The sequence below is a fragment of the Rothia sp. ND6WE1A genome, from assembly GCF_001683935.1.
Lineage (GTDB): Bacteria > Actinomycetota > Actinomycetes > Actinomycetales > Micrococcaceae > Rothia > Rothia amarae.
In genome coordinates this window covers 1-57,671 of the sequence record NZ_LXTU01000060.1, presented here as the reverse complement: position 1 = coordinate 57,671, position 57,671 = coordinate 1, and the positions used below count along the sequence as shown (strand labels likewise).

Below are 57,671 nucleotides of genomic sequence, written 5' to 3'. Positions count from 1 at the left end.
GACGTTGTCGCCTGCCGAAAGCAACACTGAATTGGAGTTTTCGGCGCGCTGCTGCTGAACGGTGTTAGCTAACCCGAGCCCAATATCCATGCTGATGCGACCGTGAAAGTCATTGATATTCAGCAGTTGTAGCTCACGCGTTCCGTCTGCTGCCTGTGCGGGCAAGCAGGTGAGGGGGATGACGACGAGGGCCAGGGAAAGTGCGCCAGCAGCACCGGCGTGGTTCAAGCGAGAAGTCACGGTTGAATCCTTAGGATGAAATGTGTGTTTTATTCCACTTCACAGAGTAGCCGGTGAGAGTGAATCTGAAATGAACGGCTCACAAAAATTCCTGAGAATCCGCGGAACCCAAAAAGGAAAGACCTTTTGATATGAGTAAATGAGTGAAAAGTCATTATTCTTTCTCGCTTTAAAACCGAAAAACCTCTTAATTTTTGCCCTCAAACATGGTTATATTTGTAGGCGGAAGAACCGACAATCATTTCGTCGGCAAGTAATTTGCGCGATTAACCCCATGGTTTCTTCCTCAAAACTCCCCATTCCCCTTCCCTATACTGTGAAAAGATTTATGTTCAATATCCCCCGCATAGCTATCCGTTCAACAGCTCTCTCTGTAGCGTTCGCCCTGCTTGCTACCAGCATTCCCGCGCAGGCTGCTCCAGCGACAACCCAAGACTTATCCACACTGACTAATGGTTCAGAAACTAGCCAGGTGCAAGAAGCACTCCCTGAATCCGACGTCCTGAAACCTGCCCAGCTCGAGGCGGCTCCGCCCGTCACCGGCGATGGCAACCCGGGCGCTACGATGGGTCAAGGTCTCAAAAAAATGTCTCAAACTGCTAATCTTTCTGAGGCTTCTCTCAAAGAGGCGCAGCAAGAGATTAAAGCTGCTCAGGACGGAAAGGATGTTGCAGTGAGCGCTCACGAGTTTGACTCTGCACTATCCGACGCCACCGAGCAGTCGAAGGAAAAAGTGACCTCCGGCGCCGCCGCAGTAGCCATCAGCCCCACCGGCTCTGGCGTGTTGGGTATGGACGTCTCCGGCTGGCAACCTATCGTCGACTGGGATGGCGAGTACTCTAAAGGTGCACGATTCGCCTATATTAAAGCGACCGAAGGTGATAGCTACGCCTCGCCGTCCTTCTCTAACCAGTATGTAGGTTCCACAGAGGCCGGAATGATGCGCGGTGGCTACCACTTTGCTATTCCTACTCTCGAATCCACCGGCGCAGAGCAGGCGCGCTACTTTATCGCTAACGGCGGCGGGTGGAGTGCTGACGGGCGCACCTTGCCCGGTCTGCTCGATATTGAGTACAACCCTTATTCTCAGCTGGGTAATATGTGCTACGACCTCTCGCCAGCTCAAATGCGTGCATGGATTCAATCTTTCGTTGATGAATACCGCCGTATTACGGGGCGTTACCCAGCTGTGTACTCCACCGCGAACTGGTGGAATACCTGCACCGGCAATTCCACCCTCTTCAACTACCTACCCCTACACCTAGCAAGCTACAGTTCTACCCCCGGCGCGATGCCCAGCGGCTGGACTAACTATGACATCTGGCAATACACAGATGACGGCCCCTTTAGTGGCGACTCCAATGTTTTCAACGGAACTTTGAGCGACCTTCGGAACTTTGTCACAGTGCCCACCTATAAGCCCAAGGGCGCGCCTGCTACCGCAACCATGACTTTCCGCGACGTCCCTACCTCTCATCCGTTCTATAGGGAAATCACGTGGTTAGCTAATGCCGGCATCTCTACTGGCTGGGCTGATCGCACTTACCGACCTGACGAGAGCAATAGCCGTGCGGCAATGGCTGCCTTCCTCTACCGTCTGTCGGGTTCACCTGCATATACTCCTCCGGCAAAGTCTCGATTCAAGGACGTTCCCACCTCGCACCCGTTCTATAAGGAAATTAGCTGGCTAGCGGCATCCGGTATTACTACCGGCTGGGCTGATGGTACTTTCCGCCCTGATGAGAACATCAGCCGTGCCGCTATGGGCGCTTTCCTCTATCGCTTAGCAGGTTCACCTTCTTACGCTCCAACGGCAAGCTCTGCCTTTAAGGATGTCCCGACCTCTCACCCGTTCTATAAGGAAATTAGCTGGTTGGCATCAAGTCAGATTACTACTGGTTGGTCCGACGGCACTTTCCGAGCAGAAGACGCGATTAGTCGAGCAGCAATGGCGGCATTTATTTACCGTTACTCGCGTATTGCATAAAGCCTAAACGAGAACTAAAAAATACACAGTTCCGGTAAAAATACATTCTTTAGCATGTATTTTTACCGGAACTGTGTATTTTTTTGAGCAATTAAGAAAGCTATATCCTAAGCGGGCACGGCGAGAAAGCGGGGGCGGGTGTGATTTTCATAAGGGATTCCTAAATTTCTCTAAAAACGGTGGGTAGAAAAAGTGTTATCTATACCATAAATACTAGAGTTAGTATCATGTAAAACAAAGCGAAGAAAACCGGTTAGTGGTCGGATGGCGCCGAAAAAGAGAGTGATTCTTTAGAGTCTAAAAAATATAGACTAATCAGCAGGCTATAAAACCGTTCTACTTATGGGTGGATAGTTTTGGAAGAAAATAATCCTTTATGTCAGGGGAGCGAAATATTTGAGATCTTGACCCAAATGTTTCAAACCTAAATCAATTCCAATCTTCCACACATCAGCACGATGTCCGCCGGTCCTAATAGTTTCCACTACCACCGAAGTCGGCGGGGTAACTGCCGCGACGAATCCCGGCAAATCCTCCATTGCTAGCGGGTCGTCGTCGCTGGCGAAGAAGTAGATATTCACATTCGGCTTATCCTCTTTGACCCGTTCCGCTAATAAATAGCGGGAATCGTTTTGGTTATTCCGCTGCTGACCATTGGAGTAAATCGGGGCGAAATAGCCCGACTGGTTAAGCGAAGCACCAAAAATATCAGGGTGGCGCACCGCAATCATAGAAGAGCACCACCCACCTGCCGAATACCCGCTGGTTGCCCAAGCCCCTGGCTCATCAATAGTGCGCAGATTCTGCTGAATCCACCCCACTAAATCCTGAGCAATAAAGGTTTCTGTGTGGTGGGCAGGGGAATTTTTGCCGCCCTGAGTGCCGTCAACGCACTCGGTATCCGTAGTGCCGGGCATGACGTCGGGAATAACCACCACGGCGTCCTGCATATCTCCTGTTGCAACGGCGTCGTTGATTCGCTGGCCCATCTGCAGATCGCTCACGTAGGTTTGCGGGCTACCCGGGTAGCCGGGGAATGCCATAATGACCGGGAAAAAACGGTTCTTATCCTGGAAATAGGATGCCGGAAGCCACACCAACACGTTGTAGGTTTCGCCGCTAACCTGCCCATCGAGGGTGAAAGGGATGTAAGCCCCCTGCGAAGTATCGGCGGGGATGTGCGCGCCAAGCACAGGATTGTTGTGAATATCTGCCTGAAGTTCGCTGGGCTGATGCAACACTGCGGAATGAGTATGCGCGGTTGCCTTGCTCTCGGGGCTGGCACCAAATTCTTTCTGGACAACCGTCTCATCCGCCGGATTGCCGGTTAGGGAACCCCAGGAGGGATACCAGCTGTTCTCTTTGTTAAGGATGACGACGGCGGTAAGCAACAACAGCAGGGCCGTCAAGATAACCGAGACACCCTGCACCACGTACTTAGTCCAGCCCCTCTTCCACAACCGCGGAACGCCCACAATGGTGCCAATGAGAACCAGGGCGGTGACAGCAACCACCAGCCAGATGAACAGAGAATCTGTAGGTTGCACGTGCGGCTCACTTTCACCAAGTGTTTTATTTAGCAAATAAGGGTATTTTATTTATACAGGTACTAGCTTGCCCCCAAAGCGCAACCAAAGTATCAGCAGACACTCTCATCGTCGGGAAGTATTGCTGAACTCACTGGGAAATTATAGAGAGAAACTATGCACGCTAAACGCTCCACATCATATGCTTCATCACGATGGAGTCGCTTCAAAGAGAGTGACGAAATAATAGCCCGCTGGGTCATCGGCATTTATTCTTTTGGAACTGCTCTGACTCTGATGTCTTGGATTCTCTCCCCGCTTCACCGAGGGCGTTCGTCTACCTGGTGGGAGCTCACGTTTACCTACCTCAACGTGCCGGTCAGCCGGTCTTTGGTCTCGGTGATTGTAATGGCTCTTATTACCGTAAACCTGGTGAAACGTCGCAGAGCTGCACTGAACGCCGTAGTAACTTTCGAAATCTTAGGAGTCTTGGCGAGTATACCTTTAGTAGCCAAGGTGTTTTCCTCCGAAAATATACTCAAAACGTTACTTCATTCTTACAACCCCATCCTTGATATTCTCTCTATCGTGGTGGGTATTGTCTCCATCTTCTTCCTGTTCCACGCCCGCCACGCCTTCCCTGCTCGGCTAGGGCGAAGAAACTGGTCAGGCGCTATCGTAGTAACGCTCATTGGCTTGGGTGTTACCATACTTCTTGCTGGAGTCTTTGGGAACATTCAGGCAAGCCACGGATCCGGAGACGCTTGGCGAAACGCTCTTGACTATTTGCTTTCCGGGATAGGGCTACACCTCCCGGGCCACCACCCGGAACAGTACTTTCTCAGCAAAATTTTTCAAGAGATGATGGAACTCAGCTACGCCGCGTGCGTTCTTCTCTTTATTTTGATGGTTCTGCGCAATCCGCCGGAGAAAAACGTATGGACGCCCGAAACCGAGCTGGAACTGCGCGAGCTGGTACACGCCTACGGCGCTAATGACTCGCTTTCTTACTTCGCAACCCGCCGCGACAAGCTCATCGTTTTCTCCGATGACCGCAAAGCAGCGGTAACCTACCGACTCATCCGCTCGGTGTGCCTTGCATCGGGTGACCCGGTGGGTGCGCCGTCGTCCTGGGCATCAGCTATCGCCAACTTCACCCAGTATGCCCGCACCTACGGCTGGAACCTCGGCGCCATGAGCGTGAGCGAAGAAGGCGCCAAAGCCTATGCTGCCGCAGGGCTATCCATTACCTATATGGGCGATGAAGCAATCCTTTACCCCGATCGTTTCTCCCTCAATAACACCTCGCTGACCGACGTCCGCCAGGCAGCTCGCCGTCTCGAATCTGAAGGTTACGAGGTGCGCATCCAACAGCATTGCAACCTATCTGCCGAACGGATGCAAGAAATTATCGCAGACATTGACTCCTGGCGCCACGGTGAAACCGAACGCGGATTCTCGATGGCGCTGAACCGTTTGGGCGACCCTGCCGATGGCAGAAGCACCCTGGTGACAGCTCATGACCCTCAGGGGACGATCGTCGGTATCCTCTCCTTTGTGCCCTGGGGACGCCGCGGCATCTCACTAGACATCATGCGACGTTCGCCGCAAGCCCCCAATGGGGTTGTGGAATTCATGGTTGCCCAGCTCATGGAACAGGCGAGCGAAGTCGGTATCAAAGAAGTTTCCCTCAACTTCGCTATGTTCCGTAAAACCTTCGTAGAGGCCGACCACTTTGGTGCAAGCCCCTGGACGCGCGCGGCGTCCTCCACCCTTGGATTTCTCGACCGCTACCTCCAACTTGAACGCCTTTACCGCTTCAACCAGAAATTTGATCCCTTCTGGCAACCTCGATACCTCGCTGCCGAGTCGATTGTGACCCTGCCTTCGGTAGCGATTGCTTCGGGAATTGCAGAAGGATTCCTGCCCGAATGGCTCAGCCGCAAAACATCCACCGGCGGTAGCCTCACCGACGAACAGCTCAAACAAGCGCTCGAAGTCGAACGGCATACGGTGGCGCCGGCACCGGTAGAACACCGCTTCAACGATCAAAGCAAGCACCGCATCCGCCACATGAAACAGCTCCGCGAGGCGGGGATGAACCCCTACCCACTAGGCATTTCTACTCAGCTCACCCCCGCGCAGTTGGCAGAAAAGATAGCCACGTTTGAGAACGCTGCAGTAAGTGGTGCATCTACAAGAGAACGGCTATCGGTGGCTGGACGCGCTCGCGCTATCCGCTCCTTCGGTTCGGTCGTTTTTGTGGAGCTCATCGACGGCGCTACCACCGTGCAGGTGGTATGTGAGAGAGGACGATTTGAAGCCTCCGGTGCCGATCTTGACTTGCTACGCCACAACGCGGATACGGGCGACATCCTGGTCTTCGAAGGGGCGTTGGGACGTTCTAAAAACGGAACCGCCTCCCTCTTGGCATCTAGCTGGTTTATGGGCGCGAAGTCCTTGCACGCCATCCCCTTCGAAAACTTCAAAGACCCTGAAGCGCGCTTGCGCCGTCGTTCCACAGACCTCATTGTGAACCCGCAACAACGGGAGTTCTTGAAGATGCGCACGTCAATCATTACCTCGATTCGTGCGACTCTGGACGGAGAAGCCTTTACCGAGGTTGAAACCCCTATCTTGAACTCAATCCACGGTGGGGCTTCCGCACGCCCCTTCAAGACCTTCATCAATGCCTACGGTGCCGAACTTTACCTACGTATAGCCCCCGAGCTATATCTCAAGCGCCTGGTTGTAGGCGACATGGGCGCGGTCTACGAGTTGGGGCGAGACTTCCGCAACGAGGGCGCCGACGCCACCCACAACCCCGAATTCACCGTGTTGGAGGCGTATAAACCGTTCTCCGATTACAACGGGATGCGCGAAATTACCGAATCGCTCATCAAAAACGCTGCCCGCTCGGTCTTCGGCACCGAATCGTTGCCACTGGGGGAGAAGGGCGCTGATGAGCGCGTTCTTACCGACGTCTCGGGTTCGTGGCCGGTGAAAACCGTGTGCGGTGCTCTCAGCGAGGCGGTTGGAAGGGAAATCTCCCTCGATACCGATTTTGAGGTGCTGTTGAAGCTAGCACGCGAAAACGAAATCTATGTTCGGGACGACATGGGAGCTGGCGCCATCATCGAAGAACTCTACGGCGAACTGGTAGAAGCGAATACCATCTTCCCCACTTTCTACAAGGATTTCCCCGTGGAAACCTCCCCGCTCGCTGGCCCGCATCGGTCGGAGGAGGGACTCGCTGAGCGGTGGGACTTAGTCATTAACGGTATGGAGCTGGGTACCGCTTACTCAGAAATGGCGGATGCGTTGGAACAGCGACGTCGCCTCACCGAACAATCCCTCAAGGCCGCAGCGGGCGACCCCGAGGCAATGGAAATTGATGAGGACTTCCTCTACGCACTAGAAACCGGATTACCTCCCACAGGTGGTTTGGGAATCGGTGTGGATCGTCTGGTCATGCTGATGACCGGAACCCAGATTCGCGGCGTGCTGAGCTTCCCGTTCGTTAAACCTGCGGTGCGCTAAGCATGGATTTAGCGCGCTACTTCTCGCTCGTTTTTCCCCTAGGGTTAGCGGGCTTTGACCCCGCTCCACTGTTCGTGGCGCTTTACTTTCTCGCTAAAAACGGGAATCGTTCGGGACGACGCACGGTGCTTGGTTTCAGTTTGCTTATTCTGCTGGGCGTTACCACGTGGGGACTTTTTCTGAGTCTAGTTTTTGGGGATTTTATTGCCCGATTGCCCTGGCACCAGATTTTTCACGCCATTCTTAACGCCGGCGTGTGGACGCTACTGGGCAAGTTAATTATCGGACTGGGGTTGCTGGGCTACGGACTCTTTCGTCTGTATCAATTGCGCCGTGGAACGAACAGCGAAACTGAGAAACCTGCTAAAAACCGTAGCGCCTCAGGACTGGTTGTTTTCGCGCTAATTTTCATTCTGGTGGTGACCACCGACGTACCGTTTGCCGCTTTCGTGGCGGCGTCGGCGTCACAGCCTTTATGGGCTCAATGCGTGGGGCTTGTGCTGTGGTCTCTTCTTTCCCAGTTCCCGCTCACATTCTTTGTGATTGCACTGATTGCAGGGAAAGAAGCGCTCTTCTCTAAGGCGCTGGCTTTCGTGCGCGAGCGGTTCGGGGCGGCGCTACGGTATGTGTTGCCGGTGCTGTGCGTGGCGTTGGGAGGGGCGTTCCTTCTGGACGTGATTCTGTTTCCCGCTACTCGCTTTGCTCTTCTCCCGTTCTTGCATGTCTAGGGAGAAACGAATGACCGCCTGAGCGTGTTTTGACCATGTACATGTGGTCAAAACGAGCTCAGACGGTCACTTGGTCGGGATTTATGGGTTTACCGACGTCCTGAATCGTCGGAGAAGACGTCGGGAACGCCGTCGGCATTCTCATCTAAGCTCTCGCGCAACTCCACATTCTTGTAATGCTTATTGCGCAGGGAAAGCAGGAAGCCACCCACTACTGCCGCCGTCACGGATCCCACGAGAATGCCGACCTTGGCGTTCTCCGTATGGTGGGAACCGGTTTCAAAGGACAGTTCGGCAACCAGCAGCGAAACGGTAAATCCGATACCGGCGGTCACTGCCATACTGATGACGTCGACCCACTTGATGTCGGGGTCCAAGTTTGCGTTGCGCAAGCGGGTAACTAGCCACGTGGTAAGCGTAATACCAATAGTTTTGCCGAATACCAGGCCAAACATAATGCCTAATGCAACAGAGTCGGTCAGCGCGGTGCTGAGCCCGTTCCATCCACCGATGTAAACACCGGCTGAGAAGAACGCAAAAATTGGTACACAAATGAGCGTGGAAAGCGGGCGCAGACGGTGCTCAAGAACTTCCGCCAGCCCCGCCCAGGCGTCTGCCTTGCGTGCTTGCTCGGTGTATTTCACCGGAACACAGAAGCCTAGGACGACGCCCGAGATGGTCGCGTGAATACCGGATTCGAGGAAGAGCGCCCAGGTGATGAGGCCGAGGGGGAGGAGAATCGCCCACGCCGTCCAGGGCTTTTCGTGGAAGAGCTTTTCCTTTTTATAGGCGAACCAGATGTAAAGCAAAATTGGAATGATGGCCGCAATCAGGTACCAGGGCTTGAAGCTGTTGGTGTAGAAAATTGCGATGATGAAAATCGCGATAAGGTCATCTACCACTGCCAAGGTCAGCAAGAACGTCCGTAGAGCGGCGGGGATATAGGATCCGACGGCAGTAATAACAGCTACGGCGAAGGCAATATCGGTAGCTGCAGGAATTGCCCACCCGTGAACAGCCTCAGGTTGGGAAGCATTGATTGCAAAGTAGATGATTGCAGGAAGAGCCGCGCCGCCAAACGCTGCGGCGATAGGAACGATGGCGCGCCCGGGGTCCCTGAGGTCGCCAATCACGAATTCTTTTTTTAGTTCCAGACCGGTGAGGAAGAAGAAAACTACGAGCAAACCATCTGCCGCCCACTGACTCACGGTCATCATGAGGTGGTGGAAGAAGGGTACGTTGAAACCTAGCTCAAAATCGCGCACTCCAAAATATAGGTCTCGGGCAGGAGTATTGGAGAAGACGATTGCCAGAATAGTCGCGCCCAGCAGAACAAAACCGCCCAGCGACTCTTTACGCAATATCTCTGAGATACGGGTTGATTCAGCGTAACTTCCGCGCGATAGCGTGCTGTTTGTGGGCTGAGGAGAAGCTGGGGAGCTAGACATATGCGTGCGTACACCCTTCTGCTGAGTTGGTTCGATTGGAAAATCGCTGCCGGGTATTTCAGGTTTATCTAACGTCTACTGTACTGAATTCAGCAAGGGGAAGGATTTGAGGTGCGGGAGAATATCGGATGGTGGACATCTTTCCCCGCACCTCGGGAGGTATTGCGTTAGTGAGATTTTGCGCCGTCGTCTGTAAAGACGTCGGGTACGCCGTCATCGTTCTGATCGATTTTTTCTTTCTCTTCAATCTTTTTGAAGTGGCGATTGCGGGAGCTGAGAATAAGCGAGCCGAGGATTGCCGCGAGTACGGAGGCAGTGAGAATCGCGATTTTGGCGTAATCGTTATAGCTGGAGCCGATGCCGAAAGATAGCTCTGCGATGAGGAGTGACACGGTGAATCCGATTCCTCCCAGAGAGGCAAGACCGAGCACGTCAATCCATTTGAGGTCGGGGTCAAGGTTTACTTTGCCCAGGCGGGTAATGAGCCAGGTTGCGCCTGTAATTCCGATGACCTTGCCGCAGACTAGCGCTACCATGATTCCAACGGCAATGGGCTGGCTGAGTGCTTCGGTGAAGCCGTTCCAACCACCTATAGCCACTCCCGCAGAGAAGAACGCGAAAACTGGAACACAGAACCCTGCAGAAATGGGGCGAACCCGATGTTCCATCACCTCCGCTAAACCTGCATGAGCGCCCGCCTGTTCTGTATGGCGGTTAGGACGCACCGGAATCAGAAATGCCAGTACCACTCCGGCGATGGTGGCGTGAATTCCCGAGTTGAGGAACAGCGCCCAAACCACACCGCCCAGGGGGAGCAGAATAAACCAGGACGACGCGGGGTTGAGGTGGAAATGGCGCTCACCTAGGCGGGCGATCAGGGCGTAGACCACCAGGGGAATGAGTGCCCAGAGTAGGTAATGAATCTTGAGGTCAGAAGAATAAAAGAGGGCAATAATCACGATGGCTATGAGATCATCGACCACTGCCAGGGTGAGCAGGAAGGTGCGCAGGGCGGCGGGGAGATGCGTGCCGATGACTGCCAAAACTGCAACGGCAAACGCGATGTCGGTGGCTGCAGGAATCGCCCAGCCACCCAGGGCTTCGCTACTGGAATTCAGGTTGATGAGTGCATATAACACGGCTGGAACTGCCACTCCACCTGCTGCCGCCAGAACGGGTACCAGAGCTTTACCGGGGTTGCGAAGGTCTCCCACCACAAACTCTTTTTTCAGTTCTAAACCGGCGAGAAAGAAGAAGACTGCCAATAGACCGTCGGCTGCCCAATGACCAAGCGAGAGTTTGAGGTGAAAATCGCCGATGTCTTGCCCTAGGTAGGTATCGCGAAGTCCGAAGTAGAAGCTCTGCAACGGCGAGTTCGCCAGGATAAGGGCGACAACTGTTGCCCCTAATAAAATGAATCCACCAACGGACTCTTTGCGGAGAATTTCGGTGATGCGGGTGGTCTCACGGTGCGAACCACGGGACAAAATAGCGTTTGACATAGCGCTCCAGGGTTGAAGAAAGAACGGCTACTCAGCTCTGACTAGTGGAATCATAGTTTTGAAGCCGCACTGTAGAAAACGGAGTAGGCAGACCAGACTTCCCTGCACACCAGTGAAACAGACTACCATATTCCTAAAAATCGCCTATCATCGCTTATATTTTGCTCACAAAAGTTCCTTATCCCACCGTGATAGTTCTAAGATTAAAGGGGCAAAAACTATTTACGTATCAACAAAAATTGAAACGGAGCGACCATGAGCGCAGAGAACCCAACACAGGAACATGAAGATTTTCCCTGGTTGAGTGAGGAAGAGCGTGAGGGTTGGCTCTTTCTGACGAGCGTGTTCTTCAGCTTGCCTGGTCAGTTAGAAAATCAGCTTCAGCGCGATTCTGACTTAAGTTTTGTTGAATATATGGTTCTCGCCATGCTTTCTGAATCTCCTAAACACGCATTGACCATGACCGAGCTGGCTCGCCAGACCAGCACTCTTCTTCCCCGCCTTTCGCGGGTGGTGAGCCGTTTGGAAAAGGACGGCTTCGTGGAACGTTCTGTGTATTCCAAGGATCGCCGGGTATCTATCTGCCACCTCAAAGAAGAGGGGCTGAAAAAGGTGGCAGAAGCTGCGCCTGGGCATGTGCAGGAAGTGCGCAAGCAGATTTTCTCTCACCTGGGTTTGCGTCAGATTAAACAGCTTGCACGAATTGGCGAATCGGTGCTGGGTGCAAAGCCTTCTGAGGTCATCAATCTGAGTAACTCAACTATCATCGACTAACCCGTTTTTACTGGTCAGAGCGCCCTTGGTGAAGATTCTTTCACCAAGGGCGTTTTGTGTGAGGTGGTATAGTGCACCTTAAAATTAGTTGACACGTAAATTAGTTTGTTGATGAGATGAAGATATGACTCAATGAAATAACTCCTCAATATCCCTCGGACTTCTTATCTTGCGCGTTGTTCTAGGCGTAACTTTTTTCATGCACGGCTGGTAAAAACTCAATGAGTGAACTCTTGCGGGAACCACTGAGTCATTCATTCAGATGGGCGTGTCCGCCCCGAGCTCATGGCACCGGCCATCATGTGGCTCGAACTTATCGGCGGCGTCCTGTTGATGATTGGCGTTGCTACCCGCATCGTCGGCATCCTCTTTGCGCTGGATATGCTGGGTGCGATTGCTCTCGTACATGGATCTGCTGGTTTTTCGCGGCAAATGGCGGCTTTGAATTCGTATTGCTGCTCGGCGCTTGTGCTCTTGCGTTAGCTCTGACTGGGTCTGGCGCATACGCGGTAGACGCACTATTTGGTCGCAGAAAAGCTGTACGCGCATAAATCCCCTTTTTCAATCGCCCGTATCCTCAGGATGCGGGCGATTTTTGTTATCCACAGAAGTTATACACAGCGTGGAAAACTTACACAGGTGTGATTATCTCGGAAGCAGGGTTAAGGTTTTTAAGGACAGGGTACGGTGGAAAAACCTAAAATCCCGGTTTCTAGGGAAATTTTTCACCCCGATGAGGGGAATCGGAAAACGTGCGCAGGGGTGCCGAAGCGCGTACGGTGTTTATTATCCACACCTGTGGATAACTCTGTGAACAATATCCACTTAAAGTGGGGAAAACGAAAACTATCTGTGGGGAAGCCAATTGAAAAACCGCGAGAATAAGCGGTTCTGAGGATATTTTCAGGCTTATCCACAGAAGTTATGCACAGCGTGGAAAACTTACACATGTGTCATTATCGAACATATATTTGGTGTCCCAACTAATACTTTGAAGAAAAAATCCCGGAAAAGTCGCTCTTTTGAGACGTCTTGTTTGCCTTAAATTCAAAGTGTTCGATTTTCCCACAGAGTTATCCACCGCCTGTGGATAACTTTCTGCACTTAATCCACTTAAGGGGTAGAAAAACCCTTGGTGGAAGATGGTATCTCGCCCTACCGGCTCCGCACGGCGCGCTGACGCTGGGAAAACCTCAAACGTTGGTTCATGCAACTGCGCTGGGCAATTCTTGTGTTTGTGCCCAGCTGGTTCTTAGGCACTTTCATCTCCTTCTTCGTTATTCCGCTTCACCTCTTTTCCAAAGGCACGATGCACCTCTTCCATCAGGTCTTAGACCCCGGCGCCCAAATCTTTGTATTTTCTGGAACTCTGGTGGTGGAAACCGCCCTACTGGTTCTAATCCTCCCCGCCCTCGCGCAAATTCTTGCCAACCGGCGTCGAGAAAAACTAAGAAACTACCTCACATCAGAAGAGGCAGGGTAGACGTCGGAGAGAACTGGGAGAAGTTTATGAGGAGGTTGCCCGCATCTTAGCGGTGCGTGAAAGTTTGTTACGAAAAGGCGACAACTCTCACGATGATGCGTAAACTTAGTAATGAAAGTTTTCCGCTATAGAAAGGTAACTCCTCATGGCTGAGAAGTACGTACTTCCTGATCTTCCTTACGATTACGCAGCTCTAGGGCCCCACATTTCGGCTCGCATCATGGAACTGCACCACGACAAGCACCACGCAACCTACGTTGCAGGCGCTAACACCGCTATCGAGAAGATGGAAGAAGCTCGTGAAAAGGGCGACTTCGCAAACATCGGCAAGCTCTCCAAGGACCTTGCATTTAACCTCGGTGGCCACACCAACCACTCGGTTTTCTGGACCAACCTTTCACCTGAGGGCGGCGACAAGCCTACCGGTGAACTCGCAGCAGCAATCGACGAATTCTTCGGTTCATTCGATGGCTTCCGTGAGCACTTCACCAACGTAGCAACCACCATCCAGGGTTCCGGCTGGGCAATCCTCGCATGGGACACCGTGGGTAAGCGCCTCGTTATCGAGCAGCTTTACGATCAGCAGGGCAACATCTCCGTTGGTCTGATTCCCGTTCTGCAGCTGGATATGTGGGAGCACGCTTTCTACCTGGATTACCAGAACGTTAAGGGCGATTACGTCAAGGCTTTCTGGAACATCGTCAACTGGGCAGATGTTCAGGAGCGCTTTGCACGCGCAACCTCACAGACCAAGGGTCTGATTATTTCTGAGGCATAAGCCTGAGCGCATAGCAAGAATCCCCGCCCCTCTCATTGATTAAGAGGGGCGGGGATTTTTTGTTGAGTCTTATGAGTTCTGACCGGCGTAGTGTGTTTTGACCACGAGTATCTGGTCAAAACACACTACGCCGGTCAGCGGGTACTGGTTCGTTAGCCGAGCTGATCCAGGTAACCACTAATTTCCGCCAGCCCCTCGCGTAGAGTTTCTTCCGAGCAGGTGTACCCCAGGCGGTAGTGTTCGGGTACTCCAAAGGCAGAACCGGGAGTTAACAGCACCCCGGTTTGTTCCAACAGTCCGATAGCAAACGTACGGTCGTCCACCGGCGCCTCAATCTTCAACAAAGCCGCTGACCCGGCGTCGGGTTTCACCCAGCTTGCTCGCGGTTCGTTCTCTAACCACTGCTCGACGACGGCGCGGTTGCGGTTGAGGATGCTGCGAGAGCGTTTTAAGAGCACTTCGTGATGTTCGATAGCTAGCGCGCCCAGTAAATCATCCAAAACGCCTACCGAAATAATTGAGTAGTCGCGTTGATCGGCAAACTGTGCTTTCAAATTTTTGGGGATCACAGCCCAACCTACGCGCAGGCCGGGTAGCGAAAAGGCTTTAGAAAGTCCGCTGGTAGCGATGCCCTTTTCATACAAATCTGCCACAGAGGGGACAGGCTCCACACCGGGGGCTTCTACCCCGCGATAGACCTCATCGCAGAGAATGTAAGCGTCTACCGAGCGGGCAATACCTACGACCTCCGCCATCATGGCGGCGTCCATCAGTGTGCCGGTGGGGTTGTTGGGGTTAGTGAGGCAGATGAGCTTGGTGGAGGGGCGGACGGCCTCCCGCAACTCCTGCAGATTCGGCAAGTAACCGTTCTCTGGAAGTAGCGGTAGAACCGTTACCTCAGCGCCAATGGACTCGGCAATCGCTGCATGCTGATCGTACGAAGGGCTGAATGAAATCACGTGATCCCCGGCGTCGGTCAGCACTAAATGTGCCAGATGATTAGCGCCAATAGTGCCATGTGCTAACGTCACCCGATCGGGGGTTACATTTTCGTACAGCCCCGAAATTGCCTTGCGGATGCGCTCACTACCGGGAATCGCCCCGTAGCTGAGCCGCGCGTCTAGAAGCTCGTCCAAAGCAGAATCTCCCAAACCGGTGAGTTCAAAAAACTCCCGCAGTGACAGCGCCGAAATAGAAGTTTCAGCGAGATTCAACCGAGCGGAATCTTCAAATTCGTTGAGCCACAACTCAACCCCAAAGGGAGCTATCTGCATGATGAATCCTTGAAAACTTAGACGACTGTATTCGAGGTAGTATCCACACCCTGGTCAATCAATTGACCGAGCTTAGAGTGCTTGAAGCCGTAGAAGGCGTAGTAGACAAAGGCGACGGCAATCCAGATGGCGCAGACAACCAGAGTCACTATCTGCAGACGGCTAATAATCACTACACAGCCCAAAACTGAAAGGATTGGAATGACGGGGTAGAGGGGCACCTTGAAAGAGCGAGGCAGGTTCGGGTGAGTGCGGCGCAGAATCATCACGCCAATAGAAACAACCAAGAAGGCGAGCAGGGTGCCGATGGAAGTCATCTCAGCCAGGAAGTTGATGGGAATAACACCCGCAAGAACAGCTACCACCACGGATACAATCCACGTATTGATGACCGGCGTGTTTGATTGAGGATTGACTTTCTGGAAGACGGGTGGAATCAGACCGTCATTAGACATGGAGTAGAGGATTCGGGTCTGACCGTAAATTACTACCAAAGTAACCGAAATAATGGAGATAACAGCGCCTGCTGAGAGTACCGTCGAGAAAATCGTTGAACCGGTAATATCGGTCATGATCTGTGCTAAACCAGCTTCTTGACCCTCAAACGCCTCAGTGGGTTGCGCGGCGATAGCCACAATAGCTACTGCCACGTAGAAAGTAGTCACAATAATCAGCGAGAGAATAATCGCCAGCGGCATGTTGCGGCGTGGATTCTTAGCTTCAGCACCTGCGGTGGAGACGGCATCCAAACCGACAAAGGTAAAGAACACAACGCCTGCCGCACCCAGAATTCCCTGTGCACCGGCGTCCCAGAAACCAGCAAAATGGTCAGAGTTCCAGCCCTGAATACCAATCGCAATAAACAGAAGCAACACTACAAGCTTGATACCTACCATAATGGCGTTTGCGGTGGTCGATTCGCGCGCACCGCGAGAGAGCAAAAGCCCACAACCCAGCACCAAGACGACGGCGGGTAAGTTGATAATGCCGCCTTCTTCAGGCGCATACGAGAGCGCCTCGGGCAGAACAAATCCGAAGAGATTACTGCACAGTTCATTGATGTACTGGGACCAGCCAACGGCAACTGCCGCGGCGGAAACACCGTACTCCAGTAGGAGGCAGGCACCAATCAGAACAGCTACACCTTCGCCCATGGTTGCATACGCATAGGAATAGGATGATCCCGCAACCGGCACCGCTCCTGCCATTTCTGCGTAACATAGAGCAGTCAAACCAGCCACAACCCCGGCAATAATGAACGAGACAATGGTGGCAGGCCCTGCCATGGGAACGGTCTCGGAAAAAATAAAGAAAATACCGGTACCGATAGTTGCGCCCACGCCCAAGGAGACTAGCTGGGGCAAGCCGATATTACGTACTAAGCCGGGTTTGCCGTGAGCATCGTCAATGCCAATATCTTCACTGATGGATTTACGGCTCAGTAGCCGTTGCGCGATAGTTGCCAACGCAAACTCCTTGGGCGGAATAACAAGAATAGATATACAATACCACGCGATTATATACAGCGTGGGGTTGTAACTCGTGCCGTCTTGTTATGCACCTATCGGCAGACTAGTTGCTGCCAGGGCGCGCCGTTGCGCTAGCTGATGCGGATTGCTTCTCCGCCTGAGAAAGCCCTGTCTCATCGTAGTAATTGTCACCTAGAGCGGTACGCAAATCTTCCATCTGCTTCTGTACAGCATCTAGAGTCACAATCGAGCCGAGATAACTGGCAGGAGCGGACTCTGATTCATCGAGCGAATTATACAGGGCAGAGGCTTTTTGGTAGACCACCTTGCGCTCGTCCTCATTAGACTTATCTCCAGCGGACTTCACCTGATCGATGGCGTCCTTCAACGCATGAGGAACGGTGCACTCCGTATCAGTGGAGTAAATCCCCTTGCCATCTTTCGCCGCTTGCTGCTGCGCCTCAGACACCTTCGGATAGAACTCATCCTTCTGCGTAGCGAAAGTAGTCGCTGCCATACCAGCGCCAGTTACCTCAGCATTGACGAGATCTTCGCCTACCAGTACCGCGGCATCGAGGAAGCCAGAGGTACCCACCTGAGCGTCGTCAAAATTCAGCGTAACTTCCTGTCCGACAGGAAGCTTAGACGCCAAAAAATCCTTAGATTCTTGCACCATGCAAGACCCCGAAAGAACGTTATTATTCTCCGACGGCGCGACTACGTTCAAGAGACGCACCTGCTCGGACTTGCCGTCAATCTCAACGGTAACTGTATTACCGGTATCAACCGACTTTACGGTTGCTTTCTGTCCGTCCTGATAGTGGCTCTTTGCCTGAGAGGAAACAGGGGCCGACGACTCCTGCGCAGACGAACAACCGGTCAGCGCAACGGCCGAAACACCTAGCGCAACGAGAAGAGGGGAAACCTTCATGAAGAATCCTTCGGGGGAAGTGAAAGGGAAATACTATTGGATTTTAGAACCCTCAGCCTTGGCATGTTCAGCTGCCCGATACATACCCAGCGGACCCTGATCAGAGAACGCTTGAGAATGATTGTAGCGGTAAAGACGCGGCGGGCGGTGGCGGGTGCCTTCAACACGCTTACCCGTATCAATAATTGACTTAGATGCAGCAATTTGGCGGCGGAAATTCGCTGGGTCAAGAGGGCGTTCAAGGATAGCCTCATACACCTCGCGCAATTGCGCCAACGTAAATTCTTCACCTAAGAAAGAGTGGGCGATACGTGAATACTCCACCTTGTTCTGCAGGCGGTATTTAGCGTATTCAATGATTTCGTTGTGGTCGAAAGCTAGCACGGGCAACTCGTCGAGGGGGAACCAGCGGATATTTTCGTGAACGCGAGTACGGCTTACTTCGGTTGCAGGAATCGATGCCCAATACACCACCGAAACCGTGCGGTTCGCAGGAGCCTCATCTGCAGCGGGCACAGTGAGTGGACCGCCGTCGCGCTTCACATGATGGTCGGGGGTACGCAGGACGTCACCAAACGCATAAAGCTGCTCTAAATATCCGGGAACCAGACCGGTGGCGCGTTTCAGGGTAGAACCTGCAGCCTGCTCCAGCGAAAGATCGCTCGGAAGAGGACCACCAGGTAGAGCCCACTGCCCCTTATAGGGTTCACGCAGGCGGCGCACCAGCGGTAACCACAAAGAACTCTGTGATTCGCCATCCTTTTTGCGGAGCGCCAAAATTACAGTAGAAACAGCTAGAGTTACCGAACCGTTCTCAGAATCATCGTGTTCATCGCGGTTAACCGTGGGGCTCTGAGAAAGATTGTCTGGACCAGTCATAAAATTTACTCTCCGATAAAGCCGAACAGATGATTACAGGAACCATTGTAATGAATAAAGGTGAATTTCACCGTGTGTGCAATGCGGGGGAGCGCGGGGCGTAAATGCGGGGCAAAACTAGCCAGTTTTTTGATGCGATGCCCGACGGCGTCGTCGAGCTGCTGGGTAAGGCACAGGCAAAGTGGCGTTCTGAGGTGTAAGAATGCACCCCAGAACGCCACTTTGACTGTGTTTTAAGGATTGCGCTCTGCGCCTAATTGATCTTTAACCCCGGCTTCGCCGATTCGGAAACAGATTTATTTCCTCGCACGCTCGGAATCTGTTCCCTCATCCCTGCGGGCGAGTTGAAGATTATTGAGACGCTCCGCGCTTAATTGATCTTTAACTCGCCCATCTCATCCCAGTCATCGCCATCAATCTGACGCGAAATAATCTTGGGAGTCTCAGCCAGCAAGGGGCGCATCGCCTCCAAACCCTTGGCGAAGTGCTCAGAATTGACGTGCGCCTCACCAGCGTCGTCGGCAAAAGCCTCTACCAAAACAAACTCGTTGGGGTCCTCAACCGAGCGTGACCATTCAAACCACTTATTGCCAGGCTCTGCGCGAGTAGCTTCGGTGAACGCCCGCGTGGCATCCAAGAAATTCTCGGTTTCACTAGGCTTAACCTGGTATTTAACAACAATAAAAATCACGGGATTATCCTTATCTTTTGACCTTATATCGTTCCTCTATTGTGGGCACGAATCTCAGCGCAGGTCAACACAACCCGTATAGACTCGAATATATGAATCAGCCTCTTATCAAATTTATTGACCTTGACCCGAACGTCATCGCCGCAGAAACAACCCTTCGCGCCTCGGCCTCTGATGTTTACGCGCTCGTTGCCAACCCTGCCCGCCATGCCGAGCTGGACGGTGGCACTACCATTCGCGGGCTCAACAAAGGCAGCGACGGCGAATTTGCTGAGGGCGATACCTTCAGCCAAAACATGGTTCTGGGAATCCCCTACACCTTGCCCATGAAAGTTACCCGCGCCGAGAAAAACTCCGGTGTGACTTGGGTGCACCCCGGCAAGCACACCTGGTCTTGGGATATTACTGATAACCATGATGGCACCGTAACCGTTCGCGAAACCTTCGACGCTCGCGGTTCTGTGATAGCAGGGATTCCCGTGTACAAGATTTACCACCTGCTCGGTAGCTTCCGTGCCAACCGCAAAAACATTGCGCTCTCCCTAGCAAACTTGCACCGTATTTTCGCATGCAACTAGAACAGACCTACGCCGGAACCTTTCCCGACCTCGCCGTCCAAGCCCACCCTGATATTCCTGCAGAATCGCGCGTGAGCTGGGTGAACGAACCACTGGCTCAAGACCTCGGACTTAACGCCGAATGGCTGGCAAGCGCCGAGGGCCTGAAATGGCTTACTGGGCAAAAAGAAGCGGAACCTGGCGAGGATGCTGGTTCTTCTTATGCGCTTGCCTACTCGGGTTTCCAGTTTGGCCACCTTTCGCCGGTATTGGGCGACGGGCGCGCCCACCTGATTGGCGAGTTGCCGGTGGCGGATGCGCATACGCCCGATATTCTTTCTCACCGGGTCGATTTGCACCTGAAGGGAAGCGGACGAACTCCTTTCTCCCGCCCCGGTTCAGATGGTAAAGCACCGCTGTCAGCGGTCTGGCGCGAGGTTATCATTGGGGAATTTTTTGCCGCAATGAACGTGCCTACTTCGCGAGCACTGGCGGTCATTGAAACAGGTGAGACGGTCCGCCGGCGTAGTCCGCTACCTGAGCCAGCGGCAATTGTGGTGCGGGTGGCATCGAGCCATATTAGGGTAGGGACTTTTCAGTACGCACAGATGAATATGCCCATTGACCAGCGCAAACGGCTGGTTGACTATGCGCTGGAGCGTCATTTTCCGCACCTGAAAACGCAGGAACATGCTTTGGAAGAAAGCTCCTCTGCTCTGAAGCTCCTTCAGGCGGTCGCTGAAAAGCAGGCAGATTTGGTGGCGCAGTGGATGGGATTGGGTTTCATTCATGGTGTGCTCAATACCGATAACGTCTTGGTTTCTGGCGAGTCCATCGACTTCGGTCCTTGCGCTTTCGTCGACGAATTCCGTATGAACGCCGTCTTTAGTTCGATTGACCGGCAGGGCCGCTACGCGTTCGGCAATCAGCCGGGCATTACACAGTGGAACCTGGCACGGTTTGCCGAGAGTCTTCTCGATTTAATGGCAGAGAACCCCAACGACGCCGTCGATGGCGCCACTGCCGTGCTGACCGCTTTCGACGAACGCTTTCAGGAGCGTTGGGTGCAAATTTTTGCGGCAAAACTGGGTGTTTCGGTTGAGAATATTTCTACTGCCCATCGGGAGCAGCTGAAAACTTTTATCGGTCAAACGCTCACGCTGCTGGAAAAGCATTCTTTAGATTTCACTGAATTTTTCTACACCCTTACGCATGCGCCTGAGCAGATTTCCTTGTTGGGTGGGGCGGACTCAGCAGAGGAACTGATGGATTGGCTGAGCGAGTTAATGGAATTTCGCGGGGTCACGGGTACTGCTGAGGCAGTTTCTCGGAACCTGATGGAAGGTGCTAATCCCCTTTATATTCCGCGGAATATGAGGGTTGATGCGGCTCTGCGGGAGGTGGAGAAGGGGAATGGCGAGCCCGTGAAGAGGTTGTTAGATGCGCTACGACAGCCCATGACGCGGCGGGATGGACTAGAGGATTTAGAGACCGCACCTGATAATTCACGATTCTTCACCAGCTTCTGCGGCACCTAGGGACTGTCCAGGTGGGGTGCTGAAATAGGAAGAAGGCTGATGGAATGTGTATAGTTATTTATACTTAGTTATATATATCCATTTTTGAAGATTGCCGGAGACCTCTGTGAACGCCCCTGAATCATCCCACACGCCGGATGGCCCCGCTCTAGAACGCGGTCTGTCCAATCGACATCTTCAGCTGATTGCCATCGGCGGAGCTATCGGAACCGGGCTCTTTTTCGGCTCGGGAAAACTCATCAATCTGGTGGGCCCCTCCGTCATCTTCGTCTACATGATTATCGGCTTCGTACTGTTCTTTGTCATGCGCGCACTGGGGGAGCTGCTCCTCTCCAACCTCAACTACAAGACCTTTGGTGATATTGCCAAAGACAATATCGGTCCCTGGGCAGGCTTCTTTGTCTCCTGGAACTACTGGTTCTCCTGGGTTATCGCCTGTATTGCAGACCTCGTGGCAATCACCGCTTACGTGCAGTACTTCAACCCCGACGTCCCCATCTGGCTACCCTCGGCCATCACTGCGCTCGCCCTACTTATTTTGAACCTGCAGCCCGTCAAAGCCTTCGGCGAGACCGAATTCTGGTTTGCAATCATCAAAATCGTGGCTATTCTCGCGCTGATTGTGGTCGGACTTATTCTGATTTTTACCGGTTATGAGTCACCCAGCGGTAACCACGCTCAAGTCTCCAATCTCTGGAACTACGGCGGATTCTTCCCCACCGGACTGAGCGGCTTCATCCTGGGCTTCCAGATGGGTATTTTTGCCTTCATCGGTATCGAATTGGTCGGTACCACCGCCGCTGAAACCGAGAACCCCCATAAGAACCTGCCCTCGGCTATCAACTCGATTATTCTGCGTATCCTGGTTTTCTATGTGGGTGCGCTCAGCGTGATCATGATGGTGACCCCCTGGGTAGAGATCGACCCCGAAACCAGCCCTTTCACCTCCATGTTCGGTATGGCAGGGTTTACTGGCGCCGCGTTCGTCGTAAACCTCGTGGTGCTCCTCTCCGCTGCATCCAGCGCCAACTCAGGCCTATATTCAGCGAGCCGTATGGTCTATTCCCTGGGTCTCGACCGACACGCACCCCGCTGGCTCACCCATAGAAGTCCTCGCCTAGTACCTCGTAATGCGGTCTTCTTCACCGCCGTCTTTACGTTCCTCTCTATACCCCTGCTCCTCGCTGGCGACACCCTGCTCACAGCCTTCACCGTGATTTCCTCGATTTGCTCCACCTGTATCTTGTTCACCTGGGGAAGCATCGTGGTCAGCTACATCATCTACTTCAAGAAATCACCCGAAAAGCATAAAGTTTCACAGTTCAAACTGCCTTTCCCCCGCGTGACGCCGTGGATCGTGCTGGCATTCTTCGCCTTCATCGTCTACGCCCTCGCCGCAGGAGAAAGCACCCGAATCGCCCTTCTGCTTACCCCGCTCTGGTTTGTAGTGCTAGCAGTTCTTTGGCAAATCACTAAAAAGAAGTTGCAGCGAAACCAGCTACCACTCACCGATATGGTGCCGATTCAGACCCCTGAAGAAATCGAGAGAAACTTCAACGCCAAATAAGGGCAGACCTTACCAAGTAACCGGAAGATTTGATGAATTATATTCCTCATCTCAAGATGTGCTGAAAAAGATGTCGTTGATACAGTGGAATGGCATCCCGCTTTCATCTTTTGCGGGACATTCCTCTGTAAAAATGAAAGTCAAAGCATAATCCGTGAAAACAGCTCCTATCCAGATCATTAACCCGGCAGAAAACCAGCCTCAGACCTCACCACGCCAGCGCTGGGCTGCGCTGGTGGTGCTGATGCTTCCGGTGCTTTTAGTCTCGGTAGATAACACCGTGCTTTCCTTTGCTATCCCCTCGATTGCGCGGGCACTGGAGCCTACCGGAACCCAGCAACTGTGGATTATTGACAGTTACTCACTGGTGCTGGCAGGTTTGCTCGTTCCTATGGGTAGCATGGGCGATCGAATAGGGCGTAAGAAACTGCTCATTATTGGTTGCACGGGTTTCGCGCTCGTCTCGGGATTTGCGGCTTTCTCGCCGTCGGCTGGCTGGCTGATTGCCGCCCGTGCCACTCTGGGTTTCTTTGGGGCGATGCTCATGCCCTCAACTCTGTCGCTCATCCGCAACATCTTTGAAAACCCCAATGAGCGCCGTACCGCTATTGCCATCTGGGCATCTATGTTCTCAGCGGGAGCTGCGTTAGGCCCGATTGTCGGCGGGTTTCTGCTGGAGCATTTTGAGTGGGGCTCGGTCTTTTTGATGGCTATCCCCGTACTCATTCCCTTTCTGATTTGCGCACCCCTGGTCCTGCCTGAATCTAAAGACCCTCACCCCGGCCCGGTAGATGGCATCTCCATCGTGTTGGTCATGGCCGCCATGATTCCCGTGGTTTTTGCGATTAAACATTTTGCCGAAGCAGGTGTGGACGCCGTCGGCCCGCTCATGCTGATTCTCGGCGTTGTATGCGGCTGGCTCTTTGTACGCCGGCAGATTCGCCGCACCGTTCCCATGCTGGACGTCCGCCTCTTTACCAACAAGGTCTTTACCGGCGCGATTCTTGCGAACCTGCTGAGTGTTCTTTCGATGACGGGTTTCATCTTTTTCGTGTCCCAGCACTTGCAAATGGTCAGCGGTCTCAGCCCCATGGACGCCGGAATCTTCCTGTTGCCCGGGCTTCTTCTGACTATCGTTGCTGGTTTGGGAGTAGTGCGCTTTGTGCCCCGTATTCACCCGGCAGTCATTGTTGCAGGTTCTCTCTTGGTCAATGCTCTGGGGTATTTGGTGGTTGCGCTCACCGACAACGCATCGACGAACGCTGGGCTGATGATTGCCTTTATTCTGCTTGGTATCGGCGTGGGCGCGGGAGAGACCATCTCCAACGACTTGATTCTTGCCTCCGTTCCCCCGGAGAAGGCGGGGGCGGCATCGGCAATTTCTGAAACATCCTATGAAGTTGGCGCGGTCCTGGGCACCGCCGTATTGGGCGGTATCCTCACGGCGGTCTACCGTATGAACGTTCAGGTTCCCTCCCAGCTCACTGAAGCACAGGCGAACTCCGCCCACGAAACGCTGGGCGGCGCGGTGCATACGGCGCAGGAAGTCGGCGGTGACGTCGGTTCCCAGCTCCTGCTCTCTGCCCAGCACGCTTTTGATGCGGGCGTGGTGTGGACGGCTGCGATTTCAGTGGGGATTATGACCGTTGCCTCCGCGCTGACCTACTTCATGGTGCGCAAAGCGGAAACTGAATGACCGGCGTAGCTCGTTTTGACCAGGTATACGTGGTCAAAACGAGCTCAACCGGTCAGTCGGTTCTTATACCCGTTTCTGCCAGACAGCGGTAACCGTTATGGATGGTAAGAGGCTCCATCCTGAACCGGGTAGAGAATCATAGATGCTGTGCTTACCTCGCTCTTACCTCATGGAATAAGCCTCCACGCCGGGTGCTAGTCCAGCAAACCGTGCTCACGAGCCATATCGGCAGTGAGCTCGTTCTTGGTTACCTCGGGGCGCTCCACAGAGTAGCGGTAACCCTGGTGAGCGCGAGCCTGGAAGCGAATCGCTGCCAGGTCGTTCTGCGCGGTCAAACGGCCAAGTTCGCCGTCGTTGTTGACGTCGGTTTGTACAGCGCCGTTGTCAATCGTTCCGTTGTCATTGAAGTCGATGGGCGCATCGGCAACCGCACGAGAATCATAGTCGTAGAGGAAGCCGTGGCTGTTAGCGCCCAAGCCGTTCTCCTCATGAATCGCATGCTCATTGAGAGTGTCGTACTGCTGGGTGGAGTAACCGAAGTACTTAGAACCATCGGTGCGGGGAACGCCCTGAATCTGATAGCGGTAGTTCATGATGCTGAAGTAGTTGGGCTTGAAGTTCACGTCGTCATCGCCACCGTGGTACAAGCCCAGGTTGTGACCCAGCTCGTGGATGAAGGTACCCACGTAGGTATTGCTGGAAACGTTATTACCCCAGTACTGAGGACCCAAGGTAACTGCGAAGTTGAGGCCATCAATCTGAGCGATGCCCGATGAGCCAGGAGCATCGGTGTAGTAGTCACCAAACACCATGTAGTGGAAAATACCGTTACGAGCCGGATCAGAATTCTCCTGGCGTAGCTGGCCGACGGTCTGTTCATTGCGGAGAGCCTGATAATCAATCTCGTTGCCGCCGCCGAGGTCGTACTTGGCGTAAGCATCACCGGCGTCGAGGTGAAGGTTAATGCCGCGGCTACCATCAGGGTTATTCACAGGGTAGTTGGCAAAAGTGCGCACAATGGTGTCTAGTTCCGACTGAGAAGCGAGCAGACCAGGCATGTAATCCATCTCAACAAAGAGGTCTTTTTTATTGGGATTCGCGCCCCATGCGGGGAAATCCAAATCTACCTGGCCGTCGCCGTCGTAATCGTAGCCGTTAGTCTCCCAACTGTTGGGAATGCCGTCGCCATCAGAATCAGCAGTGGAAGAAGACGGATCTGCTGCACGGGAATTTGAAGCAGCAGGCGTGAAGCTAGAAGCTGCAGGCTGGTAGGACCACGAGCTCGACGACGGGCTGTACGACCACCAGTTGGCGGGGTACGCCTGGGCAGGAGTGAAACCTGCAATGGTTGCTAAGGAGAGAGCGCTGAGGGTGGCTACTTTCTGACCAAACGAAAACTTTTGCATGAGTAATCTTTCTTTAGAAGGGAAACCTCTAAGGAAAAGTGCGTGTGACTCATTGAGAGTAGTCCACTAGAGGCTCAGAAAAATCATTCTTTTGTTGCAAAAACGCCCCTCTGATATGGGGATATTGCCCAACGGGAATGGGGGCAAGAGTTTCCTCCTGCCCCCATCTAACTCACTTAGTTATTGAGTGTTACAGCCAGATTTTTACCCGTTCTTCCGGGGAAAGATAGAGCTGATTGTCTTCAGTGACCCCAAATGCATCGTAGAACTCATCAATGTTGCGTACTACCCCATTAACACGGAATTCATCGGGGGAGTGCGGATCCACCGAGAGCATCATCTGGGCATTCTGCGGGCGGGACTTGGTGCGCCACCCCTGGGCCCAGGCAATGAATAGACGCTGGATGCCGGTGAAACCGTCCACGACCGGGGCATCTGCCAGTGAGTCAATCCCCTGCTGTGACAGAGCAATCTCATACGCACGCAAGGCAATCGAAAGACCACCCAAATCGCCAATATTCTCACCCAGGGTGAGCTCACCGTTCACCTTGAAATTCTCAGGGTCAAGACCGGTAGGGGTGTACTGGTTGTACTGATCCACTAGCGCAGAAGTTCGCTTGGAAAATTCCTCGCGGTCCTTATCAGTCCACCAGTTGTTGAGCGCGCCTGTGCCGTCATATTTCGAACCCTGGTCATCAAAACCGTGACCAATTTCGTGACCAATGACCGCGCCAATACCGCCGTAATTTGTCGCGTCGTCGGCGTCGGGATCAAAGTACGGAGGCTGCAAAATCGCTGCAGGGAACACAATCTCATTCGCCGGCGGCATGTAGTAAGCATTGACGGTCTGCGGACTCATCAGCCACTCGTGCTTATCTACCGGCTGACCAATACGGTCAAGCTGGAAGTTGTGCTCAAAGAGGGAGGAGCGGCGCAGGTTCTCCAGCAAGTCCCCCTCCACTAGCTCCAGAGCCGAGTAGTCGCGCCACTCATCGGGGTAACCAATCTTGGTCACGAACTTCTCTAATTTCTCTAGAGCGCGCTCGCGGGTTTCATCGGTCATCCAGTCGAGAGTGGAAATCGACTGACGGTATGCTTCAAGCAGATTGTCTACTAGCTTCAGCATTTTCGCTTTGTGCTCGGGCGGGAAATGAACTGCTACGTATTCCTTGCCGAGTTCTTCGCCCAAGTTACCTTCGATGACGCCGACTCCGCGCTTCCAGCGATCCCGCAACTCTTCGGTGCCGGAGAGGGTTTTGCCGTAGAAATCGAAGTTAGCGTTCACGATTTCGTCGTTGAGGTAAGCTGCGCGCGCACTGATGTTTTTCCAGACCAGGTAGAGCTTCCACGCCTCGATAGGCTCGGTCTCCCAAATCTTAGAAACAGCTTCAAAGTAGGAAGGCTGACCGACGATGACGGTGCCAAATTTCTGCACCGACGAGCCCAGACCTTCAATCCAGCGAGTGTAGTCAAAGCCGGGGAACTCGGTATTAAGATCAGCGGCGGCAACGGGATTGTAGCGCTTGTTGGCATCGCGCAAAGTGACCTTATCCCAGTGATGCTGTGCTAAATCGGTCTCAAACTTCATGATGGTGTGAGCGGCGGTTTCAGCGGTCATTCCGAAGGGCTCAGCCAGTCCGGTCAGCTCAAACATGCGCTGAATGAAATCAACGTAGGCGCTTCGGATTTCGGCGTACTTTTCTTCGCGATAGTAGCTTTCATCGGGCAGTCCCAGTCCAGCTTGCGCCAGATACACCACGTACTTTTCGGGATTCTTGGCATCAATGCTGGTGTACCAACCGAAAGGGGAACCGATACCCGCACGGTCAGCTTCAGCTACGACGTCGAGCAGCTCAGTCTTGCCGGTTGCCTCTATGATGGGGCGAACCTCAGCAAGGAGGGGCTCTACGCCGTCCTTATTAATCTTTTCGGTATCCATGAAGGAGTTGAAAAGCGCGCCGATGCGGCTACCGGGCTCATCAGCGGCAATCTTTTCTATGATCTCACGGACGTTCTTCTCCGCCTCGTCCCGCAACGTATACATGCCGCCGTCTTTAGGGCGATCGGCAGGAATCTCGTGGGTGTCGAGCCAGGTGCCGTTGTTGTAGCGGAAGAAGTCGTCGCCAGGAGCAACGGACGTATCCATAAATTCAGTGTTAATTCCAGAAGGCTTGTTACTCATGACACCCAGTTTAGGTGGAGTGCTTCTGTAGGGCTATTAAAATGCCAGATTTCGCTCTGCGCGGTGCAACCCGAGTTCTGGTGGAACCCGACAGCGGCAAGGTACTCGTTTGAAGGAGTAGCTCGTATGAGATACCAGATGGGTGGACGAAGTACCGCGTCAAACGAGTACTCGGTGTATATAACTGGTACTTCGGGGCAGAACTCGAGGGGTGGACACGCTAAAGTGGTGGTGTACGGCACAGCAATTTTTCCTTCTATTCAAGGAGCTGAACTTATGGCTAAGACCAAAAAATCAGGCGAAGCAAAACAGTCTGAACTTCCCAAGACCCTCAAGCGTTCTAGCGCTAAAGCGCAACGCACTTTTGCCAAGACCTACGACGCCGCTATCAAGGAATACAACGGCGACGAAGAGCGTGCCTACCGCACCGCTTACGCTTCACTAGAGAAGAAGTATGAAAAGGCGGACGGCAAGTGGAAGCGTAAGAAGGACGACGACGCCCCCTCTGCGAAAGAAAGCAAGAAGTCGGATTCGAAGAAATCTGATAAAAAGGCCGATAAGAAGTCAGACTCTAAAAAGTCGGATAAGAAAGCTGACAAGAAATCCGATAAGAAGTCAGATTCCAAAAAATCCGACAAGAAAAAAGATAAGAAGTCAGATTCTAAGAAGTCTGAGAAGAAAGCAGACTCAAAGAAGAAGAAGTCTAAGGAATCCTCTAAGGCTCCTAAAAAGGGTAAGAACGAAAAACCTCAGACAGTGAAGGACGAGGATTCTTCGATGCCCGTTGAGGATTACCTCTTGGGTGATCCTGAGCTTAACGGTGGTTCCAGCAAGAAGTCTGAAATCGATGATTTTATCGAAGAGGACCTTCCCGATGAAAACCTCTATGCGTCGGCAGATGCCGATACTGAACCTGAACCTGCGCTAGACACTCTGCGTGAGGTGGAGGATCTGCAGGATTCTGCGTATTCAGAGGAAGAACTCAGTGAAGAAGCGGAGCAACTTATCGAGGAGCTTTCTGAGCAAGAAGAACATCAGAACCTTGAAGAGGCCCAGACTCAAGCGTTTGAAGTTCCCGGTTCTACGGCGTCGTTCACGCTAGAGAGCACCACTAAGCGTGAGCTGTACGCTGAGGCAGTCGAGCGTGGAATCGCTGGCCGATCTACCATGAATAAAGAGGAACTCTTTTTCGCGGTGAAGGCGGCTCGCGCCTAGAATTCAGCTAATGCTGGCTGAGGCCGAAAAATTAGACGCCGAAAAATTACTTTGAGGGCCGCTGGAACTCGCATGACGCAGGGAGAACCTGCTCTGTGAGCCAGCGGCTCTCTGTATCTCATCAACACCCTTCTGCGCATGTGAGCATTCCCTAGCCAAAGAACTCTAGCCCCGCGGGGTCGTGCGCCGGTAGGGTTTTGGGGTGCACGAAACTCATTCAGCTTCTTCAAGTAATCTTCCCGAGGTTGAGCATCCGCTCCCCGCAGTCACAGCCCCGGTTCCTATCGTGAGTCCGGTGGAAAATAATCTTAAAAACTCTGTATCTGCCCCCCGCGCAGATAAGTTAGAGCGAGCAGATTTTCTGCTTCTCATGGTGATGGTCATTGCTGCCTTCATTCTCATTCTGAACGAGACCTTGCTGGGTGTGGCTCTGCCGGTGCTCATGGAAGATTTGCATGTGGCGGCGTCAACCACCCAGTGGTCCTCCACCGGCTTTATGCTGACGATGGCCGTGGTCACTCCGGCATCGGGTTTTATCATCTCCCGTTTTAGCATCCGCAACGTCTTCGTGGGCGCGATGGCTGTATTCTCCATTGGCTCGCTCGCGGCGGGGCTTGCACCCACTTTCGGTTTCCTGTTGCTGGGTCGTATTTTGCAGGCGATGGGCACCGGCATCATCATGCCTTTGCTGATGACTACCATGATGCGCTTAGTTCCGCCGTCTCGAATTGGACGCGCGATGGGTCTGATCGGCATGGTCATCTCGGCTGCTCCTGCGCTGGGGCCCACGGTGTCCGGTCTGATTCTGGGGATTGGAACCTGGCACTGGCTGTTCTTGTCAGTACTACCCATCGGGCTGATTGCGCTCTTTGTGGGCTTGAAGCTAGCTCCCAACACTCTGCCTGAGGGTGGGGAAAACCAGTGCCTTGATGTTCTTTCGATGATTCTTTCTACGCTTGGTTTTGGCGGGTTGGTTCTGGGACTGAGCTCCTTGGGCGGTTCCTCTGCTCACGGCGGCGGCGGTATCTCCTTGAACCCCTGGATTTTGATTGCTATTTCTGCGGCAATCCTGGTGGTCTTTGTGATGCGTCAGTTACAGCTTCAGAAGACCAGCAGTCCCTTTATGGATCTTCGTGTATTTAAGTCTTTTCCCTTCGTGCTGACCGTTCTGATGAGCTCGGTAGCCATGGGTGTTCTGCTGGGCAGCTCGGTTCTGCTGCCGTTGTACACGGTGAACGTGCTCGGTCTTGACTCGCTGGCAACGGGTTTGATGCTTCTGCCCGGTGGTATTCTTTCGGCACTCATGAGCCCTATCGTGGGTAATCTTTCAGACAAGTTCTCACCCCGTGTGCTGGTGATTCCCGGCGCCACGCTCTTTGCCGGTTCAATTTGGCTGTTGACGCTCTTTGATGAGAACACTTCACCCCTGTTCGTGGGGCTGGTCTATCTGATTCTCAGCGCGGTTATCCCGTTCATGAATACGCCCATGATGGGGTTGGGTCTTGGCTCTTTACCTAAGCATTTGTACTCCTACGGCTCTTCAGCCATGACTACTGTGTAGCAGGTTTCTGCCGCTGCTGCTACGGCGATTTTCGTGGCCCTGATGGGTATCGGTATTGCCACGCACGGTGGTTCCGGCGTCGAGGCTCAGGCGGCTGGCGTACATCTGGCGTTCACCGTGGCAGCGTGTATTGCTCTCAGCGCGATTGTGATTGCTGTACTGATTCCGCGACGAGCCACCGCCAAACATTAGTTTTGAAGGCACGTGGCGGGTACAGTCCGTGCTGTGCATCTAGCTTTCTCTTTAATATGACGACGCCGCCCCTCCATTCGGGAGGGGCGGCGTCGTTATAAGGGGCTCAAGAGGTTAGAACTTAGCGAGTCCAGTGGTAGTTAGATACCCAGTGAGTTCCACCGTCTGCAGTCTTAGTCGCAGAGATGTTCCAGCGAGCACCGGTGGTTGATGAGGTCGAGGTTGACCAAGAATCAGACCAGGAGTCGGACCATGACCAGGGGTCGTAGGAGTCAACGCCGGGGGTGTAATCGTCTGCGGGGATGTAATCATCACCGGGAACGTAGTCATCGATAACCGGAGTTACAGGGGTGGTGGGCTCGGGAGTTGTAGGAGCTACAGGAGCTACAGGAGCTACAGGAGCCACGGGCTTTGCGGGATTGGCCGGGGTAGTGGGCTCAGGCTCTTCGGGAGTATCTACAACGGGAGCGGTAGGTGCTGAGGAACCGAAGTCGATGCCGGTGGTGGACTCAATCCAGCTTGCCGACTGGGAAAGCAACGCGTAGTTGGACTGAGCGTTGATATCTGCACCGGGGTTAGCTCGGTCACCAGTTGAGCAAACAGCTACAATCTTGCCGTTGCGGATGAAGGGTCCACCGGAGTCGCCGTGGTTGGATGCGCCGTTTACGCCGCGCAGGTGAACTGCCGCGCCGTTGTATGCGTCATAGGAATCACCGATAACAGATACGCGTGCTGAACGCAGAGTGTCAGTGTAAGAGCTGTTTGCACCCTGGCCGTAACCGTAGATATCACCCTGCTGGCCTACTGCGGGTTCGTAGTTGAAATCAATCTTGCCGTAGGAGGAAAGGGGCGCTTTTTCGGAGAGGTGGACTAGCGCGATGTCACCTTCAGGCGCGCTGTAAAGGCGGTCTGCTGCGATGGGCTCACCGGGGTTTACCTGGTCATTGCTCTGGTATACGCGCATGTTGTGGGAACCATCAACGCAGTGACGGGCGGTTAGAATCCACTGGTCGTTGAGCTGTTCGCCGGTGCAGCCGAAGGTACCTGACTGATCGTAAGAATTGAAGGAGAGCTGAACAATCCAGGGGCTGGTTGCCTCGTTGCCGCCAATAATATAGGGGGAAGCCTCGGTCGCATTCGCGCCGCCCATACCTGCGCTCAATAGCGCTACAGCGGAAACCGTGCTTGCCAAACCTTTATTGATTTTCATGGTGTGAGTCCATTCTCGGGGTGTGAAATATGCACTGAGGAATAAAAATACATAAATCATCTCTGACGATGATAGGTGTCGGTTACCTTTTACTTTTTCCAGCAGTCAGGACTCTGGGTAAAATTTCCATCTAGCTGGGCTATTTGAAAATACGCTTCATCGTTTTGAGGGAGCCAGGATGCACTGCTAATTTTCTGCAACTCTCTTTAGCTAGGGTTCTAAAGGGAGAAGTATTTCAGCAGGTCAGATATGGAATATGGGAAATTGCTATAGGGAAACAATATTTCCCGCAGGGATTTGTTGTTATCTAGGGAATGCAATAGTGGTTCTCAAAAAACGATAAAGAGCAGTTACGGGTAACCGACTCCCCATAATTTACTCTCGCAATTGGGTGATTCTCAAAACTTTTTTGTGGGTACATGCGCTTACATAATTTTGCACATGTGATGTATTTTCGGCTGGTTGGGGGACGCCTGTGGATGCTTGAGTTTTATTCTGTGGGGAGTGGGACTGGCGGGACTGCCTCACTCACCACCTTTAAGCCCGCTCTCGCCTCAAGACTGAGTTCCCACTAGGCTGAAGATATGAGTGAATCAATGGAATATCGTCAAGTAGGTAATTCGGGATTGACCGTCTCCACGGTGGGATTGGGTTGCAACAACCTAGGGCGTGCGGGAACCATCACCGAAGAGCAACAGGGCACCGACGCCGTCGTCGCCGCTGCGGTTGACACAGGAATTACGCTGTTCGACGTCGCCGATATCTACGGCAAAGAACCCGGCCTGTCTGAAGCCATGTTCGGCAAAGCGCTGAAGACCCTGGGCTCTTCTGCTCGCGACGACGTGGTGATTGTGTCTAAATTTGGCATGGACATGCAAGGGGCCAACGGCGCGGATTACGGGGCGCGCGGATCCCGCCGCTACATTATGCGCGCGGTGGAAGCCTCACTGCGACGTCTAGGTACCGACCACATTGACCTGTACTTTTATCACACCCCAGACCACAAAACCCCTGTTGAAGAGACTCTCTCTGCGTTGAATACTCTGATAGAGCAGGGAAAAATTCGCTACATCGGTAACTCCAACCATGCCGGCTGGCAAATTGCCCAAGCAGAATACGTAGCTCGAGAACTGGGAACTCACCGTTTTATCGCGGCAGAAAACCATTACAATCTGCTGGATCGACGTGCGGAACTCGAAGTGATGCCTGCCGCCCGCCAATTTGGTCTCGGCGTCCTTCCCTATTTCCCACTGGCTAACGGACTACTTACCGGCAAGTACGCAGAGGGCAAAGCTCCCGCCGGCTCCCGCCTCTCCCATTCCAAACCGGGATTGCTCGAAAGCACCAATTGGACCCAGCTAAAAGAATTTTCAGACTTCTGTGCAGATCGCGGATTCACCGAAGTACAGGTTGCCTTTAGCTGGCTAGCGCAACAAAACCCCGTAGCTTCGGTCATTGCTGGGGCAACTACCATTGAACAGGTGCGCGCTAACGCCCAAGCGGCATCGTTGCAACTGAGCGAAGCTGATATGGCTCGGCTCGACGAAATCTTCCCCGCCCCCGAGAAGATCGCGCTGTTCTAAGAGGTTCAACTGAAGCTGTATAAGCAGGTGACCAGCGCAGCAGTAAGGTTAGTTCACCGTTGCTGCGCTGGTCATCTGCCTACAGGCCTTAGGCAAACCGCGCCGAGAAATGTGTGGTCTTCAACGTCAAAGAAATGCTGATTTTTCATGGCTCCGTGAACGTGCCCGGACAGCACCATACGCACGTTAGGGTTCTTGGCGACTACCTCATTTTTAATGCGGGTAGCAGTGGGGCTCATGCTACCGTCCAAATTCAGATATTCGTGGGTAGCAAGAATCGCAGTACGCTCAGGGAAGCTAGCCAGCACCCGGTTCATCCAGGCGAATTCGACGTCCTTAGGTGCCCAGCTCATATGAACGAAAATGAAATCGTGCCCGCCCGCGCTGATGAGGTCAAAATGTCCGCGGTTATTTTTATGGTTGCCGCCGTACCAAGGGTTGCGAGCAAATCGTGCTTCTCCAAAATGTTGCGAGTAAACAGGAAAGCCCTTTTCGTCGTACTGACCGACGTCGTGATTGCCGCCCAAAACGCCGTAGGGAAATTTCGCCTGATCGAACATAGCGTAGGCGGTGTTGGCGCGCTCCCACTGAACGGGTTTATCGTATTCGTCCACGATATCTCCGGTGTGGAATACATATTGAATATTCATGGGTACGCGCTGGCGCAGAAGGTAGTTGTGAATATCGAGCTGGCGGTCAGGGAACGACTCGTTATAGTACTGAGTATCTGACTCCCAGGCGAGCGTGAAGTCATACTGCGCCCGAGGAGTATCGGCAGGGTGCTCGGGGATGAACGAGGATGTCTTCGAAGAAAGGTTACCGCCCGAGTAACCCACCGAATGCTGAACGAGTACCTTTACTTTTCCTTCAACGACGTGTGATCCGGTTGGTACTGACCGATAGAATTTCACCGCACCTTTCGAATCTGCCACGGTAGAGGCAAGTTCTTCGAATGAACCCAGCGAGGTATTCCACACCAGTACACGCACACGGGCGCCGGGATTAGAATTCCCCTCCCAGTAAATATCTACGCTGGGGGTCCTTGTGCTGGTAAGAATGTTGTTCTTTAGTTGTAACTTCAATAAATGAATGAAGGACAAACCGGCGATAGACAATAGTTTGCCGCGAACCCACAAGGAATGTTGCAAGTCGAATCCCGAAAACCGGGACTCATGCTAATGTGCAGTTAAGACTACTTAATTATTAAATCTTCACAATATATACGCCGACCTAGACCGCCCGCGGCGGTATAGGGTCGGTTTTTATTGTGGGTATGAAAGTGAGGGTGAAGTGACTACTTCGGCTTCGACTCCCAACGAGCATAAATTACCTGCGCTAACGGATGGTCCCCACCGCCGTCATCTAGGGTTTGTTGCCACGGTTGTAACTTTGGGCGGTTTGCTCTTTGGGTATGACACGGGCGTAATCAACGGCGCGCTTTCCCCCCTGAGTCAGGAACTTGGGTTGGATGCTCTGGGGGAGGGCATGGTTACTTCTTCTCTGCTAGTGGGCGCGGCAATTGGTGCGATTGTCATGGGAAAGGTATCTGACTCCGTCGGACGCCGCAAGGCAGTGTTTATTCTGTCTTTCCTCTTCATCCTGGGCGTGGCGTTATGCAGTTTTGCACCGGGTCTCGCCATCTTACTCATCGGCCGGTTTGTTCTGGGCTTCGCCGTGGGCGGTGCATCCACTGTGGTACCGGTTTACCTGGCGGAAATGTCACCTTTTGAAATCCGCGGTACATATTCTGGGCGCAACGAAGTAATGATTGTGGTCGGTCAGCTGGCGGCATTCATCGTGAACGCCATTATCGGTAACGTTTGGGGTCATGTTCCCGGCATCTGGCGGGTCATGCTGGGCGTGGCAGCGATTCCTGCGTTCTTCCTTCTTATTGGCATGTTGCGGGTTCCTGAATCCCCTCGCTGGCTAGCGTCCAAGGGGAAATACGAAAAAGCCCACGAGGTACTGCGTAGTATCCGTTCCAATGAGCGTGCGCAGGCAGAATTTGAGGATATCCAGATTAGCTTGGAGCAGCACTCCGAGCGAAGGCAAATGTCTGCTCGCGATATTTTTGCAAACCGCTGGCTCCTGCGCATCTTAATGGTGGGCGTGGGACTGGGCTTGTTCCAGCAGCTTACCGGTATCGATTCGGTGATGTATTACGGGCACAGCATCCTGACCGACGCCGGATTCGGTGAGCAGGCGGCGCTGATTGCGAATATCGCTCCCGGAGTTATCGGCGTCGTAGGGGCGTTAGTTGCATTGCGCTTTATGGAGCGTATTAATCGCCGCACCGTGGTAATTACCGGTTATTCGCTCACTATGCTGTTTCACTTGCTGATTTCTGGGGCGTCTGTGCTGTTTCCTGAGGGTAATGCCGCGCGTCCTTATGTTTTGCTCGTACTCATTGTTTTGCTGGTTGGTTCTATTCAGACTTTCTTGAATATTGCTACTTGGGTGCTGCTCTCGGAGATTTTCCCCGTGGGGATGCGTGCTTTCGGTATGGGCGCTTCGGTCTTTGTGAAATGGCTGTGTAACGCGGTATTGAGCTTGTTCTTCCCCTCGGTGATGGAAGTGTGGGGACTGAGCTTCACCTTCTTCGCGTTTGCCCTCGTGAATGCTGCTGCGGTGTTCTTTATGTGGAAAATGCTGCCGGAGACGCGCGGTAAGTCATTGGAACAGGTAGAGGATGGCGTGATGACGGGCGCAATTTTTAAGGTCGATAAGTAACGTGTTTTAGTTATTTCTTGTGCTGTAAGGGAGCTCCCGGGACGAAAATGATTCGTTCCGGGAGCTTTTTATTGCCTTAAAAGACTGTTTGAGGAGGTGTTCTGTGCGTTCTAAAAATGGGTTGACCTGGGGTATTGGTAGTAAATGAGGGCGCCGTTGGTTATACGACATGAAAAATATCCGGGGTGGGTGCTTCTGAACGAAAGAGATAAAAATTTGAAATATATCAAGTAGATAGGCAGTGATTATGTGGGAAAAGAGGGGTGGAAGGTGCGGATGGGAAGACGACAGTAGGTCGGAATTGCAGGCGTAAGAGGGTTTTGAGGCGTCCCATCACAGAAGGCTGAAAACGAGATTTGGAACACTTATTGAATGTAAGTATATACAACTCTTTACTTGCTTTTGAGTGAAAACCCCCGCGAAATCAAGGTATTGCAGGGTGGTTGTATAGGCAATTATTTTCATCGTTTTGCGTATTTTGTATTTCTAAGTCAACCGTTTCTTTCAAAATATGCATAAATAAGTGGAAATAATGCCTAATAAGCCACAAATGAAGGGTATGTGTTGTTTAAATCTGGAAAAAATAACCTCAAAGAATCATGTGCTCCAACTCATATATACAAGTGTTTTCCCTGGTCAGATAAACATTTTCCTTCACTAATTGAGGAATTAGACAAGAAAAGAGTTGTCTATACTTGGCATTTGTCCCCCAAACTGTCGTAATCTCATTTAGCGAGAAAAATACCCCCAACTTTTCTCAGAATCAGAACCACATTTCCCCCGTATAAACATCACCCAATTTGGAGCAACCCCCCTATGGCTTTCAATCGTCGAAACTTTCTTACTTCATCACTTACCGCTCTTGCAGGAGCAGGTCTAGCAGCTGCCACCCCTGCCGCTGCTGTTGAGGCGGTAGGCCCACGCATTAATCGGTGGAAGCTTGCCTTTGATGAAAATTTTGATGGTAACGCAGTAGATACCACCAAATGGAATATCCGAGATAGTGAACCTTTCCTTGCAGGTGTACCCGGCACCTGGGGTAATGCCCCCGGGAATACCCCCACCGTCAACTCCGCAAAATGCGTCAATGTAAAAGACGGGCGCGCAGTATTCCACCTTGAAAAGCTCCAAAAGCCCGTGATGGTTGACGGCAAGCGCCGCGACTTCAAGGGCGGATACTTGGACAGCCGCGGCAAGTTCTCCGCCGAATACTTCCGTGTGGAAACTCGCATGAAAATGCCTTCGGGCCCTAATGCTCACGGCAACCACGCATGCCTCTGGTTCCGTCCGGACGATAACGGTGAGTACAACCCCAACGCCACCCTTCCCTCGTTGGAAATTGATCTCAACGAGTATTACGGCGTCAACTACCAGGGCAAAGCTAATAATTTTGATATTACTCAGCGCACCGAAACCTCTGTGCACTTCGACCAGACCGGTGGCAATAAAGCTGATAACCGTTCGGTCTACGGCATGGGCTGGCTTCCTCGGGAACCCCGTGACTTGCAGAATGAATGGCACACCTGGGCGGTAGAAGTAACACCGGACCAGGGTATCGTGGTGACTTTTGATAATAAGCATGTACTTTGCCACGTGCCTGCTAATGATCCTCGCTTGCTGGCTGCTAAAAAGCCCGGAACTAAGATGCACATGCGCCTCAACTTTGAAGGCGGCACCCAGTATTGGGGTCCTGTCACTGCAGGTAACAAGCTGGACGGCACCATGGAAGTTGATTACATTCGTGCTTGGAAATATATGGGTTAATAAAAGCGTGTGTGTCGGTTTGTTGCAATCTTCGCAAGGTGTAAAATCGCACATCAACCAGGCTTTTTTCAAATCCTGAAGAAGTATTTGTGGAAAAACATAAAAGTTACCCCAAAGTAACCCACAAATGCCAGAAGCATCTAGTATTTTTAGACAAGTGCCCTTAGGTGCTTAGTAGTACTCACTTACACTTCTTATTACCCTCAGGAGAACCCCCATGTCTCAGGTAAAAATCGGCAATCGCTCTGGCCTTAAGGTTGCCTCCGTTGCATCGGCAACTATCGCCCTCCTTGCAACAGGCACTCTTGCCCCTGCTCTTGCAGCGGATGACGCTAACCAGCAGGTAGTCTCCGCTACCGCAGCGGTAGTTGCTAACAGCGCGGTTAACCTTGCCGACGGCGTCTTGATTGAAACTGCCGAAAACCCCACTATCGCCGCGGACGGTACTTCAACCGGTCTTGCTACGGTGGAGTCCGCCGAAATTCAGAACCTAGAAATCATTCTGGAATCAGCCAAGACTGAGCTAACCGTTGGCACAAAAGATACGGTAAAAATTGCTGAAAATTCTGTAGGAGCGGCTATCAAGGCATACCCCAATGCTCGCGTGCTGGGTGCCTGGACCGTTTCGGATCCTTCGATTCTGACCGTGACCCCGCAAGGTGCTATTGAGGCGAAAGCTCCTGGCACTGCGACCGTTACCTTCACTTCCGCAGAGGTCTCCCAGGGAGTCGTTACCGAAGGTACACGTTCTGTGACCTTGGAAATCACCGTGGTTGCAGCAGAAGAACCTACACCAGCTGTAACGGAGACCCCCGCACCGGTAGAGACAGCGGCTCCTGCTTCCGTAGAGACGGCAACTCCCGCTCCCGTTGCATCAGAAACTCCTGTTCCCGTAGCTACCGAGACCGCTGCACCTGTAGAGACGGCAACTCCCGCTCCGGCAGAGGTTACAGTAACTTCTGCTGCGGCTGCGGATGCACCTACTGCCCCAGCTGAGACTGCAGAAGCACCTGCACCGGTAGCGGCACAGGCTCCTGCATCTACTGACGCAGTAGCAACTTCCGCTGTGGCTGCTGAAGCTCCTGCAAGCCAGGCAGTTGCCCCTCGCGCCGCTGCGGCGTCCACCTCTGTCTATGAGAACTGCGCCGATGTTCACGCCAAGCTGGGTCGTGAAATCCACCAAAACGAAGTTGGCTACGAGCCCAAGCTGGATCGCGACGGCGACGGCGTCGGATGCGAACTCACTCCTGACTACGAGAACACTCAGAATGGCTCTGAGCAGACCGTAGTTAACCAGGGCGGTTCTGAGAACACCTCTAGCACCAACGGTATCTACCCCTCGGATGATTCCCGTTCTGTGGACTCCTTGGCGTCCAGCGACCCTGCTAACGCTTACTATGGTTCGACCGAGACTACCTTGGCGAACACAGGCTTTAGTGCGATGGGTATCTTCGCTGGCGGCATGACCCTGCTTGGTCTGGGTACCGCTGCAGTAGTGACCTCGCGCCGTAAAGCTGTATAAGCTTTTTCACGCAAGATAAAACCGTGCCGCATCATGAACACCATGGTGCGGCACGGTTTTATCAAAAGAGCCCGTTATCGGGGGAGGCTCTAGAGGAATGAGACTCTCAGTGACTGCGTGGTGAGGGTCTTCTTCTTCATTTTGAGCCCCAGATCAGCGTAAGAGATTGTGAAATCCTGGTGTTCCTCAGGGAGCTCTGGGGAGAAATCTAGCTTGCTAGCGTGTAGCGACTATTTAAGTTTTTCACCAATCTTCAGATGAATAACACTAGGTCCTCTCGTTTCGAGAGCTTTAGTCACGCTCTCTGCCAGTGTCTCCATGGTTGCTTCAATACCTGTAGCGCCGAAGCCTTCTGCCAGTTGCACCCAGTTGGGCTGAACGAGGTTGACGGCGATGGGCGCAATGCCGCGATCGCGCTCATTTTGGCGAATTTCGCCGTAGCCGCCGTTATCCACACAGATAATGGGTAGGTCAAGATTTTGTTCCACCGCAGTCATGAGCTCTTGGATAGCGAACATCAGCGCGCCGTCGCCCAAAAGGCAGACCACAGGACGATCGGGGGCGGCAATCTTAGCACCCACTGCCGCGGGAAGGCCGTAACCGAGAGTTGCGTACGTTGCCATGTACAGCAGCGAATTGGGGCGGGGCGCGCGGTAGAACGTAGTGGTTCCCATGTAGGTAACCTGTGAGGAGTCACCGGAAATAATAGTGTTCTCCGGCAAGATGTCCATAATTTTTTCGTTGAGCGCGGCAAGCTCGGGAGCCAGCGCGCGGCCTTCGTCATCGAGCGCGTCAAAAACACTCTGAAGGTCGCGAACTTCGCGGCTTTCTTCGGTCACGCCCTCCTCTTCTAGTGCCTTCAAAAGCTGAGGAACAACAGCCTTGGAATTGCCGGGAAGTTCGATATCTGGGGTGATGTTGGTGAGCATCTGCGAGCGCTCAATATCAATACGGATGACGGGCCCGGCGGGGCGGATGTCGCCGTCCCACAGCTCGGCTTCACCGATTTTCGAGCCGATAATGAGCATGGCGTCTGAGGAGCGGCAGAACTCGTGGGCAGAGGAGAGGCGCAGGTCCGCGCCGAGGGAGAGGCGGTGCTTTTCGGGGATGGCGCCCTTGCCGTTGATGGAGGTAATGACGGGCGCTTCGAGAAGTTCTGCCAACGTGAGGAGGTCTGCTGCGGCGGGAATCGAGCCGCCGCCAGCAACGATAACGGGGTGCTTGGACGCGGCCAGTAGCTTTGCGGCTTCTTTGACGTCCTCTAGCGGTGCGGGTTGGGGCTTGCCGATGGGGCGAGCCTGCAACAGTGCGTCGTCGATGTCGGTTTCACGTTCGAGGACGTCGAGGGGTACCTCGATGTGAATGGGGCGGGGGCGAGCGTGTGCGAAGGAGCGGAAGGCGGTGTGGATGATATCAATGGCTTCTTCGGCTGAGTTCACGCGGCGGGAAAATTCAACGATTGAATTCACCGCACCGGTGGGATTCTTGGTTTCGTGAAGGGCGCCGATGTCGCGGTATTCCTGGCCGACGGGGCGGCCGGGGGAGAGGATAATCATCGGGCGCGATTCAGCGTAGGCGGTTGCAGCACCCGAAAGAGAGTTCAAAAGGCCGGGCCCGGAGGTGGTGATAACGACGCCGGGGAGCCCGCGCACCTGTGACCAGCCGTCGGCACCGTAGGAGGCGCCCTGTTCGTGGCGAGTGGTGACCGGTTTGATGTTGAGCTCGGGCAGATGGCGGTAGAACTCTAGGTTGTGAGTTCCTGGGATGCCGAAGATGGTGTCGATGCCGTAGTTTTTCAGGGTTGCAAGAATGGCGTAGCCTGCGTTGCGGCGCGATTCAGTAGTTTCCACAGGGGTCTCCTTGATAGCGCGGATGCGCATGAGGGGTGGGAAGCTCAGGCAGGGTGGTTCGCCCTGAAACTGTTTGTCCCAGGTGGGACTATGACAGTTTATAAGTAAGTTCCGCGTAATCTAAGGATTGTTCTCTCTGAAATGTTATCCAGCTCACGTATAAAGATGCAGGGTGGGGGTTCATACTAACTGCAGAAAGTGCAAAATGATTATTCTTCGATCCTAAAAGTAACGAAACCAAGCCGTACTTAATTATTTGATAAGTTGGAAGAGTCCCACGCCTCAACACCAAGGAACCCCTGTGACTTTTCCCCAAACACACCGCGCCCTCCCCCTCACCGCTCTGGCTCTTGCCACTGCCATGATTTTCTCCGGCTGCGGGGCAAACTCTGAGAACACTCAGGATTCGAACGCCTCATCGTCCGCAGCCACCGAGTCTTCAGCTTCAACAGAATCACCCGCGGCGTCGTCGTCCAGCATCTCGGACGAAACCAACCAAAAACCCGCTGAAATCTTCGGCGGTGGAACCGAAATCTTCCCTGACCGACGGTTTGTTGCGCTCTATGGGTCACCGGAAAATGCATCTCTGGGTGTGCTGGGCGAATACTCACCCCAAGAGGCAGTAAAGCAAGCAAAAACTCTTGCCGAGCAGTACCAACCGTTTAGCAAAGAACCCGTCCAACCCGCGTTTGAAATCATCGCTACGGTTGCCAGCAGCGAAGCTGGGGAGGATGGCGATTATTCCCGGGAGCTATCCGTGAAGAAGCTCCTACCTCTCATCGAGGAAGCAGAGAAAAACGGGGTGTACGTCATTCTTGATTTACAGCCGGGGCACGATACCTTTCCCCACCAGGTGAAACAGTATGAGGAGCTCCTCAAACGCCCCAATGTAGGTATTGGGCTTGACCCCGAATGGCGGCTAGCGCCGGGGCAAATGCACCTGCAACAAATCGGTAGCGTGGACGCCGCCGAAGTCAACGAAGCCTTAGAAGTAGTAGCTGACGTGGTGAAACAAGAAAAACTTCCGCAAAAATTAGTGGTTCTCCATCAGTTCACCCAAACCATGATTACTAACCGCGAGCTGATTGATACCTCCCACCCTGAACTCGCGCTGACCATCCACGCAGATGGACACGGCACACCCGACCTGAAAAAAGATACCTATAACGCTCTCTTGCAGGGGCTATCTCCAGAAATCTACCCGTCGTGGAAGAACTTCTACGATGAAGACACCCCCACTCTCTCCCCCGAGCAGACCTATAACCTGAACCCGAAACCCTGGGTTGTCACCTACCAGTAATCCCAGATGAGGAGCTCGTTGTGGAAATTTTTAGTAAACACGGAACTGAACGCGCTGTCGATTGGGAAGCAGCTGGCCTTCGCTGGTTAGGGCAAGCGCAGGACGACGGCGGGGCACGTGTGGCTGAGGTCGTTTCTGCAGAGGGTGAACGGCTGGTTATTGAACGTATTTCCGAAAGCTCTCCTGATCGCAGTATTGCCTGTGACTTTGGCGCTCGCCTCGCCCGAACCCATCAGGCAGGGGCCGAAGCATACGGCGCAGGCCCTGCCGGGTGGGAAGGTTCTGGCTTACAGGGTCCTGCTGGTAATCAGCTAGAGCTCCCTCTGAATCACCACAGCAACTGGGGCTCAATGTGGGCGCAAGAACGCATCGCCCCTCTAGTGCGCAAAGTTGAAGATTATGGTGCCCATGAGCGAGGGGTATTTGGGGAACTGTGCGCTTTGCTGCGCGAGGGAAACTTCGATGGCTCTTACGGGGAGGGGGCAATCCCCGCCCGTGTTCACGGGGATCTGTGGGCAGGGAACGTTTTGTGGACCGAGAGCGAAGCGGTACTCATTGACCCAACCCCCTATGGCGGTCATCCTGAAGACGATTTGGCGGCGCTCGCTCTCTTTGGCGCTCCTCATTTGGATGACATTATTCAGGGTTATCAGCAGGTAAGCCCCCTTGATAAGGGATGGGAAGACCGGGTTGAGCTCCACCAGCTTCACCTCTTGCTCCTCCACGCCGTGCTCTTTGGAGCGGACTACGCCCGTCAGGCGTTGAAAGTGGCGCGAAAATACATATAGGGCTGGTGGTGAGATACCAGGAAAGTGAACGAGGTACCGTCTTAGTGCGGTACCTCGTTCGCTTTTCTAGTACCTGGCGCAAAAAATACTGCTACACAAAATTCCCAAATACCCAGAAATTGTTGCATAGTGGGATACGACACATTCCACAATGTAGGCATCGCCGTCTGCACTGACCTCAGATTCCTGGAGGACCCCATGAGCACACACCAAAAGTCTGCCGCAGAGAACGCTAAACCGTCGTTCTCCGCTCACCCCAACCGCGTTATCGCAACCGGTGCCGACGGCGTCGAACGAGTTGGCCCCGTCAACGCCGCTGAGGTTCCCCGCTGGGCAGGTAACGGCACCTTCGCTCGTCTGCCGCGTTTGGACGAGGTAGAAAAAGCAGACATTGTGATTGCAGGTATGCCCTGGGACTCTGGCGTTTCTTACCGCCCCGGTGCTCGTTTTGGCGCCAACCACGTGCGTGAGGCATCCCGCTTGCTGCGCCCCTTCAACCCTGCCGCTAATATCTCTCCCTTCAAGGAAGCGCAGGTGGCAGATGCGGGCGATATCATCGGTAATCCCTTCAATATTGAAGCTGGACTCGCTGAGATGGAAGCCGGTGCACACGAACTCACTAGGGATGGCGCCAAGCTGGTGACCATCGGCGGCGACCACACTATCGCCCTAGCTAACCTGCGCAATATGGCAAAGAAACACGGCAAGATTGCCCTGCTGCACTTCGACGCCCACCTAGATACCTGGGATACCTACTTCGGCGCCGAATACACCCACGGAACGCCCTTCCGCCGCGCCTTTGAAGAAGACCTACTGGACACCGGCGCGCTCTCCCATGTGGGTACTCGCGCGTCGCTCTACGGCACCGAGGACCTGGATGACGATCGCCGCTTTGGCTTCGGCATCATATCTTCTGCCGATGTTTACTACCTGGGTGTGAAGAAGGTCGTAGACCTACTGCGTGCCCGCATTGGCGACCGTCCACTGTATATTTCCATCGATATTGACGTGCTCGACCCCGCTCACGCGCCCGGCACCGGCACCCCCGAAGCTGGTGGAATCACCTCCCGCGAACTGTTGGAAATCCTGCGCGGACTGCGCGGTCTCAACATCGTGGGCTCGGAACTCGTGGAAGTTTCCCCCGCCTACGATCACGCAGAACTCACCGGCATTGCCGCCGCCCATGTAGTCTACGAACTCGTCTCCCTGCACGCCGCCGGCGTCAATTCAGGTACCGCTTCACCGGCGTACGGCGAAGCCGACATCACCTACGGCAAATAAGTCTTTATCAACCACCGAAAGGAAATCTCTGTGGTAAAAATTCAAGAACTTTTAGACGACGCCAACCCGGCAGAAGCGCGCATCATGAAGCACTTTGCCGACCGCGCAGGAGGATTCCGCCCCTCTGCCGTCCGCGACGTCTTTGAAGTGGCAATGCGCCCCGGCATTATCTCGCTGGCTGGCGGCAACCCCGATTTAGACTTGTTGCCCCTCGACGAACTGGGGGTGATGTCCGCCCGCATTATTGAAAAGGAAGGGCTGGAAGTTCTACAGTACGGCTCCGGCGCTGGCCTGGAAGAACTCGCCGAGCTGGTCTGCGAGTTCATGAAATCTGAAGGATCTTCACCTGCCCTCGAAGAGATCCAGATGACCGCTGGCTCCCAGATGGGTCTGGATCTCGCCACCAAATTGTTTGTGAACCCCGGCGACGTCATTCTCGCCGAAGGCCCCACCTACACCGGTGCGTTAGGAACTTTTGAGGGATATGAAGCCGACGTACGCCAGGTTGCATTAGACGGCGATGGGCTCGACCCCGCCGCCGTCCGCGAAGCTGTCAAAGCTATTCGATCTGAGGGTAAAGAGGTCAAGTTCCTCTACACCATCCCCAACTTTCAGAACCCTACCGGTGTGACCCTTTCCGACGACCGCCGCGAGGAACTGACCCGCGTCTGCCGCGAGCTGGACGTTCTGATTGTGGAAGATAACCCCTACGGCCAGCTCTCATTCGACGGTCTGCGCCACCGTTCCCTGCACTCCTATGACCCTGAAAATGTGCTTTACCTGGGGAGCTTCTCTAAGGTTTTCTCCCCGGGTGTGCGTGTGGGTTGGATGGTAGCTCCCGAACGAGTGCGAAAGTTCCTGCAGATTGCTGGCGAAGCTGTGACCATCTGTCCTTCGGTACTGTCGCAGCGTTTGGTGCTGGGATTCATGGCAGAAGGAATGTGGGAACCTCACACCCGCCGTACCGCTGCGCTCTATAAAGAACGGTGCGAGGCCGTGCTCGCCGCCTGCGAAAAGTACATGCCAGAAGGCACCACTTGGACGACGCCGTCGGGCGGTTTCTTCACCTGGCTCACCCTGCCAGAAGGCGGCAAGTACGCCGACGCTGCTGACGCTCTTGCGCCCGCCATCGAAAATGGTGTGGTGTTCGTACCCGGGTCGGCGTTTTTCGAGACTGTGGACGGCAAAAACCCCGGCGCGAATCAGCTGCGGATTGCATTCTCGTCGGTGGAGCCTACCGTGCTTGAAGAGGGCGTGAAGCGTCTGGCTGAGGTGCTATAAGGCATCCTTTTCGCCCGTGGTATAGAAAAACACACTGCCTGCCCCGCATCCCTTGCTTCTTCGCTGGGATGCGGGGCAGTCCGTGTGTTTTCAGATGGGGTAGATAGGGTATTTATTGACCAATAAAGGACGATGACGGCGTAATAGAGGTGGGCCAATGAGAAAACATAAAGCGGAAGGGAATTCTGGAACAGTCCCGAAGTCAATCATTACCCTCCTTGGTCCTGCTTTCATCGCTGCTATTGCCTATGTGGATCCGGGTAATGTGGCGGCCAATATTACAGCGGGAGCACGCTATGGATTCCTGCTCGTATGGGTTCTGGTAGTAGCTAATCTCATGGCAGTAGCAATTCAGTACCAATCGGCAAAACTTGGTTTAGTAACTGGCAAGTCTTTGCCCGAGCTCATGGGAGCCAGACTATCTCGTCCAGCCCGGCTACTCTACTGGGCGCAGGCGGAACTGGTGGCCCTGGCTACTGATCTTGCAGAAATCATTGGTGGAGCCATCGCATTACAGCTTCTTTTTGATCTGCCCCTACTATGGGGCGGATGTATTACAGGAGCTATTTCAGTTGGGCTTCTATCGTTCCAATCTAAGCGGTCACAAACCCATTTTGAATTTGTAATTATTGGGTTGCTTCTTATTATCACCGCGGGTTTTTTGACCGGCTTGATACTCAATCCTCCACCGATAAATCAGGTTGCCAGCGGCCTTATTCCCCGGTTTGAGGGAGCAGAATCGGTACTGGTAGCTGCCAGTATGTTAGGTGCTACGGTGATGCCGCACGCTATCTATCTTCATTCATCTTTGGTCAACCACCGGCATGGATCCCTGGCAGGACGAACCACGAGCTTGCCCAGACTTATTCGCGGTACTCGCCTCGACGTCGTCTTAGCACTCGCAGTCGCTGGCACCGTAAATATTGGGTTGCTCTTGCTTGCAGCTTCAGCCTTACGCGGTGTGGACGGCACCGACGATATCGCTGGCGCCCACGGAGCTATTGAGTCTGCTTACGGATCTACTGTTGGTGTGATTTTTGCTCTTGGTCTACTAGCATCTGGTCTTGCATCAACCTCGGTTGGTTCCTACGCCGGCTCAGAAATCATGCACGGTCTCATTCGCCGTAGAATCCCACTTCTCTACCGTAGACTTATCACTTTATTGCCAGCATTGGTTGTTCTGGCGTGGGGCATAAACCCAACTCAGGCGCTTGTAATTTCCCAGATGCTACTGAGCTTTGGCATTCCGTTTGCTCTGATACCGCTAGTTAGGCTGACATCCGATAAGACCCTGATGGGGGCTTATCGAGACAGTCTATTCTTGCGTATTTTTTCTTGGTCCGCTGTCTTCCTGATTATTTGCCTTAACCTCATCTTGGTGGTTCTTACTCTTACGAGTTAGGTCAAGATAAAGAAAGTATTCGCTGACAGAGCCAGCTACGTTTCTAACCCCACTCAGGATTTTCTATATCTGCCCCCTGGGCGGCAGCATTGGCGACTATCGAATCGTGAATCCACTGAGCCAGACCAGTCTCGCGTTCGTCGTAATGCTGAGTAAAACGCGGATCTGCAAGGTAATTCTTGGCAATGAGCACTTGCTGAGAGTATGAACAGTCAAAGTAGCGGTTGATGCTTTCCAAATGACGCTCTGCTAGCGCATTTGCGAAATCTGAACCGGGGGCGACGCCGTCGCGCAAAGCCTGAGCACAGTCGGCTTCCAGTGCCTCACCTTCGGCGGTTGCCTGAGCCCAATCCGCTTCGGTGAAGTTGGCAGTTCGCTGTGCAGACTGCCGGTAAGCATCGGTGTGACCGTATCGGCGTTCGGTTTCTTCAGCGTATTGGGCGTGTGCCGCACGAGCTTTGTCGGCGGGAGATGGGTTGTTCATGTTGACCTCCATCAGAGTTTCTACCGCATGCAAAACAGATTGCAGGTTGCGGATTTTTGCGGCGAGGAGCTCTTTCTGTCGTTCAAGGTGCTCTGCGGTGGCGCCGTCGTCGATCATGTTGCCAATCTCAGCGAGAGAAAAATCAAGGCTTCGGTACACCAAAATCTGATGCAGGCGGTCAATATTCTCTGTCGAGTACACCCGATAACCTGTGGATGTGCGCGCAGGGACTATCAGCCCCTTATCTTCAAAATGATGAAGTGTGCGAACGCTCACTCCCATCAGTTGGGCGACTTCACCCACGCTGAGCGAATCATGGTTAAACGGTTTCATAGCTCCTCCTAACATCGCCCACTGTAGAAACTGACGTTGCGTGAGGGTCAAGCGGGTCTAAGAAAAAAGTACACACTTCCCGCAAAAATACATATTCAAGCATGTACTTTTGCGGGAAGTGTGTACTTTTTCGGCGGGCGCCCTCACACGACACCAAACCCACCGCGCAGTGACGCCTCCGCCCCGCGCGTCCTACTTCTTGGGCCGTCTGATGCCCACTGCCATTGAAATGAGCTTATCGAAGGCGCGGTCAGGCAAAATTGCGTGAGCTGCAATCAGCGGACGTGCACCAAAACCAACCGCGTATCGAGTCTTTGGTTTTTCTGCAGTGAGCGCCTTAGCGATAGCATCCGAAATAACAGTAGGCTTGGACCCCTTGTTAATTCCGCCTCCACGCAGGCTCTTAGCTACCGCGCGAGCCTGATCAGCGTAAGCGCCCGCCCCAGATACCTTCTCAACGTTATCTGCCGCGATACCGCCCCACTCGGTCGCGATTCCACCGGGCTCAATAATCACCACGTCAATGCCGAAAGGCTCAACCTCTATACGCAACGAATCGCTGAGGGCCTCCAGCGCAAATTTTGTACCGTGGTACCAGCCACCCAAGGGGGTGTACATTTTGCCGCCCATTGACGAAATATTGATGATAGTTCCAGAACGCTGCGCTCGCATGTGGGGAAGCACTTTCTGGGTGAGATTCATAGCGCCGAAAATATTGACCTCAAATTGATGGCGCGCCTCGTCCAAGGGAGTGTCCTCGATCGAGCCGTAGGAACCGTAACCGGCGTTGTTTACCAGGACGTCGATGCGACCTGTTTCTGCAATAATCTGCTCCACTGCTTTAGTGAGAGAGTCATCGTCGGTAACATCCAACGCTAGGGTGCGCATTCCGGCTTCTTCGAGCTTTTTCATGCGGTCCACACGACGCGCGGCGCCGTACACCGTATAGCCGAGTTCCTGCAGTTTGCGGGCGGTGACTTCACCGATTCCCGACGAAGCGCCGGTGACAAGAGCAACTTTTTCAGACATTGCTTTCTCCTTCAAGTAATTGATAGTGAAAGTTATTCTTCCACATCAAAGAGGCTAAATGCTCAGAAGATGGCTCAATTCATCTGGCAATACCCAGAGAAAGCCCCAAAGTTCATGCGTCATTCACCCTGATTTTTGGGTTATTTCTTTCGAACCACTCATGCTTTATGTCTATGCCGGTGTAAACACCCAGTTTCAAAGGAGATTCCATGCCTCGCACCATCTTTGCCCACCGAGGACTTTCTTCCGTCGCGCCAGAGAACACTCTGGTTGCCATCGGTGCTTGTGCAGAAAACAAGGTGAAATGGTTTGAAACAGACGTGGATATTCTGGGCGATAGCACGCCCGTCGTCATTCATGACACCCACCTGGATCGCACTACCAACAGAACCGGTTCTATTTACGATCTCAGCGCAGAGGACTTAGAGGGAATCGATGCGGGAGCCTGGTTCGGGAGTGAGTACCGCGGCCAGAAGTTGCCTACCCTGGCTCAGCTGGTGGAGCTGATGAACCGCAAGGAGCTCAACGGGAATATCGAAATCAAGCCCAACGAGTTGGGTGCGGAGAAGGTTTACCAGCTCTTGGATGCGGTCATTGCAGAGCTCGGCAAGCTAGATGACGACCGTGAAGTAGTCATTAGCTCTTTCGACTAGTTGGCGCTGGCTGAATTTAAGCGTCGCGCCCCCCAATATTCGGTCGCAGCTCTCATGGGTACGGAAATGCTGGCGTCCAACTGGCTTACCACCCTTGAATTTATAGGTGCAGATACGGTTCACTCCGACGCCGCTGCCCTCACCCCTGAGCTAGTTCAACAGATGAAGGAGGCAGGTTACACGATTAATGCGTGGACGGTGAACTCCCGCGCCCGAGCTAACGAGCTCCTCAACTGGGGTGTTGATGGCATTATTACCGATTTCGCCCATGAGTATGTTGATTTAGAGAAGCAAGGGCAATAGCCCATTGACCGGCGTAGCTCGTTTTGACCATGTCTACCTGGTCAAAACGAGCTACGCCGGTCAGAGACTTTGATTCTTCTTTATACTAGAGAGCAACCTCTTTTCTTCGCGCGTCTGCGCTTTGGCTGAAAGTCACGTTCCGTAGCCGCTTGGTCTCTGATCTGGCAGGTTTCCGCGGCGGTATCTCGCTGGCGGTGGCTCTTTCGATTCCAATTACCCTGGCAGACGGCGAGGCGTTTCCGTTCCGAGACGTCATTATCTTCGTGACCAGTGGAATCGTGATTCTTTCGCTGGTAGTTCAGGGCGCCCTATTGCCGCTGGCAGTTCAAGCACTAGAGCGTGCCCCCGCACCCAACTATGCTGAAGACCCCGAGGCAGAAGACCGCGAGGTACGAGCCGCCATGATTGACTCTATGCGGGATGTTTACAAGGACTTCGACCAGATTGTAGTTCGCCATAACGTTTCCCCTGCTGCTGCGGAGAAAGTCAAAGCTGGCTGGGAGAAACAGCGGGAACGCTGGTTGAAGATGGATCCAGATAACAGAGAAGAGAAAGTATCTCAGGCTAAAGAAGAGATGAAAGAACTTCAGCTCGCCCTGGTCAGGGAACGTCGACAGCATATGATTCGCTACCGCGATGAGGGCAAGATTGACGACGAAGCGCTCATCCGCCTGCTGGATATCACCGATATGGATGAAATTAGGCTCACTGGTCCGGTTGAGATGGAGTAGTTGCCCTAACGGATGGTGTGGAGCTTTTCCTTGGAGAATTGCGGGTCGGGATCGCAGGTTACCTTGTATTTTGTATCTGCCAGTTCGGTAATTTTGGTGACGTACGCCTGAGTTTCCCCAAAGGGTGGGATTCCCTTATACTCTTCGACTGCGGCGGGACCCGCGTTGTAGCCTGCGAGGACAACCCGTAAGAGTTCGTCGTCGTTATGTGCAAAGGGAGCGAGGCGCTCCTTGAGATAATCGAGGTAGCGACCCTGCGCGGCAATAGACGCGGCGGGGTCGGTGGGATCACCCTGACCGTACATCGCCCAGGTTTCGTCGGTGAACTGGGCGAGACCTTTCGCGCCTGCGTGGGAGGACGCCCCGGTGCGCCAGTCTGATTCGGTTTCAACCTGCGAGGCTATGATGCCGGTTCTAAAGCCAGATTCTTCGGAGGCCAACTCGAGGGCGTCGCGTACTTCGTTGGGGGCGTAGGTGAGGTCGGTTTGCCCGCAGTAGTCTTCGTAGGTTTCGTGCAATCCGACGACGCCGGCGCCCAGCAAGAGCCCCGAGGCGAGTACCTGCCAGTGGGCAAGAATACCTGCCCCAACGCGTAGGGCGGGGTTGCGGCGGGAGCCTTGTGCAACGGTTGAGGCTACCTGAGATGTGGAGGTCTGAGTGCTCTGCGAAGCGTCAGACTCGGGTGCGGGGTGTCGTTGTGTCATCGTCTACTAGAGTAACGTACACACGCTAGCCCCGCCGAGAACACACGGTTTGCTCACAATACATGGTTGTTCGCTGTGTTCTTGGGTAAAACGTGTGTTTTTGATGGACGACGACGCCGCAACGGCACCGGAGGTTACTTCACCTCGATGAGCCCCCGCGCGCCACGTTCCATCTCGGCAAAGGAGTGGTTCACAAAGCTATAAGTTCCGACTTCGCGAAACTCCATTTCCACGAACCCACCCTGGGCAGAGGCGAGGTCGAGGGACTGGGCGTGTCCGCCGTCGTTGCCGAAGGCGTCCTGTGCATCGCGTAATAGGTAGGCGCCTTCCTTGTAGACCGTGTGGAATTGGCTGCCCACCACATGGAAACTGCACCCCTGAGAAGGGCCAGCGGCAAGAACCCACATGCGCACTTTCTCGCCCACACGAGCTTGGAGAGGTTCTGCCACATACTGGGTAGCATGGCCGTTCCACATTGTGAGAGTAGGGACACCGTCGGCTACGGCGTCGGGGGCAACGTCCACGATCTTGTTTCCGTCAGCGGTGCTCTTGCCGGTATCAGTAAGGTAAGTTTCGTTTTGAACCACCACAAACTCGCGGTCCACGGTGCTCAATGAGACGGGATCAATGATGACCGCCCCAAACATTCCTGCGGCAATGTGCGTGCTCATAGGCATAGTGGAGCAGTGGTAAAGCCAGATCCCCGAGCCTGTAGCTTCAAAACGGTACACCAGTTCTTCGCCGGGAGCGATGGTGCGCATGTTCTCGTTAGGGGAGACCATTCCTGCGTGGAAGTCCACCGAATGACCCATAGTGCCGTTGTTTTTGAGTGTAATTTCAAAAATATCGCCGAGCTTACCGTGTAAGACCGGACCCATATAGGAGTCGGTGAAGGTCCACGAATTGATGGTGATTCCGGGGGCAATCTCTTGTTCGGTTTCGGAAACGTCGAAGGTGATGCGGTGTACCCGTGCGCCGTCCTGAATCTCTGCGGATTCGACGGGGGCGAGGGTAGCGTCGCGCACTTTAAAGTCCTTGCTCAGGGGCGCAGAGAGGTCGATTTCGCTAGACTTCATCACGGTTGAATCTGCCCCCGTGCCGGGCATGCCTTCATGCCCGGTAGCGTCTTCCGTTGCTCCCGATGCCACTACAGAGAACGTCATTCCCATCGCGCGGTGGCCGATAATCGTGCACCAGCCCTCGGCATCGCCGGTAATTACCCCGACATGGAGAGTGCGGGTTTCACCGGGGTTAATGCGTCCGGTTTCTGCGCCACCGTTAGCGTCTATATAAAGGTCGTGGATGTTGGTGCCGTCCATATTCTTGACCTCAATCACCAACTCGTTGCCTACCGGTACTTCAACGGAGTTGGGCACAAATCGCATGTCGGAGGTTGCTTGAACTTGGATGCGGGTGACCTCTCCGGTGCCGCGGGAAGCATTTGTTCCACCCCAGCGCAGTAGCTTGGACGACGACGGCGCAATCGCTACCCCAGTCGCCACCGCGGCAAGAGCTGCGCCGCCACCGATGAGTAGTTCCCTGCGGGCATTGGGTTGCTGGGGAGCAACCTCAACAGGAGTTCTGGGCGCAGGGGCTTCTCCACGGGCGCGTGCGGCAATCATTTCCTTGCGGGCTGCTACAGATTTTTTCACGCCACGGAGCATCAGCGGTATGAAGGCGGCAAGAGTCATGGCGCCCACAATGGAAACCAGCGCGCGTACCATCGACCCGGTGAGTTCCGCGGGCAAAACGAAGAAGGTGAGGCAGATGTTGATAATAGCTACGCGCCCGAAGGAGAACCGGTTGAATTCCCTGTTTGACGCGCGGACGGCGGCGGGTCCACCTCCCATGCGTACCGGCAGCAGATAGCTCATGGCGCCGAGGAGAACTTGCAACAGGAAACCGGCGACAAAGACGGGGGTGACGGTACGCAGATGAAGCTGGGCGAAATCGGTGCTGAAGACCATGACCGCGGTCCACACCGTGCCCACGATGAGCCAGGCGAACCCTGCTGCTACCGAGAGCGTGGGGTAATCGAGCGGTTTTTTGGCGGCGCAGGTTTTGACCATTAATACCGCGATGACCAGCAGGGCGAGAGCATAAATAACCAGCCCCGCCCCTACGAGGGAGCGCAGATTGAAGAGAGCAGCGAGCGTGGTGACCGTGACTCCTGCGACCATGCCCCACAAACCGATTTTGGAGAGTTGAACCGCTGCGGGGTGCATTTTGGTGCGGAGCATAGTGGGCCAGAGCGTCATGAGCGTGCCCACCACAGTAAGCCCTACGAAGCCCAGAACATTGACTGTCTCGTGCCCCAGCAGCAGGCGGTTGTACAGGTCAGTGGTCGTGGAGTTGCGGGCAAGGAGTGCGCCGAAAGTAGCTCCCACCGGCAAAAGCCAAGCGGCTGCGATATAGAAGCGAACCGTCGAATCAAAACGCGCGGGCAGCGCACCGCGTAACTGAAGCAGAAGGTTCAGCCCATGCCAGGCGACCATTAACCCCACGCCGGTGGACCCCAGCAGAGTCAGCGGATAAATCCCGCCAACGATACCCACCATCAGCACAATCATGGAGGCGTTGAGCCCGTAAATACGCCCCACCTGCGTCTTGCGCGCTTCGTCGGGGAGCTTTAGTTTGAGCAATGCTTCGGTGAAGTGCTGGCTCCATATCAAAATGGAATTTGTGATGAGCCCCAGGGTAACCATGTGGACCATCAACCAGGTGGAATTAGGTACCCAGCGGTGCACAAAGATAAGGATGAACAGCAGAATCATCCATACGCTCACTGGCTTGGATGCTTTCCGATGCCAGGTTGCGCGCCCCGACGCCCGGCGGGCAATTTGCTCCGGCGAGGGCGAGGGCGAGGGCGAGTTCGCGGAGGTGCTGAGGGGGAGCTTCTGGGAAGGCATGGGATCCTTTGGGCATCATAAAATTTGCATGGATAATGCAATTATAGTTTGTGCCGAAAACACAGCAACTCCCCACAACACACGCTTCTTCGCTGTGCTTGTGGGCAAATCGTGTGCTCTCGACGTCGAACCCGGTGAATCTGGGCTTCCTCGGATAAAGTGAACCCATGGCATTAGACGTAATCATTACCATTATCTCGGCGCTAGCAATCGGTATCGGATGCGTAGGCATCATCTACCCTATTCTGCCTGGATCCATTCTTGCGCTCGGCGGCATTGTGCTGTGGGCTTTTACCGTGCGCGCCCCCGAAGGCTGGTGGGCGTTGGGACTCGGCGGCGTCCTCCTTGTTCTTGGCATGACGGCGCAGCTACTCCTCACCGGCAGAACCCTCAAACGCGAAAGAATCCCCAACTCGTCCACTCTCTGGGGTGCAGTGGGTGCGGTAGTGGGCATGTTCGTCATTCCCGTGGTGGGTTTGTTCATAGGCTTTGCCGCAGGTCTCTACCTCAGCGAAGCTAACCGACGCCGCAACTTCAGCCAAGCTGTACCCGCCACTTTGCAAGCGCTCAAATCGATGGGCATTGGTATTGTGGTGGAATTCGGATGCGCGCTCGCGGCCGGAACCGTTTTTGCCCTAGCCGCCATCACCTATTTTGTGACTGCCTAGCCAACTAACCCAGGCGCTGGATGCCAGACCCCATAGCAAATCTCACGGGACGACTTGCGGGTAGAAGGTAGACTTACTGTCGTGAAATCTTTGCCCGCATCCTTGTTGCTCGTTGCCTCGATGATTACCCAGGCCCTCGGAATGTTCCAATACACCGGGAACGCCCTGGTGATTTCTGGTCAGGTCTTCTTCCCCATCCTCTTCCTGCTCATGATCGTTTATCTGTCATGGCGCAACCCCTCAACTTCTGAGCGATTTCAGGGGCCGCACTTTATGATTTTGGGGCTGGCGGCCATCAGCTTGATTGTCACCATCGTCGGTGTAGTGGGCTCACTGTGGTATTTCTACCCCTCCATTTACGTGTATTACGCCTCTTTCTTCCTGCTTGTTCTAGAGCTGGCGCTCATCATCGCTTCGCTCCCCAAAAAGCCCAAGAAGGAACGTAAAGTCTCCGCACGTCAGAAGCGTAAAAACCGCGGTACTAACTTGGTGGCAACTGCCAAGACGCCGCAGGGGGAGTCGGATTCAACGTCGTCCCACCGCGCTAACTAGAACCACCCCTACCACCTCCGGAGCACACATGAGCACCTCGCCCACCCCTTCGATATCCGCCGGATCAATGCAGCCTAAAAAATGGGCGATTGTTGCCGCCTTCGCTGTACTTGCCTTTGTTATCGGGTACACGATGAACTATGCGTTGACCGTGGGCGCGCTGGACTTCTCGGTGTACCGTTATGGCGCGATGACCGTGTTCAATAACGAGGGCTTTGACAAAGATCTCTACGTTATCGACCTGCTTCGTTTGGGCCCGAACTTCTCCCTTCCCTTTACTTACCCACCGTTTGCGGCGTTACTCTTTGTGCCGATTGCCTTCATTCCTAAGTGGCTGGGCGTGGTGCTGATGATGCTCCTTGCCTACGCGGTGGCATTCTGGCTCTCGGTCCTTATTCTTAACTACGCCAACAAGCGCGGCCGCGTGCTTCCGTTGCAGCGCTATTTAGGGCGAACCGGTACCATCGTGTTGCTCATGGCAGTGATTCTGTGGTCCGGTCCCTGGCTCCGCGGCTTGAACCTGGTCCAGATTAACCCGCTCATTATGTTGCTGGTGCTCTGGGACTTTTTGCGCCCGGCAACTCGTCTTCCCCGCGGCTTCTTCATCGGTATTGCCGGTGGTATTAAGCTCACCCCGTTGGCGTTTGGTCTCATTTTGTTGATGCGCAAGGATATCAAGGGCGTTATCACTCTCGGTCTTTCATTTTTGGCAACCGTGGGCATCGGTTTCCTCTTTTTGCCTTCTGAGGCAGTGGAATTTTGGACGTCGGCGGTTTCTGACCCCTCGCGCGTCGGCAATATTAACTACCTCGATAACATCTCAATTCAGGGCTGGCTCATGCACTTAGGGCTTACCGGTGCGGGACTGAAGCTGATGCACTACGGGCTGATTCTCGTGCTACTGGTGGGCATCGCGCTTCTTATTCCTATTCTCGAAAAGCACAAGATGGTGCTTTCACAGGTAGCACTGAACGCCTTCCTGATGGTTTCCATGAGCCCTATCAGCTGGTCCCACCACAACACCTGGCTGCCTCTGCTGGTGGCAGCTCTGTGGCTGGACGCTTTCCCCGCCTTTTTCTCCCGCGCATCCACCGGGATGCGTATTGCCGCGCAGATCTGCGCGTGGGTTGGAGTTATCGGTTTGTATGCCGGGCCCATGTGGATTGGTTCGCGCTTGCACGGTTCCAATGACAATCTGGACTACATCGCGCAAGGTCCCCTGGTGATTTCAGCGATTCCGGTTATCGCTATGTTCATCACGGTGATGCTGTGGATTGTGGTTGGTCTGCAGCACCGCCGGGAGATTGCTGCGACTCCTGCGGCGGGCGACGACGTCGCCGTCGAGACTCTGCGTTATTAAACAGAAATGGTGCGGTATAGGGTGGAAGCCCTATACCGCACCGAGTCCGCTTAGGCTACCGAGACCCCTA

45 protein-coding genes and 1 pseudogene (1 of these 46 running past the window's edge) are annotated in these 57,671 nt (G+C 53.8%); 28 read left to right on the top strand and 18 right to left on the bottom strand.

What is annotated here, in order from left to right; all coding sequences use genetic code 11:
• Window positions 1–240, bottom strand: the 5' end (the start) of a protein-coding gene (locus A7E48_RS08110) for an S-layer homology domain-containing protein (RefSeq protein ID WP_068171965.1). Its footprint begins 2,298 nt before the window's first position; the window shows 240 of its 2,538 coding nt (coding positions 1–240); the start codon lies at window positions 238–240; the stop codon falls past the left edge of the window.
• Between the two features lie 328 nt (window positions 241–568).
• On the opposite strand from A7E48_RS08110, the gene A7E48_RS11410 reads away from it, so the two are divergent.
• A complete protein-coding gene (locus A7E48_RS11410) occupies window positions 569–2,227 on the top strand; it encodes a GH25 family lysozyme (protein ID WP_068171962.1) in 1,659 nt (552 codons plus the stop codon).
• A gap of 374 nt (window positions 2,228–2,601) precedes the next feature.
• Here A7E48_RS11410 and A7E48_RS08100 read toward each other — a convergent pair whose 3' ends face one another.
• Window positions 2,602–3,774, bottom strand: a complete 1,173-nt coding sequence (locus tag A7E48_RS08100) for an esterase family protein (protein WP_068171959.1) — start codon at window positions 3,772–3,774, stop codon at window positions 2,602–2,604.
• Between the two features lie 156 nt (window positions 3,775–3,930).
• Between A7E48_RS08100 and lysX the strand changes: the two genes are divergently transcribed.
• Window positions 3,931–7,293, top strand: a complete 3,363-nt coding sequence (gene lysX, locus A7E48_RS08095; protein WP_083147306.1) for a bifunctional lysylphosphatidylglycerol synthetase/lysine--tRNA ligase LysX — start codon at window positions 3,931–3,933, stop codon at window positions 7,291–7,293.
• 2 nt (window positions 7,294–7,295) lie between these two features.
• A complete protein-coding gene (locus A7E48_RS08090) occupies window positions 7,296–8,021 on the top strand; it encodes a hypothetical protein (RefSeq protein ID WP_068171957.1) in 726 nt (241 codons plus the stop codon).
• Between the two features lie 89 nt (window positions 8,022–8,110).
• Here the strand turns inward: A7E48_RS08090 and nhaA (A7E48_RS08085) are convergent, their stop codons facing one another.
• On the bottom strand, window positions 8,111–9,469 hold the full coding sequence (nhaA, locus tag A7E48_RS08085) for a Na+/H+ antiporter NhaA (RefSeq protein WP_068171944.1): 1,359 nt from the start codon (window positions 9,467–9,469) through the stop codon (window positions 8,111–8,113).
• 167 nt (window positions 9,470–9,636) lie between these two features.
• Window positions 9,637–10,971, bottom strand: a complete 1,335-nt coding sequence (gene nhaA / locus A7E48_RS08080) for a Na+/H+ antiporter NhaA (RefSeq protein ID WP_068171941.1) — start codon at window positions 10,969–10,971, stop codon at window positions 9,637–9,639.
• Window positions 10,972–11,226: 255 nt separating this feature from the next.
• On the opposite strand from nhaA (A7E48_RS08080), the gene A7E48_RS08075 reads away from it, so the two are divergent.
• The 4 genes from A7E48_RS08075 to A7E48_RS08060 all read left to right on the top strand — a co-directional run bounded on the left by A7E48_RS08075 (window position 11,227) and on the right by A7E48_RS08060 (window position 14,006).
• Window positions 11,227–11,745, top strand: coding sequence for a MarR family winged helix-turn-helix transcriptional regulator (locus A7E48_RS08075; protein WP_068171937.1), 519 nt, complete (start codon window positions 11,227–11,229; stop codon window positions 11,743–11,745).
• 300 nt (window positions 11,746–12,045) lie between these two features.
• Window positions 12,046–12,228, top strand: a complete 183-nt coding sequence (locus A7E48_RS11610; protein ID WP_369796772.1) for a DoxX family protein — start codon at window positions 12,046–12,048, stop codon at window positions 12,226–12,228.
• 724 nt (window positions 12,229–12,952) lie between these two features.
• Window positions 12,953–13,228 carry a hypothetical protein gene (locus A7E48_RS08065; protein ID WP_068171933.1) on the top strand — a complete coding sequence of 92 codons (276 nt, stop codon included), beginning with the start codon at window positions 12,953–12,955 and terminating at the stop codon, window positions 13,226–13,228.
• Window positions 13,229–13,373: 145 nt separating this feature from the next.
• A complete protein-coding gene (locus A7E48_RS08060; protein ID WP_068171930.1) occupies window positions 13,374–14,006 on the top strand; it encodes a superoxide dismutase in 633 nt (210 codons plus the stop codon).
• A 152-nt stretch (window positions 14,007–14,158) separates the two neighbouring features.
• Here A7E48_RS08060 and A7E48_RS08055 read toward each other — a convergent pair whose 3' ends face one another.
• The 5 genes from A7E48_RS08055 to A7E48_RS08035 all read right to left on the bottom strand — a co-directional run bounded on the left by A7E48_RS08055 (window position 14,159) and on the right by A7E48_RS08035 (window position 19,250).
• The gene (locus A7E48_RS08055; RefSeq protein ID WP_068171928.1) at window positions 14,159–15,280 is read right to left on the bottom strand and encodes an aminotransferase class I/II-fold pyridoxal phosphate-dependent enzyme; all 1,122 of its coding nucleotides are present in this window, start codon (window positions 15,278–15,280) and stop codon (window positions 14,159–14,161) included.
• A 17-nt stretch (window positions 15,281–15,297) separates the two neighbouring features.
• Window positions 15,298–16,746 carry an APC family permease gene (locus A7E48_RS08050; RefSeq protein WP_068171925.1) on the bottom strand — a complete coding sequence of 483 codons (1,449 nt, stop codon included), beginning with the start codon at window positions 16,744–16,746 and terminating at the stop codon, window positions 15,298–15,300.
• A gap of 106 nt (window positions 16,747–16,852) precedes the next feature.
• A complete protein-coding gene (locus A7E48_RS08045; protein ID WP_068171922.1) occupies window positions 16,853–17,680 on the bottom strand; it encodes a thermonuclease family protein in 828 nt (275 codons plus the stop codon).
• A 33-nt stretch (window positions 17,681–17,713) separates the two neighbouring features.
• Window positions 17,714–18,559 carry an NUDIX domain-containing protein gene (locus tag A7E48_RS08040; protein WP_068171920.1) on the bottom strand — a complete coding sequence of 282 codons (846 nt, stop codon included), beginning with the start codon at window positions 18,557–18,559 and terminating at the stop codon, window positions 17,714–17,716.
• Window positions 18,560–18,929: 370 nt separating this feature from the next.
• A complete protein-coding gene (locus A7E48_RS08035; protein WP_068171918.1) occupies window positions 18,930–19,250 on the bottom strand; it encodes a putative quinol monooxygenase in 321 nt (106 codons plus the stop codon).
• Between the two features lie 92 nt (window positions 19,251–19,342).
• Between A7E48_RS08035 and A7E48_RS08030 the strand changes: the two genes are divergently transcribed.
• From A7E48_RS08030 to A7E48_RS08015, 4 genes are all read left to right on the top strand, one after another.
• Complete coding sequence (locus tag A7E48_RS08030) at window positions 19,343–19,828, top strand: polyketide cyclase (RefSeq protein WP_068171915.1); 486 nt, start codon at window positions 19,343–19,345, stop codon at window positions 19,826–19,828.
• Window positions 19,819–21,345, top strand: a complete 1,527-nt coding sequence (locus tag A7E48_RS08025) for a YdiU family protein (RefSeq protein ID WP_068171910.1) — start codon at window positions 19,819–19,821, stop codon at window positions 21,343–21,345. The genes A7E48_RS08030 and A7E48_RS08025 overlap by 10 nt, the downstream gene beginning before the upstream one ends.
• A gap of 106 nt (window positions 21,346–21,451) precedes the next feature.
• On the top strand, window positions 21,452–22,912 hold the full coding sequence (locus tag A7E48_RS08020) for an amino acid permease (protein ID WP_068171906.1): 1,461 nt from the start codon (window positions 21,452–21,454) through the stop codon (window positions 22,910–22,912).
• A gap of 244 nt (window positions 22,913–23,156) precedes the next feature.
• Window positions 23,157–24,608 (top strand): MFS transporter, encoded by a 1,452-nt coding sequence (locus tag A7E48_RS08015; protein ID WP_083147312.1) that lies wholly within the window; start codon window positions 23,157–23,159, stop codon window positions 24,606–24,608.
• Between the two features lie 194 nt (window positions 24,609–24,802).
• Here the strand turns inward: A7E48_RS08015 and A7E48_RS08010 are convergent, their stop codons facing one another.
• Together A7E48_RS08010 and A7E48_RS08005 are read right to left on the bottom strand one after the other, a co-directional pair.
• Complete coding sequence (locus A7E48_RS08010) at window positions 24,803–26,014, bottom strand: zinc-dependent metalloprotease family protein (protein WP_083147305.1); 1,212 nt, start codon at window positions 26,012–26,014, stop codon at window positions 24,803–24,805.
• Between the two features lie 190 nt (window positions 26,015–26,204).
• Window positions 26,205–28,196: a M13 family metallopeptidase gene (locus A7E48_RS08005; protein ID WP_068171903.1), complete on the bottom strand. Its 1,992-nt coding sequence runs from the start codon at window positions 28,194–28,196 to the stop codon at window positions 26,205–26,207.
• Between the two features lie 276 nt (window positions 28,197–28,472).
• Between A7E48_RS08005 and A7E48_RS08000 the strand changes: the two genes are divergently transcribed.
• The 3 genes from A7E48_RS08000 (at window position 28,473) to A7E48_RS11170 (ending at window position 31,164) form a co-directional block, all read left to right on the top strand.
• On the top strand, window positions 28,473–29,411 hold the full coding sequence (locus A7E48_RS08000; RefSeq protein WP_068171900.1) for a ChaB family protein: 939 nt from the start codon (window positions 28,473–28,475) through the stop codon (window positions 29,409–29,411).
• 202 nt (window positions 29,412–29,613) lie between these two features.
• Window positions 29,614–30,972, top strand: a complete 1,359-nt coding sequence (locus tag A7E48_RS07995; protein WP_083147304.1) for a DHA2 family efflux MFS transporter permease subunit — start codon at window positions 29,614–29,616, stop codon at window positions 30,970–30,972.
• 33 nt (window positions 30,973–31,005) lie between these two features.
• The gene (locus tag A7E48_RS11170; protein ID WP_158004412.1) at window positions 31,006–31,164 is read left to right on the top strand and encodes a hypothetical protein; all 159 of its coding nucleotides are present in this window, start codon (window positions 31,006–31,008) and stop codon (window positions 31,162–31,164) included.
• 121 nt (window positions 31,165–31,285) lie between these two features.
• Here A7E48_RS11170 and A7E48_RS11515 read toward each other — a convergent pair whose 3' ends face one another.
• Window positions 31,286–32,374, bottom strand: coding sequence for a trypsin-like serine protease (locus tag A7E48_RS11515; RefSeq protein ID WP_068171899.1), 1,089 nt, complete (start codon window positions 32,372–32,374; stop codon window positions 31,286–31,288).
• Between the two features lie 584 nt (window positions 32,375–32,958).
• Between A7E48_RS11515 and A7E48_RS07985 the strand changes: the two genes are divergently transcribed.
• Window positions 32,959–33,957 carry an aldo/keto reductase gene (locus tag A7E48_RS07985; RefSeq protein WP_068171894.1) on the top strand — a complete coding sequence of 333 codons (999 nt, stop codon included), beginning with the start codon at window positions 32,959–32,961 and terminating at the stop codon, window positions 33,955–33,957.
• A gap of 71 nt (window positions 33,958–34,028) precedes the next feature.
• On the opposite strand, the gene A7E48_RS07980 is transcribed toward A7E48_RS07985, so the two are convergent.
• Complete coding sequence (locus A7E48_RS07980; RefSeq protein WP_083147303.1) at window positions 34,029–35,105, bottom strand: metallophosphoesterase; 1,077 nt, start codon at window positions 35,103–35,105, stop codon at window positions 34,029–34,031.
• A gap of 142 nt (window positions 35,106–35,247) precedes the next feature.
• Between A7E48_RS07980 and A7E48_RS07975 the strand changes: the two genes are divergently transcribed.
• From A7E48_RS07975 to A7E48_RS07965, 3 genes are all read left to right on the top strand, one after another.
• Entirely contained in the window at window positions 35,248–36,687 is a 1,440-nt protein-coding gene (locus A7E48_RS07975) for a sugar porter family MFS transporter (RefSeq protein WP_068171889.1), read from the top strand.
• 816 nt (window positions 36,688–37,503) lie between these two features.
• A complete protein-coding gene (locus tag A7E48_RS07970; RefSeq protein ID WP_068171885.1) occupies window positions 37,504–38,451 on the top strand; it encodes a family 16 glycosylhydrolase in 948 nt (315 codons plus the stop codon).
• 217 nt (window positions 38,452–38,668) lie between these two features.
• Window positions 38,669–39,973, top strand: coding sequence for an excalibur calcium-binding domain-containing protein (locus A7E48_RS07965; protein ID WP_068171883.1), 1,305 nt, complete (start codon window positions 38,669–38,671; stop codon window positions 39,971–39,973).
• 230 nt (window positions 39,974–40,203) lie between these two features.
• On the opposite strand, the gene A7E48_RS07960 is transcribed toward A7E48_RS07965, so the two are convergent.
• Window positions 40,204–41,823: a thiamine pyrophosphate-binding protein gene (locus A7E48_RS07960; RefSeq protein ID WP_233126041.1), complete on the bottom strand. Its 1,620-nt coding sequence runs from the start codon at window positions 41,821–41,823 to the stop codon at window positions 40,204–40,206.
• A gap of 301 nt (window positions 41,824–42,124) precedes the next feature.
• On the opposite strand from A7E48_RS07960, the gene A7E48_RS07955 reads away from it, so the two are divergent.
• The 5 genes from A7E48_RS07955 to A7E48_RS07935 all read left to right on the top strand — a co-directional run bounded on the left by A7E48_RS07955 (window position 42,125) and on the right by A7E48_RS07935 (window position 47,875).
• Window positions 42,125–43,123 carry a sugar phosphate isomerase/epimerase gene (locus A7E48_RS07955; protein WP_233126040.1) on the top strand — a complete coding sequence of 333 codons (999 nt, stop codon included), beginning with the start codon at window positions 42,125–42,127 and terminating at the stop codon, window positions 43,121–43,123.
• Between the two features lie 20 nt (window positions 43,124–43,143).
• Complete coding sequence (locus A7E48_RS07950; RefSeq protein ID WP_068171881.1) at window positions 43,144–43,911, top strand: fructosamine kinase family protein; 768 nt, start codon at window positions 43,144–43,146, stop codon at window positions 43,909–43,911.
• 198 nt (window positions 43,912–44,109) lie between these two features.
• A complete protein-coding gene (gene speB / locus A7E48_RS07945; protein WP_083147301.1) occupies window positions 44,110–45,192 on the top strand; it encodes an agmatinase in 1,083 nt (360 codons plus the stop codon).
• A gap of 30 nt (window positions 45,193–45,222) precedes the next feature.
• Window positions 45,223–46,473 (top strand): PLP-dependent aminotransferase family protein, encoded by a 1,251-nt coding sequence (locus A7E48_RS07940; RefSeq protein WP_233126039.1) that lies wholly within the window; start codon window positions 45,223–45,225, stop codon window positions 46,471–46,473.
• Window positions 46,474–46,630: 157 nt separating this feature from the next.
• A complete protein-coding gene (locus A7E48_RS07935) occupies window positions 46,631–47,875 on the top strand; it encodes an Nramp family divalent metal transporter (protein WP_068171878.1) in 1,245 nt (414 codons plus the stop codon).
• A gap of 43 nt (window positions 47,876–47,918) precedes the next feature.
• Here A7E48_RS07935 and A7E48_RS07930 read toward each other — a convergent pair whose 3' ends face one another.
• Complete coding sequence (locus A7E48_RS07930) at window positions 47,919–48,692, bottom strand: MerR family transcriptional regulator (RefSeq protein WP_068171875.1); 774 nt, start codon at window positions 48,690–48,692, stop codon at window positions 47,919–47,921.
• Between the two features lie 192 nt (window positions 48,693–48,884).
• Window positions 48,885–49,721, bottom strand: coding sequence for an oxidoreductase (locus tag A7E48_RS07925; protein WP_068171872.1), 837 nt, complete (start codon window positions 49,719–49,721; stop codon window positions 48,885–48,887).
• Between the two features lie 209 nt (window positions 49,722–49,930).
• Here A7E48_RS07925 and A7E48_RS11405 point away from each other — a divergent pair.
• Together A7E48_RS11405 and A7E48_RS11010 are read left to right on the top strand one after the other, a co-directional pair.
• Window positions 49,931–50,677 (top strand): annotated as a pseudogene (locus tag A7E48_RS11405) (glycerophosphodiester phosphodiesterase family protein).
• Window positions 50,678–50,826: 149 nt separating this feature from the next.
• Window positions 50,827–51,408, top strand: coding sequence for a hypothetical protein (locus A7E48_RS11010; RefSeq protein ID WP_068171869.1), 582 nt, complete (start codon window positions 50,827–50,829; stop codon window positions 51,406–51,408).
• Between the two features lie 5 nt (window positions 51,409–51,413).
• Here the strand turns inward: A7E48_RS11010 and A7E48_RS07910 are convergent, their stop codons facing one another.
• Window positions 51,414–52,112, bottom strand: coding sequence for a lytic transglycosylase domain-containing protein (locus A7E48_RS07910; RefSeq protein WP_141669423.1), 699 nt, complete (start codon window positions 52,110–52,112; stop codon window positions 51,414–51,416).
• A 134-nt stretch (window positions 52,113–52,246) separates the two neighbouring features.
• On the bottom strand, window positions 52,247–55,021 hold the full coding sequence (locus tag A7E48_RS07905; protein WP_233126038.1) for a multicopper oxidase domain-containing protein: 2,775 nt from the start codon (window positions 55,019–55,021) through the stop codon (window positions 52,247–52,249).
• 167 nt (window positions 55,022–55,188) lie between these two features.
• Here A7E48_RS07905 and A7E48_RS07900 point away from each other — a divergent pair, with 167 nt between their 5' ends.
• The 3 genes from A7E48_RS07900 to A7E48_RS07890 all read left to right on the top strand — a co-directional run bounded on the left by A7E48_RS07900 (window position 55,189) and on the right by A7E48_RS07890 (window position 57,601).
• Window positions 55,189–55,689 carry a DUF456 domain-containing protein gene (locus A7E48_RS07900; RefSeq protein WP_068171866.1) on the top strand — a complete coding sequence of 167 codons (501 nt, stop codon included), beginning with the start codon at window positions 55,189–55,191 and terminating at the stop codon, window positions 55,687–55,689.
• A gap of 81 nt (window positions 55,690–55,770) precedes the next feature.
• Window positions 55,771–56,241, top strand: a complete 471-nt coding sequence (locus tag A7E48_RS07895; protein WP_068171863.1) for a hypothetical protein — start codon at window positions 55,771–55,773, stop codon at window positions 56,239–56,241.
• A gap of 28 nt (window positions 56,242–56,269) precedes the next feature.
• Window positions 56,270–57,601, top strand: coding sequence for a glycosyltransferase 87 family protein (locus A7E48_RS07890; protein ID WP_083147298.1), 1,332 nt, complete (start codon window positions 56,270–56,272; stop codon window positions 57,599–57,601).
• The last annotated feature ends 70 nt before the right edge of the window (window positions 57,602–57,671 follow it).

Coding starts and splice junctions, on each gene's coding strand:
- A7E48_RS11410 (WP_068171962.1), top strand. CDS start 569: ATGTTCAATATCCCCCGCATAGCTATCCGTTCAACAGCTCTCTCTGTA.
- lysX (WP_083147306.1), top strand. CDS start 3,931: ATGCACGCTAAACGCTCCACATCATATGCTTCATCACGATGGAGTCGC.
- A7E48_RS08090 (WP_068171957.1), top strand. CDS start 7,296: ATGGATTTAGCGCGCTACTTCTCGCTCGTTTTTCCCCTAGGGTTAGCG.
- nhaA (WP_068171944.1), bottom strand. CDS start 9,469: ATGTCTAGCTCCCCAGCTTCTCCTCAGCCCACAAACAGCACGCTATCG.
- nhaA (WP_068171941.1), bottom strand. CDS start 10,971: ATGTCAAACGCTATTTTGTCCCGTGGTTCGCACCGTGAGACCACCCGC.
- A7E48_RS08075 (WP_068171937.1), top strand. CDS start 11,227: ATGAGCGCAGAGAACCCAACACAGGAACATGAAGATTTTCCCTGGTTG.
- A7E48_RS11610 (WP_369796772.1), top strand. CDS start 12,046: ATGTGGCTCGAACTTATCGGCGGCGTCCTGTTGATGATTGGCGTTGCT.
- A7E48_RS08065 (WP_068171933.1), top strand. CDS start 12,953: ATGCAACTGCGCTGGGCAATTCTTGTGTTTGTGCCCAGCTGGTTCTTA.
- A7E48_RS08060 (WP_068171930.1), top strand. CDS start 13,374: ATGGCTGAGAAGTACGTACTTCCTGATCTTCCTTACGATTACGCAGCT.
- A7E48_RS08055 (WP_068171928.1), bottom strand. CDS start 15,280: ATGCAGATAGCTCCCTTTGGGGTTGAGTTGTGGCTCAACGAATTTGAA.
- A7E48_RS08045 (WP_068171922.1), bottom strand. CDS start 17,680: ATGAAGGTTTCCCCTCTTCTCGTTGCGCTAGGTGTTTCGGCCGTTGCG.
- A7E48_RS08040 (WP_068171920.1), bottom strand. CDS start 18,559: ATGACTGGTCCAGACAATCTTTCTCAGAGCCCCACGGTTAACCGCGAT.
- A7E48_RS08030 (WP_068171915.1), top strand. CDS start 19,343: ATGAATCAGCCTCTTATCAAATTTATTGACCTTGACCCGAACGTCATC.
- A7E48_RS08025 (WP_068171910.1), top strand. CDS start 19,819: ATGCAACTAGAACAGACCTACGCCGGAACCTTTCCCGACCTCGCCGTC.
- A7E48_RS08015 (WP_083147312.1), top strand. CDS start 23,157: ATGCTTCCGGTGCTTTTAGTCTCGGTAGATAACACCGTGCTTTCCTTT.
- A7E48_RS08010 (WP_083147305.1), bottom strand. CDS start 26,014: ATGCAAAAGTTTTCGTTTGGTCAGAAAGTAGCCACCCTCAGCGCTCTC.
- A7E48_RS08005 (WP_068171903.1), bottom strand. CDS start 28,196: ATGAGTAACAAGCCTTCTGGAATTAACACTGAATTTATGGATACGTCC.
- A7E48_RS08000 (WP_068171900.1), top strand. CDS start 28,473: ATGGCTAAGACCAAAAAATCAGGCGAAGCAAAACAGTCTGAACTTCCC.
- A7E48_RS11515 (WP_068171899.1), bottom strand. CDS start 32,374: ATGAAAATCAATAAAGGTTTGGCAAGCACGGTTTCCGCTGTAGCGCTA.
- A7E48_RS07985 (WP_068171894.1), top strand. CDS start 32,959: ATGAGTGAATCAATGGAATATCGTCAAGTAGGTAATTCGGGATTGACC.
- A7E48_RS07970 (WP_068171885.1), top strand. CDS start 37,504: ATGGCTTTCAATCGTCGAAACTTTCTTACTTCATCACTTACCGCTCTT.
- A7E48_RS07965 (WP_068171883.1), top strand. CDS start 38,669: ATGTCTCAGGTAAAAATCGGCAATCGCTCTGGCCTTAAGGTTGCCTCC.
- speB (WP_083147301.1), top strand. CDS start 44,110: ATGAGCACACACCAAAAGTCTGCCGCAGAGAACGCTAAACCGTCGTTC.
- A7E48_RS07935 (WP_068171878.1), top strand. CDS start 46,631: ATGAGAAAACATAAAGCGGAAGGGAATTCTGGAACAGTCCCGAAGTCA.
- A7E48_RS07930 (WP_068171875.1), bottom strand. CDS start 48,692: ATGAAACCGTTTAACCATGATTCGCTCAGCGTGGGTGAAGTCGCCCAA.
- A7E48_RS07925 (WP_068171872.1), bottom strand. CDS start 49,721: ATGTCTGAAAAAGTTGCTCTTGTCACCGGCGCTTCGTCGGGAATCGGT.
- A7E48_RS07910 (WP_141669423.1), bottom strand. CDS start 52,112: ATGACACAACGACACCCCGCACCCGAGTCTGACGCTTCGCAGAGCACT.
- A7E48_RS07905 (WP_233126038.1), bottom strand. CDS start 55,021: ATGCCTTCCCAGAAGCTCCCCCTCAGCACCTCCGCGAACTCGCCCTCG.
- A7E48_RS07900 (WP_068171866.1), top strand. CDS start 55,189: ATGGCATTAGACGTAATCATTACCATTATCTCGGCGCTAGCAATCGGT.
- A7E48_RS07890 (WP_083147298.1), top strand. CDS start 56,270: ATGAGCACCTCGCCCACCCCTTCGATATCCGCCGGATCAATGCAGCCT.